At 70.3% G+C, this 57671-nt stretch carries 51 protein-coding genes (2 of these 51 cut by a window edge); 18 read left to right on the top strand and 33 right to left on the bottom strand.

Going from position 1 to position 57671, the window contains the following annotated elements:
- The 3 genes from ACTMTI_RS26665 to ACTMTI_RS26675 form a co-directional block, all read right to left on the bottom strand.
- Positions 1-1298 carry the beginning of an SCO7613 C-terminal domain-containing membrane protein gene (locus ACTMTI_RS26665; protein ID WP_441123253.1) on the bottom strand. Its footprint begins 3511 nt before the window's first position, so the window shows 1298 of its 4809 coding nt (coding positions 1-1298); it begins with the start codon at positions 1296-1298; its stop codon lies off the left edge, out of view.
- A gap of 117 nt (positions 1299-1415) precedes the next feature.
- Positions 1416-2075: a FadR/GntR family transcriptional regulator gene (locus ACTMTI_RS26670; protein WP_441123254.1), complete on the bottom strand. Its 660-nt coding sequence runs from the start codon at positions 2073-2075 to the stop codon at positions 1416-1418.
- 69 nt (positions 2076-2144) lie between these two features.
- Entirely contained in the window at positions 2145-3176 is a 1032-nt protein-coding gene (locus ACTMTI_RS26675) for an ADP-ribosylglycohydrolase family protein (protein ID WP_441123256.1), read from the bottom strand.
- A 74-nt stretch (positions 3177-3250) separates the two neighbouring features.
- On the opposite strand from ACTMTI_RS26675, the gene ACTMTI_RS26680 reads away from it, so the two are divergent.
- Entirely contained in the window at positions 3251-5173 is a 1923-nt protein-coding gene (locus ACTMTI_RS26680; RefSeq protein WP_441123257.1) for a Xaa-Pro dipeptidyl-peptidase, read from the top strand.
- Positions 5174-5214: 41 nt separating this feature from the next.
- Here ACTMTI_RS26680 and ACTMTI_RS26685 read toward each other — a convergent pair whose 3' ends face one another.
- The 6 genes from ACTMTI_RS26685 to ACTMTI_RS26710 form a co-directional block, all read right to left on the bottom strand.
- Positions 5215-7032, bottom strand: a complete 1818-nt coding sequence (locus tag ACTMTI_RS26685) for an RNA polymerase sigma factor (RefSeq protein ID WP_441123258.1) — start codon at positions 7030-7032, stop codon at positions 5215-5217.
- Positions 7033-7069: 37 nt separating this feature from the next.
- Entirely contained in the window at positions 7070-8236 is a 1167-nt protein-coding gene (locus ACTMTI_RS26690; RefSeq protein WP_441123259.1) for an FAD-dependent oxidoreductase, read from the bottom strand.
- Positions 8233-8985, bottom strand: coding sequence for a maleate cis-trans isomerase family protein (locus ACTMTI_RS26695; RefSeq protein ID WP_441123260.1), 753 nt, complete (start codon positions 8983-8985; stop codon positions 8233-8235). The genes ACTMTI_RS26690 and ACTMTI_RS26695 overlap by 4 nt, the downstream gene beginning before the upstream one ends.
- Before the next feature lie 36 nt (positions 8986-9021).
- Positions 9022-9225: a hypothetical protein gene (locus ACTMTI_RS26700; RefSeq protein ID WP_441123261.1), complete on the bottom strand. Its 204-nt coding sequence runs from the start codon at positions 9223-9225 to the stop codon at positions 9022-9024.
- 13 nt (positions 9226-9238) lie between these two features.
- The gene (locus ACTMTI_RS26705) at positions 9239-9541 is read right to left on the bottom strand and encodes a hypothetical protein (protein ID WP_441123262.1); all 303 of its coding nucleotides are present in this window, start codon (positions 9539-9541) and stop codon (positions 9239-9241) included.
- A gap of 448 nt (positions 9542-9989) precedes the next feature.
- Positions 9990-10700, bottom strand: coding sequence for a hypothetical protein (locus ACTMTI_RS26710; RefSeq protein WP_441123263.1), 711 nt, complete (start codon positions 10698-10700; stop codon positions 9990-9992).
- Between the two features lie 222 nt (positions 10701-10922).
- On the opposite strand from ACTMTI_RS26710, the gene ACTMTI_RS26715 reads away from it, so the two are divergent.
- Both ACTMTI_RS26715 and ACTMTI_RS26720 read left to right on the top strand, forming a co-directional pair.
- The gene (locus tag ACTMTI_RS26715; protein WP_441123264.1) at positions 10923-12179 is read left to right on the top strand and encodes a Scr1 family TA system antitoxin-like transcriptional regulator; all 1257 of its coding nucleotides are present in this window, start codon (positions 10923-10925) and stop codon (positions 12177-12179) included.
- Positions 12180-12361: 182 nt separating this feature from the next.
- Positions 12362-13195 (top strand): SAM-dependent methyltransferase, encoded by an 834-nt coding sequence (locus ACTMTI_RS26720; RefSeq protein ID WP_441123266.1) that lies wholly within the window; start codon positions 12362-12364, stop codon positions 13193-13195.
- 6 nt (positions 13196-13201) lie between these two features.
- Here ACTMTI_RS26720 and ACTMTI_RS26725 read toward each other — a convergent pair whose 3' ends face one another.
- From ACTMTI_RS26725 to ACTMTI_RS26740, 4 genes are read right to left on the bottom strand one after another with little or no spacing between them, the layout of a single operon-like run.
- The gene (locus ACTMTI_RS26725) at positions 13202-14800 is read right to left on the bottom strand and encodes an MFS transporter (RefSeq protein WP_441123267.1); all 1599 of its coding nucleotides are present in this window, start codon (positions 14798-14800) and stop codon (positions 13202-13204) included.
- Positions 14801-14819: 19 nt separating this feature from the next.
- Positions 14820-15239 carry a hypothetical protein gene (locus ACTMTI_RS26730; protein ID WP_441123268.1) on the bottom strand — a complete coding sequence of 140 codons (420 nt, stop codon included), beginning with the start codon at positions 15237-15239 and terminating at the stop codon, positions 14820-14822.
- Positions 15236-16753: a hypothetical protein gene (locus ACTMTI_RS26735; protein ID WP_441123269.1), complete on the bottom strand. Its 1518-nt coding sequence runs from the start codon at positions 16751-16753 to the stop codon at positions 15236-15238. Before ACTMTI_RS26735 ends, ACTMTI_RS26730 begins: the two co-directional genes overlap by 4 nt.
- A 31-nt stretch (positions 16754-16784) precedes the next feature.
- Complete coding sequence (locus ACTMTI_RS26740) at positions 16785-17603, bottom strand: DUF4253 domain-containing protein (protein WP_441123270.1); 819 nt, start codon at positions 17601-17603, stop codon at positions 16785-16787.
- Between the two features lie 108 nt (positions 17604-17711).
- Between ACTMTI_RS26740 and ACTMTI_RS26745 the strand changes: the two genes are divergently transcribed.
- Entirely contained in the window at positions 17712-18290 is a 579-nt protein-coding gene (locus ACTMTI_RS26745; protein WP_441123272.1) for an HAD family hydrolase, read from the top strand.
- Here ACTMTI_RS26745 and ACTMTI_RS26750 read toward each other — a convergent pair.
- Both ACTMTI_RS26750 and ACTMTI_RS26755 read right to left on the bottom strand, forming a co-directional pair.
- Entirely contained in the window at positions 18287-18913 is a 627-nt protein-coding gene (locus ACTMTI_RS26750; RefSeq protein ID WP_441123273.1) for a TenA family protein, read from the bottom strand. The two genes, ACTMTI_RS26745 and ACTMTI_RS26750, sit on opposite strands and share 4 nt — an antisense overlap.
- A gap of 142 nt (positions 18914-19055) precedes the next feature.
- A complete protein-coding gene (locus tag ACTMTI_RS26755; RefSeq protein ID WP_441123274.1) occupies positions 19056-20087 on the bottom strand; it encodes a TIGR03118 family protein in 1032 nt (343 codons plus the stop codon).
- A gap of 240 nt (positions 20088-20327) precedes the next feature.
- Between ACTMTI_RS26755 and ppgK the strand changes: the two genes are divergently transcribed.
- Entirely contained in the window at positions 20328-21068 is a 741-nt protein-coding gene (gene ppgK, locus ACTMTI_RS26760; protein ID WP_441123275.1) for a polyphosphate--glucose phosphotransferase, read from the top strand.
- A 99-nt stretch (positions 21069-21167) separates the two neighbouring features.
- Positions 21168-25037: an ATP-dependent RNA helicase HrpA gene (hrpA, locus tag ACTMTI_RS26765; RefSeq protein WP_441123276.1), complete on the top strand. Its 3870-nt coding sequence runs from the start codon at positions 21168-21170 to the stop codon at positions 25035-25037.
- Here the strand turns inward: hrpA and ACTMTI_RS26770 are convergent.
- On the bottom strand, positions 25027-25632 hold the full coding sequence (locus ACTMTI_RS26770) for a Uma2 family endonuclease (protein ID WP_441123277.1): 606 nt from the start codon (positions 25630-25632) through the stop codon (positions 25027-25029). The genes hrpA and ACTMTI_RS26770 overlap by 11 nt on opposite strands.
- Before the next feature lie 184 nt (positions 25633-25816).
- Between ACTMTI_RS26770 and ACTMTI_RS26775 the strand changes: the two genes are divergently transcribed.
- On the top strand, positions 25817-26470 hold the full coding sequence (locus ACTMTI_RS26775; RefSeq protein ID WP_441123278.1) for an HAD family hydrolase: 654 nt from the start codon (positions 25817-25819) through the stop codon (positions 26468-26470).
- A gap of 169 nt (positions 26471-26639) precedes the next feature.
- On the opposite strand, the gene ACTMTI_RS26780 is transcribed toward ACTMTI_RS26775, so the two are convergent.
- The 6 genes from ACTMTI_RS26780 to ACTMTI_RS26805 form a co-directional block, all read right to left on the bottom strand.
- Positions 26640-26963 carry a DUF5709 domain-containing protein gene (locus ACTMTI_RS26780; protein ID WP_441123279.1) on the bottom strand — a complete coding sequence of 108 codons (324 nt, stop codon included), beginning with the start codon at positions 26961-26963 and terminating at the stop codon, positions 26640-26642.
- 33 nt (positions 26964-26996) lie between these two features.
- Positions 26997-27617, bottom strand: coding sequence for a hemerythrin domain-containing protein (locus ACTMTI_RS26785; RefSeq protein WP_441123280.1), 621 nt, complete (start codon positions 27615-27617; stop codon positions 26997-26999).
- A gap of 30 nt (positions 27618-27647) precedes the next feature.
- On the bottom strand, positions 27648-27959 hold the full coding sequence (locus tag ACTMTI_RS26790) for a MerR family transcriptional regulator (protein WP_441123282.1): 312 nt from the start codon (positions 27957-27959) through the stop codon (positions 27648-27650).
- A 58-nt stretch (positions 27960-28017) separates the two neighbouring features.
- On the bottom strand, positions 28018-28440 hold the full coding sequence (locus ACTMTI_RS26795; RefSeq protein WP_441123283.1) for an Hsp20/alpha crystallin family protein: 423 nt from the start codon (positions 28438-28440) through the stop codon (positions 28018-28020).
- A 119-nt stretch (positions 28441-28559) separates the two neighbouring features.
- The gene (locus ACTMTI_RS26800; RefSeq protein ID WP_441123284.1) at positions 28560-29819 is read right to left on the bottom strand and encodes an MFS transporter; all 1260 of its coding nucleotides are present in this window, start codon (positions 29817-29819) and stop codon (positions 28560-28562) included.
- A gap of 109 nt (positions 29820-29928) precedes the next feature.
- Positions 29929-31665, bottom strand: a complete 1737-nt coding sequence (locus ACTMTI_RS26805; RefSeq protein WP_441123285.1) for an ABC transporter ATP-binding protein — start codon at positions 31663-31665, stop codon at positions 29929-29931.
- Positions 31666-31734: 69 nt separating this feature from the next.
- On the opposite strand from ACTMTI_RS26805, the gene ACTMTI_RS26810 reads away from it, so the two are divergent.
- Complete coding sequence (locus ACTMTI_RS26810; RefSeq protein WP_441123286.1) at positions 31735-32154, top strand: MarR family winged helix-turn-helix transcriptional regulator; 420 nt, start codon at positions 31735-31737, stop codon at positions 32152-32154.
- Positions 32155-32194: 40 nt separating this feature from the next.
- Here the strand turns inward: ACTMTI_RS26810 and ACTMTI_RS26815 are convergent, their stop codons facing one another.
- Positions 32195-33250: an amidohydrolase family protein gene (locus ACTMTI_RS26815; RefSeq protein WP_441123287.1), complete on the bottom strand. Its 1056-nt coding sequence runs from the start codon at positions 33248-33250 to the stop codon at positions 32195-32197.
- 246 nt (positions 33251-33496) lie between these two features.
- Between ACTMTI_RS26815 and ACTMTI_RS26820 the strand changes: the two genes are divergently transcribed.
- Together ACTMTI_RS26820 and ACTMTI_RS26825 are read left to right on the top strand one after the other, a co-directional pair.
- Positions 33497-35590: a M6 family metalloprotease domain-containing protein gene (locus tag ACTMTI_RS26820; RefSeq protein WP_441123288.1), complete on the top strand. Its 2094-nt coding sequence runs from the start codon at positions 33497-33499 to the stop codon at positions 35588-35590.
- A gap of 140 nt (positions 35591-35730) precedes the next feature.
- Positions 35731-38217 carry an ATP-binding protein gene (locus tag ACTMTI_RS26825; RefSeq protein WP_441123289.1) on the top strand — a complete coding sequence of 829 codons (2487 nt, stop codon included), beginning with the start codon at positions 35731-35733 and terminating at the stop codon, positions 38215-38217.
- On the opposite strand, the gene ACTMTI_RS26830 is transcribed toward ACTMTI_RS26825, so the two are convergent.
- Positions 38214-39086: a hypothetical protein gene (locus tag ACTMTI_RS26830; RefSeq protein WP_441123290.1), complete on the bottom strand. Its 873-nt coding sequence runs from the start codon at positions 39084-39086 to the stop codon at positions 38214-38216. The genes ACTMTI_RS26825 and ACTMTI_RS26830 overlap by 4 nt on opposite strands.
- A gap of 73 nt (positions 39087-39159) precedes the next feature.
- Here ACTMTI_RS26830 and ACTMTI_RS26835 point away from each other — a divergent pair, with 73 nt between their 5' ends.
- The gene (locus ACTMTI_RS26835; RefSeq protein WP_441123291.1) at positions 39160-39942 is read left to right on the top strand and encodes a tyrosine-protein phosphatase; all 783 of its coding nucleotides are present in this window, start codon (positions 39160-39162) and stop codon (positions 39940-39942) included.
- A 7-nt stretch (positions 39943-39949) separates the two neighbouring features.
- Here the strand turns inward: ACTMTI_RS26835 and ACTMTI_RS26840 are convergent, their stop codons facing one another.
- Together ACTMTI_RS26840 and ACTMTI_RS26845 are read right to left on the bottom strand one after the other, a co-directional pair.
- Positions 39950-40987: a Gfo/Idh/MocA family oxidoreductase gene (locus tag ACTMTI_RS26840; RefSeq protein ID WP_441123292.1), complete on the bottom strand. Its 1038-nt coding sequence runs from the start codon at positions 40985-40987 to the stop codon at positions 39950-39952.
- A gap of 152 nt (positions 40988-41139) precedes the next feature.
- The gene (locus ACTMTI_RS26845) at positions 41140-42048 is read right to left on the bottom strand and encodes a proteasome assembly chaperone family protein (RefSeq protein WP_441123293.1); all 909 of its coding nucleotides are present in this window, start codon (positions 42046-42048) and stop codon (positions 41140-41142) included.
- A gap of 161 nt (positions 42049-42209) precedes the next feature.
- On the opposite strand from ACTMTI_RS26845, the gene ACTMTI_RS26850 reads away from it, so the two are divergent.
- Both ACTMTI_RS26850 and ACTMTI_RS26855 read left to right on the top strand, forming a co-directional pair.
- The gene (locus tag ACTMTI_RS26850) at positions 42210-42497 is read left to right on the top strand and encodes a hypothetical protein (RefSeq protein WP_441123294.1); all 288 of its coding nucleotides are present in this window, start codon (positions 42210-42212) and stop codon (positions 42495-42497) included.
- 274 nt (positions 42498-42771) lie between these two features.
- On the top strand, positions 42772-43638 hold the full coding sequence (locus ACTMTI_RS26855) for a terpene synthase family protein (protein WP_441123295.1): 867 nt from the start codon (positions 42772-42774) through the stop codon (positions 43636-43638).
- Positions 43639-43644: 6 nt separating this feature from the next.
- Here ACTMTI_RS26855 and ACTMTI_RS26860 read toward each other — a convergent pair whose 3' ends face one another.
- Positions 43645-45768: an ATP-binding protein gene (locus tag ACTMTI_RS26860; protein ID WP_441123296.1), complete on the bottom strand. Its 2124-nt coding sequence runs from the start codon at positions 45766-45768 to the stop codon at positions 43645-43647.
- A 228-nt stretch (positions 45769-45996) separates the two neighbouring features.
- On the opposite strand from ACTMTI_RS26860, the gene ACTMTI_RS26865 reads away from it, so the two are divergent.
- A complete protein-coding gene (locus ACTMTI_RS26865) occupies positions 45997-46446 on the top strand; it encodes an N-acetyltransferase family protein (protein ID WP_441123297.1) in 450 nt (149 codons plus the stop codon).
- 75 nt (positions 46447-46521) lie between these two features.
- Here ACTMTI_RS26865 and ACTMTI_RS26870 read toward each other — a convergent pair whose 3' ends face one another.
- A complete protein-coding gene (locus ACTMTI_RS26870; protein ID WP_441123298.1) occupies positions 46522-47370 on the bottom strand; it encodes an ABC transporter permease in 849 nt (282 codons plus the stop codon).
- On the bottom strand, positions 47367-50006 hold the full coding sequence (locus ACTMTI_RS26875; RefSeq protein WP_441123299.1) for a CocE/NonD family hydrolase: 2640 nt from the start codon (positions 50004-50006) through the stop codon (positions 47367-47369). The genes ACTMTI_RS26870 and ACTMTI_RS26875 overlap by 4 nt, the downstream gene beginning before the upstream one ends.
- A 199-nt stretch (positions 50007-50205) precedes the next feature.
- Between ACTMTI_RS26875 and ACTMTI_RS26880 the strand changes: the two genes are divergently transcribed.
- Both ACTMTI_RS26880 and ACTMTI_RS26885 read left to right on the top strand, forming a co-directional pair.
- Positions 50206-51501, top strand: coding sequence for a cytochrome P450 (locus tag ACTMTI_RS26880; RefSeq protein ID WP_441123300.1), 1296 nt, complete (start codon positions 50206-50208; stop codon positions 51499-51501).
- A 127-nt stretch (positions 51502-51628) separates the two neighbouring features.
- On the top strand, positions 51629-52807 hold the full coding sequence (locus ACTMTI_RS26885; RefSeq protein WP_441123301.1) for a hypothetical protein: 1179 nt from the start codon (positions 51629-51631) through the stop codon (positions 52805-52807).
- On the opposite strand, the gene ACTMTI_RS26890 is transcribed toward ACTMTI_RS26885, so the two are convergent.
- Positions 52765-53796 (bottom strand): copper resistance D family protein, encoded by a 1032-nt coding sequence (locus ACTMTI_RS26890; protein ID WP_441123302.1) that lies wholly within the window; start codon positions 53794-53796, stop codon positions 52765-52767. The two genes, ACTMTI_RS26885 and ACTMTI_RS26890, sit on opposite strands and share 43 nt — an antisense overlap.
- The gene (locus ACTMTI_RS26895; protein WP_441123303.1) at positions 53793-54443 is read right to left on the bottom strand and encodes a copper resistance CopC family protein; all 651 of its coding nucleotides are present in this window, start codon (positions 54441-54443) and stop codon (positions 53793-53795) included. The genes ACTMTI_RS26890 and ACTMTI_RS26895 overlap by 4 nt, the downstream gene beginning before the upstream one ends.
- 252 nt (positions 54444-54695) lie before the next feature.
- On the opposite strand from ACTMTI_RS26895, the gene ACTMTI_RS26900 reads away from it, so the two are divergent.
- Positions 54696-55292 carry a class I SAM-dependent methyltransferase gene (locus ACTMTI_RS26900; protein WP_441123304.1) on the top strand — a complete coding sequence of 199 codons (597 nt, stop codon included), beginning with the start codon at positions 54696-54698 and terminating at the stop codon, positions 55290-55292.
- 167 nt (positions 55293-55459) lie between these two features.
- On the opposite strand, the gene ACTMTI_RS26905 is transcribed toward ACTMTI_RS26900, so the two are convergent.
- The gene (locus ACTMTI_RS26905) at positions 55460-56440 is read right to left on the bottom strand and encodes an AurF N-oxygenase family protein (RefSeq protein ID WP_441123305.1); all 981 of its coding nucleotides are present in this window, start codon (positions 56438-56440) and stop codon (positions 55460-55462) included.
- A 63-nt stretch (positions 56441-56503) separates the two neighbouring features.
- Complete coding sequence (locus ACTMTI_RS26910; protein WP_441123306.1) at positions 56504-57103, bottom strand: TetR/AcrR family transcriptional regulator; 600 nt, start codon at positions 57101-57103, stop codon at positions 56504-56506.
- Between the two features lie 311 nt (positions 57104-57414).
- Between ACTMTI_RS26910 and ACTMTI_RS26915 the strand changes: the two genes are divergently transcribed.
- A protein-coding gene (locus ACTMTI_RS26915; RefSeq protein WP_441123307.1) for an acyl-CoA dehydrogenase family protein crosses the window boundary here: on the top strand, positions 57415-57671 show its 5' end (the start). The gene runs 910 nt beyond the window's last position; only the first 257 of its 1167 coding nucleotides appear in the window; it begins with the start codon at positions 57415-57417; its stop codon lies beyond the right edge, outside the window.

Below are 57671 nucleotides of genomic sequence, written 5' to 3' on the forward strand. Positions count from 1 at the left end.
CAGCTCAGCGGGGTGAGCGCGGCCGCGGTCACGGCCTGCGCCTTCCAGCCCGCCGCCGCCACCAGCGTCAGCAGGGCCCCGATGCGCACGCCGCCGCGCAGCCGTACCGGGAGCTTGACCGTGGCGGCGAGGATCAGGCAGGCGGCGCCCGCGAAGACGGCGGCCTGCCACGAGCCGGGCACCAACGACCAGGGCACGACGCACACCGCCCCCATGGCCGCCAGGCACGCGCAGGTCGCGATCAGCCGGCGGGCCGCCTGGCCGCGGGTCGCGGCCGCCCACAGCATCGCCACCACGGAGGCGGCGGCCAGGACGAGAGCCGAGACCACCAGAGGGGCCACGGGGAGCGGGTCCAGGCTCCGTGCGACTGACAGGATCATGACCAGGCCGGTGCCGAGCACCCAGGCGAGTGAGCCCGCGACGGCCGCGGTCACGTACTCGATGGCGGCCCGTGCCCGCCGCGCCGCCTGCCACAGGGCCAGGTCGAGCGCGGCCGTGGCGACCAGCGCCACGGCGAGCCATAACGAGGAATGGCGATCCATGGCCAGCCCGGCCAGCGGGAGCGGCGCCTGCGCCAGCACGAGCGCGACCGGCGCGGGCAGGCGCAGGGGCGCCCACCGCGAGTACGTCGCCCACCCCACGGCCAGCGCGGCGCTGTTCAGCGAATATCCCCACAGCGGGTCCAGCCCGGGACCCGCGGAGGGTAAGCGGTCGTCGAAGACCTGCGTGATCGCGACGTGGTCGAGAGGGATCAGCACGAGGCCGATCAGCGCCACCGTCTCGGCGGTCGCCACCAGCCGGCGGCGTACCAGCAGCCAGGGCGCGGCCAGCACGGCAAGCGTGAAAACGCTGAGTATGAGCGCCCGCAGCGCCGGCACCTGCCAGCTCACCAGTGTGAACACCACCGCCGCGATCGACAGCAGGACGCCGCCGAGCAGCAGCAACAGGTTCTGCACCGCCCGATGCGACAGGTCACGCCGGGGCGCCCGGACGGACACCGCTCCACCCGCGCCGCCCGCAGCCACCGGTCCGGCGGCCACGGCCGCCGACGCCTCCGCGGGGGCGGTCACCGTCTCGGCGGCTGCCGCCGCCGCGGCGGTGGCCGCGCGCATTCGGGCGAGGGCCTCATCGCGGCGCTTCAGCAGCTCCGCACGGCGCTTCTCCAGTTGGGCGAGCGCGGCCACGGCGGCGAGATGGCCCGCGGCGGCAGGCCCGTGGAGCAGCAGGCCACAGTCAGGACAGGCGATCGGCGAGCCGGCAAGGCCGGCATCGCAGCCGGGACAGTTCGGCCAGTACATGAGGTGTACCTCGCGAAGATCGGGAATACCGACGACCTTGCCGCACAAATCACGCTATGTCTGAAAATCGGGAAAGCCGCCGCCTGCTCGTAACGGAGGCGGCCGCCACAGGAGCTGTCAGAGGTGGCGTTCCTGCTGGTCCAGGATGGCGACGGAGACCGCGACCGCCCGAGCGGGATCCCCGTCCTCGATCGCCCGCAGCAGGTCCTCGTGCGAGCTGTCCGGATCCAGCGCCGCCTGCTCCTGGTCCCTGACGCTGTCGCGCAGCGCGTCGCTCATGCTGCGATAGAGGTCGGCGAGCAGCGCGTTGTGCGCCGCGTCCGCCACCAGCACGTGGAAGTCGACGTCCGCGTCCGCGAACCCGTCGAGATCGCCCGCCCGCCCGGCCGCGTCCCTGCGGGCCAGCGTCTCCCGCAACGCCCCCAGCTCCTCTTCGGTGCGCCGCCCCGCCGCCAGCCGCGCCGCCACGAGGTCGAGTCCGCGCCGCACGTCGATGATGTCCATGGCGGCCGCCGTGTCGAGCCGGCGGCGCAGCGCGACCTTGGACTCGTCGATGGCGATCACGTAGGTGCCGTCACCCTGCCGGGTGTGCAGCAGGCCGGCATGGGCCAGCACCCGGACCGCCTCGCGTACGGACAGCCTGCTCATCCCCAGGCTCTCCGCGAGCCGGCTCTCGGACGGGATCTTCGTGCCGACCGGCCACGCCCCACGGGCGATCTCCCGGCGGAGCTCGTCGATGGCCGCGTCAACGAGCGAGGTCCGAGCGACGTTGCGCATGCATCCTCTTCTCATCCGGCTGGGAATTCCACCCTAGACGCTGCTGGGACACAGGTCGCGGCGACGCGGTCAGGCCAGCTCGGCGGCCAGGCGCTCGATCGTCTCGCGGCCCTCCAGGGGACGCAGCCAGACGGCGGGCAGGGCGGCGGCGCCGTGGCGCGCACCCAGCAGGTTGCCGCACACCGAGCCGGTCGAGTCGCTGTCGCCCGAGTGGTTGACCGACAGCAGCAGCGCCCGCTCCACGGAGGGTTCGGCGAGGGCGCAGTACACCCCGATGGCCAGCGCCTCCTCGGCCACCCACGCACCGCCCAGCGACTCGGCCTTCTCCGGCGTGTGCTGCCCGCCCGCCGCCGCCAACTCCACCGCCGCATGCAGGGCGGCCGTCGTCTCCTCGTGCTCGGGGTAGCCGGCCAGCAGGTCCATGGTGCGGTGGACGGCCTGCTCCAGCGCCTCACCGGCCATGAGGTGCGCGACGATCGCGGCGAAGGCCCCGGCGGCCAGGTAGCCGGTCGGATGGCCGTGGGTGATCTGCGCGCACACCGCCGCCGTCTCGAACGCCTCCCGCGCGTCCCGCGTGACCAGGCCGAACGGGGCCGAGCGCATCACCGTGCCGCAGCCCTTCGAGTTCGGGTTCACCGGTCCCGGCTCGCCCAGCGGCGACGGGCCGGGGAACGGCCGGCGCAGCCCGGACAGGCAGGCGTTGCCCGGCGCCCTCCTGGAGTAGAGCCAGCCCTCCTCGCGGAGGCGGCCCGTGCGGTGGGGGCGGTCGGCGGGCGGGGGAGCGTGGTGGTCCTGGGTGTCGAGCCAGCGCAGGTACGCCTCCCGCACCGACTCCGCCACCGGCGCGCCACCCAGCCCGGCGGCCGGTGATCCGCTAGCGTGATCGGCGCGGAGCAGGCCCTCGACGGTGAAGAGGGTCATCTGGGTGTCGTCGGTAATGAGGCCGATTTCGCCGCGCCAAGTAGCGATATATCCGGAAATGCCGTCCGTGCCGTGATCCCTGCGGATCTCCCGCAACGACTGGAACTCGATCGGCGCGCCGAGCGCGTCACCGATCGCGCCGCCGAGGAGGCAGCCCCGGGCCCGATCCTGAACATCCATACCTGGGATCTTGTCAGGTCCCAGGCCGTCTGAGACATTGCGGTTTGTTTCATCGACAATCACGGAGGTCACGCGTGTCACAATTACGCCCGGCCGTCTTCGCCGTCGCCCTCACCCTGGCGATCGCGACCCCGGCACAGGCCGCCACCGGACCCTCGATCACCATCGAGAACAACCGCACGCAGCCCGTCTTCTCCTACGCCGACGCCGTCCGCGAGCACGTGTACGTCGAGTCCCCCGTCGACAGCGACCAGGACGGCAACCTCGACAAGGTACGAGTGGACATCATCAGGCCCAAGGAGTCCGGCCCTGGGCTCAAGGTGCCGGTGATCATCGACGAGAGCCCGTACTACGACAACTCGGGCCGCGGCAACGAGGGCGAGCGGAAGGTGTACGACGCCGCCGGAAATGTCGTGAAATTCCCGCTCTTCTATGACAACTACTTCGTCCCGCGCGGCTACGCCGTGCTCAACGTGGACATGCTCGGCACCACCAGGTCGGAGGGCTGCCCGGACATCGGCGGCAAGGCGGACGTGCTGGGCGGCAAGGCCGTCATCGACTGGCTGAACGGCCGCGCCAAGGCGGTCAAGCCGGACGGCTCCCCGGCCGTGGCCGACTGGACGACGGGCAAGGCCGCCATGATCGGCAAATCGTACGACGGCACCCTCGCCAACGCCGTCGCCGCGACCGGCGTCGAGGGCCTGAAGACCATCGTGCCGATCTCCGCGATCAGCTCCTGGTACAAGTACCAGCGCAGCAACGGCGTCGTCTACAACTACGACTACGCCTCCTGGCTGGCCAACTACATCGACACCGACCCCGAGCCCAAGTGCCAGGCGGTCCGCGACAGGATGGACGCCGAGGACGGCGACGACACGGGCAACCACAACCCGTTCTGGGCCGAACGCGACTACATCGGCGGCCTGCTCGGCGACGTGTCCAAGGTCAAGGCCAGCGTCTTCGTCATCCACACGGTCAACGACCTCAACGTCAAGCCGGACAACTTCTCCGCCTGGTGGAAGGCCCTGGCCGACAGGAACGTGCCGCGCAAGATCTGGGTCGGCCAGACCCAGCACGTGGACCCGTTCGACTTCGAGGGCCGCAGGGGGATCTGGGCGGACACCCTGCACCGCTGGTTCGACTACTGGCTGCACGGCGTAAGCAACGGGATCACGCAGGAGCCCCGCGCCGACGTCGAGATCGGCCCGGCGCAGTGGATCACGCAGCGCGACTGGCCGGCGCCGTTCGCCGCCAAGGCGTCGCTGCGGCCCGCGCCCGACGGCTCGCTCGGCCTCAAGCCCGCCGCCAGGAACAGCACCGCCTCCTTCACCGACGTCGCCATGAGCGAGACCGACATGGTGGCCGACGTCGGCACGGCCAACCCGGGACGGGTGGCGTTCACCACCGGCCCGCTCCCGCTCGACCTGCGCCTGTCCGGCACGCCCACCGCCGACCTGCGGGTCAAGCTGGACAAGCCCACTGCCAACCTGACCGCCCTGCTCGTCGACTTCGGGGCGGACACCCGCGTCGACTGGCGCCGTGGCCAGGGCATCACCACGCTCACCGAGGAGGACTGCCACGGCGAGAGCACCGCGGCCGACGACGCCTGCTACAAGAAGGTCGTCACGAACCTGGCCACCCGCCCGCTGGAGATCGTCGCCCGCGGCTGGATCGACGTGCAGAACCGCCAGTCGCTCAGCCAGTCCACGCCGCTGCCGGTGGGCACGTACGGCACGGTCAAGTGGCTGACGCTGCCGCAGGACTACACCTTCAAGAAGGGCCACCGGATCGGCCTGGTGCTCGCCGGCACCGACGCCACGTACAGCGGCGAGACCGGAACCGGCGCGAACGTGACCGTCGACCTGGCCAAGAGCAGCGTCGTGGTGCCGTTCGTGCTGGGCACGCCGCTGGCAGACGTGCCGCAGGACAAGGCCAGGTTCCACGGGCCCGACCGGATCGAGCTGCCGCAGCCGGAGCCTGAGTTCCAGTTCTTCTAAAACCGTTCCCGGCCTTGGGCTCTCCGGAGCCCAAGGCCCCCCTACTCGCAGGCGCTCCAATGGACGCGGCCACGCGAGTCGAGCATCCGCGCGCCCCTGTCCCTGGCGACCGTCCAGCTCACGCGCAGGGTCAGGGCGCCCTTCGCGGCGGTGGTGCCGCCGGTGCGGACGCCGTCGCCGGTCGTCGTGCCGGCCCACCTGATGGTGATCTTCCCGCGCTGGACGTCCGGCCGCCCGCAACCGGGCCGGGAGGCGGGCGCACGTACCTTGAAGCGGTTCCCCGACACGGTGATGCCGTCCGTGCCGGTGACCGAGGTGATCTCGCACCGGCCCGTGCACGACAGCGCGAACGACCCGGCACGTTCCGGCCCCAGCCACAGCGACGCCGGCGACAGCCGTGCCACCGGGGGCCCCGGCCTGGGCAGCTCGGCCTTCCTGGGCAGGCTCGTCAGGCCGGAACGGGCGGCGGTGGTGACCTCGGCCGTCCGGCGAGAGGGCTCCTCGAGCAGCGGGCCCGTCTGGGCGGCGGCCCTGGTGAGCGTGGGCGGCTGTTCTCGGGCGTTGAGCATCGCCCACACCAGCCCCGCCGCCAGCAGGCCCACGCCCATGATCAGCCCGAGCCTGGCGACGGCTCTGATCGGCGCCCCGGCCTCGGGATCGTCGTCGGGCCGGTCCTTCCAGAACTCCTGCCACTGCTCGCCTTGCAGCTGGGACAGGTCGCCGCTCAGGGTGACCCCGCCGTACCGGATGATCGCGCCGCCGCCGGAGGGCTGGTCGCCCGGGGTTTCGCCGCCCCGAGCCCCGTTGACGCTCGGCGGCGGCCCCGCGACCGGGGCGCCGTTGCTCGCGCCACTGATGGTGGTGCTGTAGACGAGCTTGTCGCCGTACGCGCCGCCGCGGAAGGCCCGCGTCCGGCTCGGCGGCGTGAACGGATGCCGCCCGCGCAGCACGTGAGGGCGCTCCTGGTCGGCGGCGGCCGCGCCCGCCGCCGACCAGGGCTCTCCCGGCGGCGCCGTCGTGGGGCCGGCGGCCGGGACGGGCGGCGTGGCGTCGGCGACCGGGGGGACCGCCGCGGTACCGGTCTCCACTGAGCCGGTCTCTACTGGGCGGGTCTCCACCAGTGTGCGGGCCTGCACAGGAAAGCCGTCCGCCCGCCAGAGTGGCCCCTCGCCGGGCAGCGGCTGCGCCAACGCCAGCCGGTTGGGAAGTGTGCCGGGCACGGTGGTGATCGGCAGGCGGCGCAGCAGCGCCCCCGCCGACATGGTCCTGGGCGCGGCCCGGCAGGTCGCGCAGGACTGGATGTGGCGGCCGATCCTGGCCCTGGCCCGCCGCCCGGGGGCGGTGACCCACACCGCCACCCGCGCCGTCAGGTCGGGGCACCCGTCGCGGGTCCGCGCGGCGATGATCGCGGCGAACCACTCCTCCAGGCCGGCGGCGGCCTTGGTCACGATGGCCCGTATCTCGGCCGGGTCCAGCTCGAAGACCATGGCGAGCTCGGCGTCGGCCAGGCCGTGCCGTACGGACAGGTCGAGCAGCTCGCGCTGCGGGCGATCCAGGGACAGCAGGGCCTCGGGCAGCAGCTCGGACATGCGGCCGGGGCGCGACCACGAGCCGATGCTCGCGGGCTTGGCCACGATCGCGCGGTGCACCCGGGTCAGCGCGTACAGCCAGGGCCGGCGCAGGGCCGGGTCCCTCATCCGGTCCGCGTACAGGTGCGCCGTCAGCAGCGCGCCGGCGACCGCCTGCTCGGCGTCCCCCGCGGCGAGCTCGGTGCGGCAGTAGTCGTAGAGACGGGCTCCGTGCTGGTCGCACAGGTCACGAATGGCCTGGCGCGCTTCGTCCGACAGGGTTCGCCACATCCGGCGTCACCTCCCTCAAGATCATCGTGGCGGCCTGTCAGGTCTTCCCTGGCACGGTGTCCAGCAGCGACGCCTGCGCCAGGTAGGCGCGGGTCGCGTCGGGATCTCCGGCGATCGCCCGCAGCCCGGCCATGGCCGCCGCGAGCCTGGCGCTGTCGTGCTCCCGCACGCCCACCAGCCGCGTCTCGCCGCGCGGGATCACCCGCTGCAGCAGCACCGAGCGCCGCCGCCAGGCCCAGGCCTCCAGCGCGGCCGGCGGGGCCGCGCCGCCGAGCACAGCCGCGATCACCTGGGCGGCCTCGGCGGCGTCGTGGATGCCCGCGTTCATGTTCAGGCCGCCGACGGTGGACGTCAGATGCGCGGCGTCGCCCACGAACAGGACCCGCCCGCACCGGTACGAGCTCAGCACGCCCCTCGACAGGCCGAACCGGTCGGCGCCCGTCACGTGGATCGGCCCGCTGGCGCCCGGCAGGGCCCTGCGGACCAGCAGCGACAGGTTGGACGGCGACAGCGGCTCGTGCGTGTCACAAGGGATCTTGAAGATGATCCGCCAGTGGTCCGGCAGCGCGAGCAGGGTGCACGACTGCTGCACATCCCGTACGTACGTCAGCGGCGCCAGGCTCGGCAGCAGCCGGTCGAGCGGCGAGTCGGTGAACACCCGCAGCGCCTGCGCCGGATAGCCGGATCTGGGGAACGGCAGCGCCAGCGAGCCGCGCACGGTGCTGTGCGCGCCGTCGGCGGCGATCATGTACCGGGCCCGCGTCCAGGTGTGGCCGACGCGGACCCGGATCCCTGTGCCGCCTTCGGCCGCTCCGTCCACGCGGGTGCCGAACCGCACGTCGACGTCGGGATAGACGCTGAGCGCGGCGAGCAGCAGCGGAGTGAGCGAGGTCTGGTCGGCGTGGATCCTGAACGGATGCCGGGTCAGGCCGTCCAGCCGGTTCATGCCCATCTCGGCCAGCACGATCCCCGACCGATCCCGCCACTGCACCCGGTCCACCACGCGGCCCTTGGCGACGAGCTGCGAGGCCACGCCGAGCCCGTCGAGCAGGTCGAGCGTGGCCGGGTGGAAGGTGCAGGCACGCGGCTGCCGGCCGAGCTCGCTCTCGCGCTCCAGCACGGTGACCGGGATCCCGGCCCTGGCCAGCGACAGCGCAGCGGTCAGTCCCGCGGGCCCCGCTCCGACCACGATGACGCCGTTCATGCCGGGCGCCTCCCCTGCGCCGCCATGGGACGGCGGTAGGGCACGCGGCTGAGCGTCACGGGCTGCCCGATGGCCCGGGACAGCGCCCACCAGGCGGTGCAGAGGTTCGAGGTGAGCAGGAGCCGGTCGGTGCCGGTGCTGAGCGGCCCGAGGACGGGCAGCGTGGCCAGGCCCGTGCCGGTGAACAGCAGCACCGCGTCTCCGGGCAGCTCCGCGAGCTCGATCTGGGTGATCAGCTCGGCCGGGGTGACCGCGTAGGGGGAGTAGCCGTCCTTGGCTCGTACCTGGACCACCTGGGTGACGTTCAGTCCTGCCGTCTTCCAGAACCGCTCGGCCAGCTCCGTGACCCACGGCTGGTACGCCGAGACGAGCACGATGTCGCCCACTTCCGCGTGCTCCATGGCCTCGCGCATGGCCAGCGTGGCCGAGGCGAACGGCGTCCCGGCCGCCGCGCTCAGCTCGGCGCACTGGTCGCGGTCCTCGTCGGGGCCGAGCAGGTAGCGCGGCTCGCTGCAGGCCATGACCAGCGCGTCGAGCCGCAGCCCGGCGAACGCGTGGACCATGGCGGGCAGGATCTCGTTGTAGCTTTCCAGCCGTTGCGCCGGGGCCAGCCCGGGTCGTATGGGGAAACGGGTGACGTGCATGTCGGCACGCGACCCGAGCAGGCGGGTCAGCTCTGGCTCCGCCGACGGGTTCGCGGGCGCCACGATCACGCCCACCCTGCCGCGGCTCACCGCACCGGTGCGCATTGGGTGTCTCCTCCTGCGAGGGCGAAGGCGGGGGGTTCAGGAGGCGCGGTGCCGCAGCGCCTGGTCGATCTCGGAGACGGCCTGCGCGGACACCTGGCGGATGCGGCGCAGCCGGTGCACGGTACGCGCGGAGTCCGCCTGGTCCTGGTCCTCGCCCCAGGACGGCGGCGGCGCGCCTGGCCGGGCGCCGCGCGCGTGCACTTCGTGTGGTTGTGACCTGCGCATCTCGTCGGCGAGCATGATCGCTCCTGTTCTATATCGGGTTGACGACCCTGAGGTCGCTTGCGTCGAAGCGGGCCGGCCCCACCCGTGCCGCGCTTCGTGCCTGGTCGAAACGGTGGAGCAGCCCGGCGAGGAGCCGGCGCGGCGGCGCCGGCTCCTCTTCGGCCGCGCGTTGAGAGCCACATTCGGTCTCACGGCCCGACGCCCCGGCGACCCGCACCAGCGCCGTGGCGGCGAGCAGGACGGCGGCCGGCGTGGCCACCAGCACGGAGGTGTAACCGGGCACAGGTCCGTCCGGGAACGGCCGGTAGATCGGCACCGTGGCGCCCGTCACGTCGATCGCCCCGCCCGGAACCGCCTCCGCGCCGATGGCGAGAGCGGATTAAGCCGACCCCAAGCGCTACCCCTCGAGATGGCCAGCACGCCAGCCGCTAACGCGCTGGTCAACGACACCGCGCCGACTAGGTCGGGCACGTGCCACACGGTGCCGGGGGGGTGGGGAAGCGCCGGGGCCAGCGCCATGAGCGCCGCCGCCAGTCCCGCACAGGAGGCGAGCCTGATCGGCGGGCCTCCTTCTGGCAGCGGCGCGAATATCCCTGCGCCCGCGCTCGCGCACCCTGGTGCGACGCCCTGGACCCTGCGGCGGGTGGGCGGCACGCCGAGGAGCGGCGCGAGAAAGGCGGGGAGTCTGAACGCGGCACCTGTGCCCGCTTCGGCGGCCGGTCGCGGCCGCATGGCGGCCGGGGCCGGGCCGGGCCGGCGTTCGGGGGAGAGGGCCGGCGTCATAGCGCCGTCCCCGCGGTCATGGCCAGGTTGGGCACGCTGACGCCGACCATCCGCTCCGTGAGCCCCACCCGCGGTCCTGAGGCGCGCGACCGGGCCGGCACCGCACCACCGGCCACTGTGCGCGCGACCTTCGACGCGAGCGTGAGGTGCTCCCCGCAGCGCCGGCCCACCTTGGCCTCCAGCCCGGCCACCTGGGCCAGCCTGAGCCGCAGCGGCTCCAGCGACGACCGGCGTTCGAGTCCGTCGAGATCGGCCAGCCGGGCGGGCCAGCGCAGCGCGCCGGCGCAGCGATCCTCCACCTCGCCCGGAATGTCCGCTCCCGGGAACCCCGCGTGGCGCAGCCGGGTGGCGATCATGACGGCCATGAACGCCGTCGCGTCGAAGTCGGCCAGCCGGCCCGCGAGGGCCGCGGCCAGCATCCTGGCGCGGTGGCCCAGGCAGAGCGCGCTCCACCCCAGCAACAGCAGCCGGTCGGGACCCGTCTCCGTGTGCCAGCCGGTCAGCCGCAGCTCGCGGGCCATCCGGTGGTAGAAGCGCCAGCGGTGACGAGGGTTGTCCAGCCAGACCTGGACTCCGCCGAGCGGCAGGCTCGCGACCTGGACACCCGCACCGGCCAGGGGGCCGGCCACACGGGCGCAGATGCGCTGGACCACCTGCTCCTGCGCCGGAGAGGCCAGATCGTCCAGGAACCAGGAATCCATCGTCACTTCCGGCCACCTCCTCGCTCGGGAACTCTCTGAACCTGCTTGCTGTTAAGCCACAGTTACCGCGTGCTCCGATAGTCCGCTTCTGTTGGGGGGTGTGTCAACTGACAGTTTCCGCATAAGTTGATAGCAGCCCGCGTGGCAGAGGTTGCCCGCATGGCAGGGGACAGTGGGGCTCGTGTCCCTTACGCTGGAAAAGTTCACGGGCGGTAGGAGGTGTGTGCCGTGGCGAACTTCGCCGAGCGGCTCGATCTCGCGCTGACCAAGCGCGGCTTCACCGGCGCGCAGCTCGCCTCCGCGCTGACGGAGGCCGGCATCCCCATCACCCGCGCCTACGTCAGCCAGCTGCGCACCGGCAAGCAGACCAACCCGACGCTCCAGGTGCTGCGTGCGCTGGCCTCCTGCCTCCAGGTGAGCGTCGGCTGGCTGGTGGGCGACGACCACCTGGAGTCGGGCGCCGTCGAGGACCTGCAACTACGGGCGGCCGCACTCGGGCTGTCCGCCTCCGGGCTGTCGGAGAGCTCCCTCGCCGTGCTGCGCGGCGTGGTCGAGCTCGCCCGCAAGGCCGAGGGCCTGCCCGGCGAGCCCGAGCCCACCCCCGACATCCCCGACGCCGCCACGCCGCTGAGCGAGCCGCAGTGCAGGGCGCTCGGCAAGCGGCTGCACGGCCTGCGCCTCGCCGTGGAGCTGTCGGTCGAGCAGGTCGAGAGCGCGCTCGGCAAGGGCGCGGCCGCGATCCCGGCCATCGAGGAGGGCCGCATCGCGCCGCCGCCCATCACCGTCGAGCGCCTGCTCACCGTCTACGGTGTCACCTCGCCGCCGATCCGCGAATACGTGCTGGCGCTGGCCAGGGGCGAACGCGAGGCCGCCTGGTACGACGCCCAGTCCATCCCCGTCTGGCTGGCCGCCACCTACGCGCTGGAGCAGCGGGCCACGCTGATCCGCAGCTACCACAACCAGTTCGTCCCCCCGCTGCTGCAGACCGAGGATTACGCCAGGGCCGCCGTCACCGTGACCGGCCCCGCCACCCTCGGGCAGGCGACGGTCGAGGAGGCGCTGGCCCTCGTGCTGGCCCGCCAGGAGGCCCTGTCCCGCGAGAGCGGGATCGTGGTGTGGGCGATCATCGACGAAAGCGTCCTGGCGCGCTCGATCGTCGGGCCGCACGTCCAGCTCCGCCAGCTCGAGACGCTGATGGACCAGGCCAAGCGGCCCAACGTCTCACTACATGTCGTGCCGTTGGAGGATCCCGCGTACGTGCCGCGCACCGGCCCGTTCACGCTCTGGCGCTTCGCCGAGGCGTTCGAGTCCGACATCGCCTGCGCGCACGGCATCGAGCGCGACGAGCTCATCACCGACGCCGCCGCGGTGGAGGTCTACCACCAGGCGTTCACGAAGCTGTCGGTGACGACGACCACCCGCGAAGAGACCGTTGAGGTGCTGAATTTCCATTGCGAAAGGCTTTCGCGTTCGCTCGGAAAGTGATCTCTTTCCCGCATAAATGATCGTTATGCGTGGGGGAGGGGTACGCACATATACCCAAAACTAATAGCTTTTCCTGTTGTGTTCTCGCGAGTAGTGAGGATCATATGGTCTGGGTCATCGAGTGGGGTCCGAAAGGACATCTTTTCCCGAGATAGTGGGCGAGGGGAAAGGGGCAACACTCAATGCGTCAGCGTGCCATCCGAAACCTGGCGAAGCTGGAGATGACCCAAGCAAGGATCACCCGGGTTCTCGACGCCGCCACGGGTGGAAAGAACAACTTCGTGGCGGACAGAGACGCAGTGCGCCGCTACGACCAGGCCGCTCCCATCACGACGACGGCCGCGCGGGCCGTGCTCCAATATTTATGCCGTGTGGTCCGTCATCTGGCGTCCGAAGGCGTGGACCAGTTCGTGGTGGTCGGCAGCGGCGTGCCCAGCGGGTTGCCCGCCGGCCGTCAGCTGCATGACATCGCCGCGGACGCCCTGGTCGCCTCGGTGCCGAGAGTCGTCTATGTGGAGAGCGACCCGATGGTGCTGGCCGGAGCGAGGGCGACGATCGAGCCCGTCACTGATCTCGTACGCGTCGTGGAGGGCGACGTACGCGAGATCGATGACGTCCTCGACGACCGGGTCCTGCAGCTGTTCCTCGACTGGGACCGGCCCATGGCCGTGTTGCTGCTGTCGGCCCACAGCCTGAACGACGACGAGTACTTCCATTACGTGATCAAGCGGATCAGGCAGGTGGCGCCGGAAGGAAGCTACCTGTCATTGCTGCAGACCACGTTCGACGCGATTCCGCCGGAGCTGCTTCCCGCCATTCATGACCTGCTGGCGATGACGCTGCCCGGCCACGCGATTCGCACCCGGGAGGAGGTGGAGGCGTTGCTCGAGGGTCTGGTGCTGGTGGATCCGGGATTGGTGTGGGTCCCGGAATGGCGGCCGAATGGCCACGACACCGCCTGCCTTGATCAACCGAACTCATCGGGCAATTACGGTGCCGTGGCCTGCATTCCTTGAACCGGGTCACGCCTCGGCGGTCGCGACAGTGGGTTCGGCCGGTCCGCCGGCCGAACCCTTGGCCGGCTCCACGCCGAACGCGAGCACCGCGAGCACGGCCAGCACGAGGGGCACCGCCCCCAGCAGCGCCGTCATGCCGATGGAGGGCGCCGCCGCGCCCGCGACCAGCACGCCGGTGACGGCCACGCCGCCGAACTTGCCGACGCCGGCCGACAGCCCCGAGCCGCGCGAGCGCACCCGGGTCGGATAGATCTCCGAACTGTAGGCGGCCAGCACCGCCGCGATCGCCGCCGTCCCGACGATCGGCCCGGCCAGCAGGAGGTAGAGCCACGTGCGGTCCTGCGCCAGCGTCTCGCCCGCGAACGACAGCACCACCAGGGCCGCGCCGACCAGCGCCGAGAGCGTGATGATCGTTTTCTTGGCGCTCCACATTCCGTACATGGCGGCCGAGATGAAGATCAGCGGCAGGCCCAGCAGCGTCGAGTCGCGCAGCGCGCGGTCGGCGGTCGCCTGGTCGAGGCCGAGTCGCTGCAGGTTCGACGGAATCCACAGCTGGAAGCCGTATGTGACCAGGCCGATGCTCAGCCCCAGGACGACGACGGCCGTCGTGAGCCCGGTGAACGGGCGGCGGAACAGCCGTGAGTAACCGCCGTCGTGCTCGTCGGCGACCCGCTCGACGTCCTCGGCGGAGACCGCGGCGGCGCCGTACCTGATCATGATGGCCCGGGCCTCGTCGTCGCGGCCGTGCGCGAACAGGAATCGCGGCGACTCGGGGATGAACCGGTTGAGCAGGATCAGGAACACCCCGGTCGGCAGGCCGACCAGCCACAGCACCCGCCAGGAGAACTCGGGCACCAGCTCGGCCGACAGCCAGCTCGCCGCGAGGTAGGCGACGGCCAGGTTGCCGCCGATGAGCACCATCACCCAGCCCTTGTGCCGCGGCGGGATCGTCTCGGCCAGCAGCGAGAAGGTGATCGGCAGCATGCCGCCCGCGCCCAGTCCCATGGCCAGGCACATGGCCAGGTTCCACCCGAAGTCCGGCATGACGCCGCAGATGGCGGTGCCGATGAACAGCACCCCGGCGAACAGGATCGACGGCTTGCGGCCGATCTTGTCGCCCAACCAGCCCCACAGCAGCGAGCCCAGCACGGTGCCGGTCAGGCCCGCCAGCGGCAACAGCGCGACGGGCAGCTCGCCGACCGGGTTGAGCGCGGATTTCAGGCCGTATTCCCTGGCCATACCGGGCGCGACGAAACCGAGCGTGATCGGCTTCATGGCGTCGATCACCACGGCGACCGACATGACCACGATGAGCCCGATGTGGGCGGGCCGCATACGCGCGTCGTCGAGCGCGCGGACCCGCACCTCTCCGGCCGGCTTGGCCTTGAACGCCCCCGGCGGCACCAGCCCGTACGCGGTGACGAGCAGGCCCACCACGATCAGTGCCATGCCGACCGTCATCGGCACGTCCATCGGCATCCCGGCCAGCCGGTAGTGCATCTCCGCGCCGTGCAGGTACATCGGCAGATGCAGCACCACCCCCGCGACGGTGGCCAGCGTGCCCAGCCAGAAGTACAGCGGCCGGGCTAACTCGACGCCCCCCATGAGTCCCCCCTTCGTCCGATCACAGAAAGCGGCCCCCCCGAAGCCGCCACTTGACGAAAAACACCCGGATGGGCCCGTTCACGAACAGCCACTGGCCGAGCCAGACGACGCCGAACATCACGGCGAACGCCCACCCTGACACCGGCCCCCGAACGCCCGGCACCAGCCCGGCCTCGAGCAGCACCCACATGAGCAGCCCCTCGGGCACGATCGTGAGCAGGCCGAACATCGTCGGCCAGTCCTTGTCCCAGCGGAACTGCATCAGCAGGTGGTAGAGCAGCTCCCACCCCACGCCGGCCACGGCCACGGCCAGCAGCACCAGATAGGCGTCCCGGAACGACATCGGCAGCAGCAACGTGACCAGCGCGGTCAGCGCCGCCCCCACCGTGGCCAGCACGAACAGCCGGGTCTGCAGGCGCCCGGCGAGCGTCGGGATCACGCGAGTCTCCTGTTCGCCGCCCACTTCAACCACTGGGTCACTGACCTGACCGGGCCGATCCCCTTGCAGAACCCGCGCCTGGCCAGGTCGTCGGCGATGTCGAGGGCCGCGGTCTGCATGCCGAGGAAGCTGTCCACGGCCAGGAAGTGGTTGCCCGCGGTGGCCGCGCCGGAGGCGTAGAGCGCGCCGCCCTCGCTCTCCGCGCCGATCACCTCGAAGTTCGGGCCCACCAGGAGCCGCCCCGCCTTGTTGGGCCGGGCGCCGGAGTGTTTGAGCAGGTCGTCGAGCACCCGGTGCTCGGGCATGTCCGCCTCGAGGCCGGTGCAGTCGATGATGAAGTCGGAGGCGTACTGCATGCCCGCCGAGTTCGCGCTGCGCGTGTAGGTGACCAGCCGGTCGTCGGGCGCCTGGTCGATGCGCTCCACCACGGCCTGCACGGGGTTGTACCAGCGCCCGTGCTTGGCCCTGCTCATCTGCTCCTGCCAGCGGGCCAGCTTGGGCGTGGTGGTCCCGGCGACCAGCTTGGCCAGCTGGGCCCGCCGCTCCGGGGACGCCTTGCGGAACTGGGCCTTGAGCTGGCCGCCGAACGCCGACTTCGGCATGGTGAACGCTTGGTAGGCCCACCCGTCGCCGCCCTTGCGGCGCATGAACGGATGCGGCCCGTGCGTGCCGGTGACGTAGGTGCGGAAAAGGTGCACGATCTGCGTCTGGAGGCCGTACCGCTCCCTGTCGTCCATGAGCCGCTGCAGCACGCGCGAGGCCACGATCCCGGCCCCGCGCACCACCACCACGCCGGGGCGCTTGCGCAACTGGTCATAGACGTGCTCGTGCGGCTCGTACGCGTTCACCACGCGATACCGCTCATTCTGCCGCTGCCGGAACTCCTGCAGGTCGTCGAGGAACTTCAACCCCGGATAGCCCACGGCCAGATGCACGTACTGGGAGCGCAGCGCCACCCGCTTGGTCGGCCCGCTGCCGGGCGGCGGGGTCAGCACGGTGAAGTAGCCGCCGCCCAGGCGCTTCCTGACCATGCGCACCTGGCCCTTGGCCAGCATCTCCCAGTAGCCGATGCGGTCGGCCTCGCGCCGCACGCTCCAGGTGACCATCCCGGCCTTCGGGCTGTAGAAGTCCGCCATGACCGGCTCGGTCAGCACCTGCAGGAGCGGCTTGACCGTACGCTCCTGCCAGGCCTCCTGCACCGCGTACGACGGGAAGCCCCAGATGTTGTCGGGCCGTGCGCCGGCGTCGGAGCGGATGCGCTCATGCGCCGGCAGCTGCGAGACGCGCGTCAGATACTCCCACGTCTGCCATGGCGAGTCGCTCGTCGAGAGCACCCGCATGGCCGCCGCCGCGACGCCGCGGATGCGCAGCACGTCCACCAGCGTGAACGAGCCCAGTCCCCCGCCGACCGATACCAGTGGCACGTCGTAGATGGGGATCCCCGCCGAGGCCACCAGCCCGTCGGCCCAGACGGAGGAGTGCAGCAACTCCGGCGTCAGATCTCCCCAGGACACGAGAGCTAAAGGTAGCGTAAAACCGCGGAATTCAGTCCCACCAGAAGGACCACGAATATCCGCCGATGATCTGGTCGGCGTAGCCCTGGAGATCGCCGGGTCCCTGGACGACGTTGTCCGGGCAGAACGCCCAGTGCTCGGCCGCCACGTGTAACGCGTGCTCGGGATCGACCGGCGGCGCCGCCACGCTCAGCTCCAGCGTGTTGAACCCGACGCTCACCACCCGCGCCCCGAACCTGTCCTCCCAGCTGCGCACCACGGCCGCCAACGGCACCATCCACTCGTTGTGGTGCAGCGCGCCCTGCCAGCCCATGACCGCCAGCGCGTCCGCGCCCCTGGCCGCCGCCACCAGGCCGAGCGGCATGGACTTGGCTGCCAGCTCGCCCGCGTACCAGTCGGCGACCGCCTCGGGATCGGCTTTCAGCACCCCGGGCGGCGCCGTTCCCGGGCAGATCGCGCCGTACGGCTCCAGCTCGGCCAGCGCGTCCTGCGGCATCTGCGACACCCACTCCTGCCACACCTCGGTCATGAACCCCTCGGCGGTGAAGTGGTCGATCTGGCGTGGATCGTCCGGCACGACCTGCCCCACCCCCCAGGGCTGCGCCGACTCGTCCAGCAGCAGCGGCCACAGCCCGCTGCGCGGATGCCAGGCCCGCAGGCGCGCCCAGTCCTCGCCGGTCGCGGGTGCGTCACTCATCCAGAACGCCGGCCTGGCCGCCTCACCCTGCCGCGTGTAGCCGGGATCGGGCCAGACCACGTCACCCGCGGGCAGGGCGACGGGCAGCGTGCGCCCGCTGCCGTCGTCCGGGAACAGCCGGCGCAGCTCACGTGGCAGCCGGTGATCGTTCATGCCCTACCGTTCCGATACCGATACCTGTCTCGGAGATGGTAGTGCCGCCGGTCGCCCCTGCACCTGCACCGGTACGCGAAAAACCGGGGGCTGTCACAATGAGGGGTTGTGATCCCCTTTGCCGCTGTTCTGTCTGACCTCGACGGCGTGCTGCGCCACTTCGACCACGCCGCGCAGGCGGACATCGAGGCGCGTTACGGCCTGCCCCTGATGAAGACGGCCTTCGACCCCGAGCTGATCCTGCCGCCCACGCTCGGCCAGGCCACCGAGGTCCAGTGGGCGGAGTCGATCGCCGTCGCGCTGGGCGGGGACGAGCGGGCGCGGCAGGCCGTCGCCGAGTTCATGCAGGTGCGGTTCTGGGTGGACGAGGAGGTCAGGGCGCTGCTGGCCAGGGCGCAGCAGCACGTTCCGGTGATCATCGTGACCAACGCCATGGACACGGTGGAGGAGCACCTCGGCCGGCTGGGGCTCACGTACTTCGCCGACGACCTGGTCAGCAGCGCCAGGGTCGGCGTGGCCAAGCCCGACCGGCGGATCTACGAGATCGCCGCGGAACGCGCCGGCGTCGCTCCCGAGCGGTGCCTGTTCGTCGACGACCGGCTGCCGAACGTGGAGGCGGCCAGGGCGCTCGGCATGACCGGCATCCACTACCGCACGATCGCGGACCTGGCGGCCGTATTGGGTTAGGCCATGTCGAAGAAGGCCCGTTCGAGCTCCACGGCCCGGCGGAACACGCCGAGGACCTCCTGGCGCCGCCGCTCGTCCAGTCCCGCGCCGAGCCGGTCCAGCTCGCCGCGCAGGAAGGCGACCCAGCCGCGGAACTCCTCGCCCTCGTGCAGCTCGATCCACTCCCGGTGCACGAAGCTCTCCGGCAGCGGCTGCGCGGCACGTGACGCCCAGCCGAGGTAGCACCACTCGGCCACACAGAGCACGGCGGCGATCAGCAGGTAGTCCTGCGCGGTCCTCACCTCGTCCATGAGCTGCTTGAACGAAGCCGTCACCGGCTCCAGCGCCACCTCGGTCCGTCCGCCGAGCGCCGCCAGCGCCCGGTGGAAGTAGGTCTTCTCCTCGGTGGCCGCCACCTGCCCGAGGAACCGCGCGTACGGCACCCGCGCCTCGAACGTGTCGGCACTGGCCACGGCCGCCCCGAGCAGCGCCGTGAAGGAGTCCACGAACTGGAAGTCCTGCTCCAGATAGCGTCGCATGTCGGCGTCGCCTGTCGTGATCGCCATGGCGAACGGGTGCGTCACCACGGCCGTCCACTCGGGCTCGCACTGCTCGCGCAGCCAGTCGCTGAAGGATTCGCTCACGGCTCCGACCGTACCGGAGGAGTTGTTTCCGGCGCGGCTCGCGCCAACCGCGCCGGAAGTTCATGGGTGACCGCCGCCCCCCGCCTGCTGTCGGCGAGCTGCGCTTCCCGCCTGGCGGGAGGCGACGGCGTGCGAGCGCCGGTCAGTACCCGCCGTACGGACTCTGGGTGGTCGGCGCGCTGCTCTTGTGCCCGGACGGGTGGTTCGTGGGGCGGCTCGTCGGGCTCGTCGACGGGGTGGCCGTGGACGTCGGCTTCGTGCCCTGCGGGGCGATCACGCCGATCAGGCCGTGCTTGGCGCCGTCGATGCCGGCGGAGAACCACAGGGAGCTCTCGCCGCCGGTGGTCGCGGTGCCCGGCTCGATGTCCCACAGGCCCGGCAGCTTGATCGCCCTGCCGTCGGCGCTCTGGAGCGCGCCCAGGTGCCGGCCCTGCCGGTACGCGTGCACGGTGCCGTCGCCGAAGTTGCCGACCAGCAGCGCGCCGGCGTACTGACTCCAGCCCTTCGGCGCGGCGGTCAGGCCCCAGGGGGCGTTGAGTCCCGTCCTGGAGATGCGGCCGGTGAGGCGCCCGCTGGCGTTGAAGCGGCTCACGAAGCCCTTGCCGTTGCCGAAGACGGGCTTGCCGGTGCTGGGGTCGCGCAGGGCGTAGGCGACCCAGATGTTGCCGTTGGCGACCGCGACGTTGTACGCGTTGTAGTTGTCGGGCAGGTCCGGGTCCGTGAACTGCCAGCGAGCCAGGCGGATCCGCTTGAAGTCCTCGTCGAAGGCGTGGATGCGGCCGCTGGCGAAGTCGGCGGCCAGCAGGTAGGCCTCGTCCTCGGTCTGGACGAGCTCCAGGCCCTTGTAGTCGGCGCCGCGGGTGAACGCGGCGATGATCGCGTTCTTCGGATCCACCTCCGCGTTCCAGCCGGTGATGGCGCCGCTCGGGCTGGAGAAGATGAACTGGGCGGGCTTGCCCTTCACGGTGAAGCCGTCGCCCGGGTTGAACACCTGACCGGTCGGGGCCCCGCCCGGGATGGCGACCTCGGTCTGCTCCTTCTTGCCCGTCCCGGAGTAGACGGTGGCGGTGCCGGTGCCGGTGTTGGAAACCCACAGAGTCTTGCCCATGGCCAGGCCCCACGGGTTGACGACCTTGGGGTCGGTGACCGGGGCCTTGCCCTGGACGTCCGACACAAGGTTGATGACGTCGAAACGAGTCCTGGTGGTGGCGTGTGCGGGAGAGGTGAGAGTCGCTCCCAAAACAACCGCAACAGCGCAGAGTGTGATGATGCGTGGCCGCATCCGTTGCCTCCTAGTTAGCGCTTGTGACGCGAGATACGTGGAGGGCCGGAGGCGGGTTCATCCGGGCCAATGGAAATATCGGTGTGGGACCCCCGCATGTGTCGGGGATCCAGTCGGGGAGAGGAAGGGAACATGAACGTGCTGGGCATCGACATCGGCGGCTCGGGAATCAAGGGCGCCCCCGTGGACATCGAGGCCGGGCGGCTGATCGAGGAGCGCCTGCGCATCCCCACGCCGCAGCCCGCCAAGCCCGATGACATGGCCCCCGTGGTGTCGTCGATCGTCGAGCATTTCGGCTGGAGCGGCCCGGTCGGCGTGACGTTCCCCGGGGTCGTCGTGGACGGCGTGGTGCGCTCGGCCGCCAACGTGGATCATTCCTGGATGGGCGTGGACGCGGCCGCCCTGTTCGGCGGCGCGACCGTGCTCAACGACGCCGACGCGGCCGGGGTGGCCGAGATGACGTTCGGGCGCGGCAAGGGCGAGCGGGGAACCGTGCTCGTGCTGACGTTCGGGACCGGGATCGGCAGCGCGCTGTTCACCGACGGGACGCTGGTGCCCAACACCGAGCTGGGGCACCTGGAGCTCCACGGCAGGGACGCCGAGCACCGCGCCTCGGCGCGGGTGCGCGAGGAGCACGACATGAGCTGGGAGAAGTGGGCCGAGCGAGTGGAGGAATACCTCAAGCACGTCGAGATGCTGTTCTCGCCGGCGCTGATCGTGATCGGCGGGGGAGCGAGCAGGAAGGCGGAGAAGTTCCTGCCGCACATCACCCTCGACACACCCGTGGTGCCCGCCGCCCTGGAGAACGAGGCGGGCATCATCGGCGCGGCTCTCGCGGCGGCCTCCGGGCCGCGCCCTGGGACATCGCGCTGACCGGCGCGTCCATCGATATTGGGATGCGCGGAGCCGTGGAGTCAGGCACGATGGTCCGTTGGCTCCGGGGATGCCGGGCTCAAATATCCTGAAAGCAGTATGGGAACTCCTTCCTTGTCCTCTCCACTCGCCGACCTCCAATCCCGCCTGCCCGAGCTCATGCCCCGCGACCAGCGGCGGCTGCGGCGCAGGCTCGACGGCATGCGCCGGGTGCGCTCCCGCGACGCCCGAGACAAGATCGTCGCAGAGATCCTCGCCGACGTGGAGCGGGCCGAGCAGCGACTGGTACGGCGCCGCGACGCCGTACCAGTGGTGACCTATCCAGAAAACCTGCCGGTCTCCCAGCGCAAGGACGACATCCTCGCGGCCATCCGCGACCACCAGGTCGTGATCATCGCCGGTGAGACGGGCTCGGGCAAGACCACCCAGATCCCCAAGATCTGCCTGGAGCTGGGCCGCGGCGTACGCGGCCTGATCGGCCACACCCAGCCCCGCCGCATCGCCGCCCGCACGGTCGCCGAGCGCATAGCCGAAGAGCTCGGCACCGAGCTGGGCGAGGTGATCGGCTACAAAGTCCGCTTCACCGACCAGGCGAGCGACCGCACCCTGGTCAAGCTGATGACCGACGGCATCCTGCTGGCCGAGCTGCAAAACGACCGGATGCTCGACCAGTACGACACGCTGATCATCGACGAGGCCCACGAGCGCAGCCTCAACATCGACTTCATCCTCGGCTACCTGAAACAGCTCCTGCCCCAGCGCCCCGACCTCAAGGTCGTCATCACCAGCGCCACGATCGACCCCGAGCGGTTCTCGCGCCACTTCGACGACGCGCCGATCATCGAGGTCTCCGGCCGCACCTATCCCGTCGAGGTGCGCTACCGGCCGCTGGAGGAGGACGACGACCAGACGCAGGGCATCGTCAACGCCTGCCGGGAGCTCATCACCGAAGGGCCGGGCGACGTCCTGGTCTTCCTGTCCGGCGAGCGGGAGATCCGCGACGCCGCCGACGCCCTGGCCAAGGCCGAGTTCCGCAACACCGAGATCCTGCCGCTCTACGCCCGGCTCAGCGCCGCCGAGCAGCATCGCGTCTTCCAGCGCCACACCGGCCGCCGCATCGTGCTGGCGACCAACGTGGCCGAGACCTCGCTCACGGTCCCGGGCATCAAATACGTCGTCGACCCGGGCTTCGCCCGCATCTCCCGCTACAGCCACCGCACCAAGGTGCAGCGCCTGCCGATCGAGGCCATCTCGCAGGCCAGCGCCAACCAGCGCAAGGGCCGCTCGGGGCGGACGTCCGACGGCATCTGCATCCGGCTCTACGAGGAGGAGGACTTCCTCAACCGGCCGGAGTTCACCGACCCGGAGATCCTGCGCACCAACCTGGCGTCGGTCATCCTGCAGATGACCTCGATCGGGCTCGGCGACATCGAGGCGTTCCCGTTCGTCGAGCCGCCGGACCGCCGCCAGGTCAAGGACGGCGTCAGCCTGCTGCACGAGCTGGGCGCTTTCGACGCCCACGGCAAGCTCACCGGGATCGGCCGCAAGCTGGCCAACCTGCCCGTGGACCCCCGGCTGGGCCGCATGGTGCTGGAGGCCGAGAAGAACGGCTGTCTGCGCGAGGTCATGGTGATCGCCTCCGCACTGTCCATCCAGGACCCGCGCGAGCGCCCCGCCGACAAGCAGCAGCAGGCCGACGAGAAGCACCGCCGCTTCGCCGACCCCGAGTCGGACTTCATGGCCTACCTCAACCTGTGGAACTACCTGCGCGACAAGCAGAAGGAGCTGTCCTCCAGCGCCTTCAGGCGGCTCTGCAAGGCCGAGTTCCTCAACTACCTGCGCGTACGCGAGTGGCAGGACATCTACAGCCAGCTCCGCCAGTCGCTCGGCGCCCAGCCCAACAGCCAGCCCGCCGACCCTTACCACGTGCACGCGTCCCTGCTGGTCGGGCTCCTGTCGCACATCGGCGTCAAGGACGTCATGGAAAAGCGCGGCCAGGACGGCCGCCGCCCGATCCAGGAGTACATCGGCGCCCGCAACGCCCGCTTCGCCGTCTTCCCCGGCTCGGCGCTGGCCAAGAAGCAGCCGCAGTGGGTCATGTCGGCCGAGCTGGTCGAGACCTCCCGGCTGTGGGCGCGGGTCAACGCCAAGATCGAGCCCGACTGGGTGGAGCCGCTCGCTCAGCACCTGGTCAAACGGACCTACTCCGAGCCGCACTGGGAGAAGAACCAGGGCGCGGTGATCGCCCTGGAGAAGGTCACGCTCTACGGTGTGCCGCTCGTCGTCGGCCGCAAGGTCAACTACGGCCGCGTCGACCCCGAGCTGTCGCGTGAGCTGTTCATCAGGCACGCGCTGGTCGAGGGCGACTGGGACACCCATCACCGCTTCCTCCAGGAGAACCGCAGGCTGCTCGAAGAGGTCGAGGAGCTGGAAAACCGGGCCCGCCGCCGCGACATCATGGTCGACGACGAGGCCCTGTTCGACTTCTACGACCAGCGGATCCCCGCCGACGTGGTCTCGGCCCGCCACTTCGACTCCTGGTGGAAGAAGGCCAGGCAGGAGCAGCCGGACCTGCTGACGTTCTCGCCGGAGATGCTGGTCAACGAGGGCGCGGACGTCAGCACCCGCGACTACCCGGACGCCTGGAAGCAGCTCGGCCAGCGGATGAAGCTGACCTACCAGTTCGAGCCGGGCGCGGACGCCGACGGCGTGACCGTGCACGTGCCGCTCCAGGTGCTCAACCAGGTCAACGCCGACGGCTTCGACTGGCAGATCCCCGGCCTGCGCGAGGAGCTGATCACCGCGCTGATCCGCTCGCTGCCGAAAAACCTGCGCCGCAACTTCGTGCCCGCCCCCAACTACGCCAAGCAGGTCCTGGCCGGGGTCAAGCCGGGCGGCGAGCCGCTGCTGGCGGCCATGGAGCGCGAGTTGCTGCGGCTCACCGGCGTACGCGTGCCGCGCGAGGCCTGGCAGCTCGACCAGGTGCCGGACCACCTGCGCATCACCTACCGGGTGATCGACGAGCGCAAGCGCACGGTCGCCGAGGACAAGGACCTCGACGCGCTCAAGCGCCGCCTGGCCCCGCGCCTGCGCCAGACGCTGTCCCAGGCGGGCGACGACCTGGAGCAGACCGGCCTGCACACGTGGAGCTTCGGCCGGCTGCCCAAGGTGTTCGAGCAGGGCCGGATGAAGGGTTATCCGGCGCTGGTGGACGCGGGCGACTCCGTCTCGATCAAGATTTTTGAGACGGAGGCGGAGCAGCGCCGCTCCCACTGGCCCGGCGTGCGCCGCCTGCTGCTCCTCAACGTCACCAATCCGGCCAAGTCGCTGCTCGGCGGCCTGTCCAACCAGGCCAAGCTGGCCCTGTCGCGCAGTCCGCACGGCGGGGCGGTGGCGTTGTTCGACGACGTGGTCAACGCGGCCGTGGACAAGCTCATGCTCGACGCCGGGGGCCCGGCCTGGGACCCGGTGGCCTTCGACCGTCTCTACCAGCACGTGCGGGCTCACCTGTACGACGCGGCGGCGGACGTGCTGGCGAGGGTGGAGCAGATCCTGAGCGTCTGGCACGAGGCGGGCGCCCGGCTCGACGCGCTGCGGTCCAGCGAGTCGACCGACGACATCCGCGACCAGCTCGGCAAGCTCGTCTACCCGGGTTTCGTCACGGGCACCGGCTACCGGCGGCTATCCGACATTCTCCGCTACATCCGGGCAATCGACCGGCGTCTCGCCAAGCTCCCCGAGGAGCCGTGGCGGGATCGGGAGTGGATGGATCGGGTGCACAAGGTCGAGGACGACTATCACGACCTGCTGGAGAAGCTGCATCCTGCGCGACGGGGAGATCCGGATGTGGCGGAGATCCGGTGGATGATCGAGGAGTTGCGGGTGAGCTTCTTCGCCCAGACGCTGGGCACGCCCACGCCGGTGTCGGAGAAGCGGATCGCGAAGGCGATGGAGAAACTCACACCATGAAGATCGAGGTGTCGAGCTCGAAGTCGATGGGGGCCGGCAGGTAGAGCGGCTTTCCGAAAGGCACGGAGGTGAACGCGCGATATTCGCCGTCCTTGATGTCGCTGTAGACGGTCGCGGACGGCGACTTCGCGATCGGATCGATCAGCAGATAGATCGGCACCTTGCCCAGTGCGTAGAGGCGCAGCTTGTCCTCGCGGTCCGTGCGGACGCTGCTGGGCGAGACCACCTCGGCAGTCATGATCACCCCGGACGACAGCAGCTCTCCCTGGCCCCAGCGAGGGCAGTGTTGAGGCGTCAGGACATAGTCGGGCACGAGAGAATCTCGGGGGCCTTCGATGCAGACGTTCGGGCCGCCGGGTGCTCCTCGCCATCCGCGTTCAGCACGCAACGGAAGCAGAGCGTCGTGCAGGTCTGCGGCCATCCAGGTGTGCTCCGGATCACCCATCGGGCTCACGATCAGTTTCCCTTCGATGACCTCAACCCGGAAGCCGGGGAGGGGGGGTAGGGCATCGAACAACTCTCTTGTGGTTCTTGGGGTGGGCGTGCTGGTCTCCTCAGACTGGGTCGCCGGAGGTTCGATCGCCATGGCTACCATCCGAACTGTCCCTTCGTGATCGAACGGGCACGCTCAGTATTTCACATCTTCAAGATCGCAGTATCGATCTCTCGACGGTCCCTTCGCGTCACGCTGAGGCCGCATGAAAAAATGCCATTCGTCGGGCTCTCACCTGGTGCCCGGAGGAAAGAGCCGAAACAGGCGGATTCGAGCAGGGGGATCGATGATCAAAGCCGTGGTGTTCGACGTCGGGGAGACGCTCATCGACGAGACGCGCATCTGGTCGCGCTGGGCCGAGCGGCTGGGCGTGAACAGCTTCGTACTGATGGGCGCGCTCGGCGGCATGGCGGCGCTGGATCGCCCGCACAGCGACGCCTTCGAGCTGATCCGGCCCGGGTTCGACCTGTATGCGGAGGAGGCCGCCTGGGAACGCGACGATCCCGGCGGCCTGCGTAACCATTTCGACGCCGACGACCTCTACCCCGACGTGCGCGAGGCGCTGGCCGCCATCCGCGCGGCGGGATATCAGGTGATCATCGCCGGCAACCAGCCGAAGCGGGCCTACGACGCGCTGGTCGCGATGGACCTGCCGGCCGATTCCGTGCACACCTCCGAGGGGTGGGGCGCATCCAAGCCGGACCCGGCGTTCTTCGCCAAGGTGGCCGCGGTCGCGGGGCGGGAGCCCGGCGAGATCCTGTACGTGGGGGACCGGCTCGACAACGACGTGCTCCCCGCGGGCAGGGCGGGCATGCGCACCGCGCTGCTACGCCGCGGTCCGTGGGGCTACTTGCACGCCGCACGGCCCGAGGCGAGGGCCGCCGACGTGATCGTCGACGACCTGCACGCCTTGCTGCCCGCCCTGCGGCAGCTCTCCTGAGGCCTTCCGCGGGGTTGATATGGACCACGGTGGCGGCGTCAGCCGAGGCCTCCCGTGGGGTTGATGTGGCCACGGGGAGGCTCAGCCGAGGCCTCCCGTGGGGTCGGTGCGGTCACGGTGGCGGCTCAGCTGAGGACTTCCGCAGGTCGATGCGCACCGCTGCGGCCGCTCACCTGAGGTCCTCTTCGGGGTCGATGCGGATCGCGCGTTCCTCGGCCGACAGGTCATCGGTGTCGTCGCCCCACTCCTGGGCGATCTCCATGTCGTCCGTGTCGGGCTCCAGCCCCGCGTCCGGCTGGGTCAGCCGGTGTCTGGGGCGGGGCTCGTGGAGCCGATCACGGGCCTCCCGCCGCAGCCGCTCGTCGAGCGTGTCCCTGCGTCGGGGGTCGTCATCGACGACCTCATGGTGCAGGCCGAGGTCTTCGGTCCACTCGCTGACCTCGATCTCCTGTTCATCGCTCAGGCCGTACCGGTCCGGAGGTTTTTCGGTCATACGCGCTCCCTACCCAGGGAGCGATCCGAAATCCTAGGACTTGGCATGCCTGAGGGCCTCGGCCAACTCCTGCTTACCCATCTGGGACCGGCCCGGAATGTCGGCCTTCTGTGCCTGCTCGTACAGCTCGGTCTTGGTGGCCTCCTCGCGGGAGCTGCCGGCCCTCTCGCGGGAGCGGGTGGCCTTCTGACGCGAACGAGCGGCCCCCTCGCGGGAGCGGGCGGCCTGCTTGGGGACGCTGAGCGCCTTCAGCTCCTCCGCCCTGCGCTCCTTGAACGCCTTGCCGAGCTCCTTCAGCCCCTTCTCGCCGACCGACTTCGCCAGGATGGGCAGGATCCTGCTCTCTTCTTCCTGTACGTGGTGCATGACGGCCTGGACGAGCTGTTCCAGCGTCTTGCGGAACTCCGAGGTGCCCGGCTCGGCCCGTACGAGGGAGTCGAGCAGGATCTCGGCCTCTTTGTGCTCCTCGACGCTGTGGTGGGCGTCGATGCCCGGGTAGACCCGGTCCTCCTCGGCGCGGGCGTGCGCGATCAGCAGAGCGCGCAGTTCGGCGACGGTGGCCGTGGGGTCACCCTCCTGCTTCATGAGCCGTTCGAAGAGGCTCTCGACGGTGCGATGGTCCTTGGTGATCAGAGTGATGACGTCGGTTGCCATAGTGGCCATCGCTACCCATCAGGGGGCATGTCATTCCAGCTCACGCAGTCGCGCGCGGGTTCGCTTCAGCTCCTGGCGCAGGGCCGCGAGTTCCTGTTCGAGCTCGAGGATGCGCCGGATGGCGATGAGCGTCATGCCCTCCTCGGCCATCCGCGTGACATGCCGCACGGTCATGATGTCGCGGCGGGAATAGCGCCGCTGGCCGCCGCTCGAACGGCTCGGGCTGATGATGTCGTGCTGGTCGAGCCGGCGCAGGTAGGCCTGCTGGACCTGGAGCATCTCCGCCACCTGCCCGAGGGAGTAGAGGGGGGCGTGCTCGTCGTCGAAGGGCAGGTCGGTCATATGACCCCTCCATCCGGTGTGGGGGCGGGATGTGGGGTGCCCGCCCCCACACCGCCGGTCAGGCCTTGATGGCCTTGGCCTCGCCGCGCTGGATCTCCACCTTGCGGGGCTTGGCCCGCTCCACAACCGGGATGCGGACCGTCAGCACGCCGTTGTCGTAACCAGCGTCGATCTTGTCGCTGTCCAGGTGCTCGGACAGGTAGACGCGCCGGGTGAAGGAGCCCATCGGGCGCTCGTGGACGAACAGCCGCTCGTTTTCCGCGATCTCCTCTTCACGGCGAGCGCTGACGCTGAGGACGCCCCGGTCGACCGTCACCTCGATGGAGCCGGGGTCGATGCCGGGCAGGTCGAAGCGCAGAAGAACGTCGTCGTCTCGGCGCAGCCCGTCCATGGGCATGACCGGCCCCTCGGCCTGCCGCGTCAGCCGGTTGAACTGACGCTCGAACTCCTGGAAGAACGGATCGATTGAAGTCAAGAGCATGTCCGAACCTCCTTGCTACTGTCCGATTTGGAGATAACCTCAAACTGCAATTACAGGTTAGCTCTAGATGCGCCTGCAGAAAGATGGAGTGACAATGCTCTTACCTCGCGGTAAGGCAGTCAGGCGTTCTCCAAGCCCGGGCGGAGCCCCGCTGCCTGCCTGATCGTCTGGCCGGACAGCCGGGTCAGCGCCACGGCCGCGAGCAGCGCGGCCGCCACGCACGACACGCCGCCGATCTCCAGCGCGATCCGCGGCCCCAGCGCGTCGCTGAGCCAGCCGAGCAACGGCCCGCCGACCGCGCCCGCGCCGGCGCTGACGATGGACAGCGCCGCGATGACCCGGCCGCGCATCGGCTCGGGGCTGTCGAGTTGGGCTCGCGCCGAGACGGTGGTGTCGATGGCCACCGCTCCCGCCGCGATCGGCAGCATCACGGCCGCGAACGTCCACAGCCCCGGCATCAGCCCGCTCAACGCCTGCGCGGCTCCCGTCACGAACGCGGTGATGAGCAGCAGCCGGATCGTGAGCTGCGGCCGGGCGGCGGCCAGGAAGCCGCCCGCCACCGTGCCGACGGCGAACACCGTGGACAGCAGGCCGTACCCGCTGGCGCCCGCCTCCAGGGGGCCGGCGCTCATGGCGGCCATGGTGACCTGGTAGTTGCGGCCGACACTGCCCGCGACGAACCAGAGCGCCAGCACGACCAGCAGCCACGGGGTGCGCAGCACGTACCGCAATCCCTCGGCGACGGCGCCCGGCTGCCGCTCGGCCGCGGCGAGGCGATGGAATTCCTCGCGCCGCATGGCCGCCACCGCCGCGATCACCACGAAGAAGCTGGCGGCGTTGATGACGAACAGCCCCGCGTTCCCCGTGAACGGCAGCAGCACGCCGGCCAGGCTCATGCCCAGGATCCGGCCGGCGGAGTTCAGGATCGAGCCGAGCGCCATCGCGTTGGGCAGGTCGCCGGGCGGCACCACCTCGGCGCCGAACCGGCCGAGCGCGGGTCCGCCCAGCGCGGTCACCACGCCGCCGGCCAGCGCCACTCCGTAGATCGGCAGGACCGAGTCGGCGCCGGCCAGGGTGATGACGGCGAGCACGGCGGCCAGCGCCGCCTGCCCGAGCTGCGCGGCGATCACCACCGGACGGCTCGGCAGCCGGTCCGCCAGCGCCCCGCCCCACATGCCCAGCAGCAACGTCGGCAACGCCTGCATGACCAGGCTCAGCCCGACGCTCATCGCCGAGTCGGTCAGCGTGAGGATGAGCCAGTTGACGCCCAGCACCTGCATCCAGGTCCCGGTGACGGAGATGATGTCGGCGCCGGCCCACAGCCGGTAGTTGTGATGACGCAGCGCGCGGAACGCCGAAGTCTGCGCAGGGGTGGTCAAAGAAAACTTGTCCTAGCCTTGGGGATTCACCGGATTTCCAAACGCCTGGTTCCGGAGCATCGATTCCGGTTTGACCGAAATGTGAGGCAGAACACGCCCAAATGAGGTTTCAGACTGGTTCGAGCTGTGGCCGGTCCCGGCTGACGAGTGCGGCGTAGAGGCCCCTGCGGGCGATGAGCTCGTCGTGGCGGCCGCGTTCGACGACCCTTCCGTGGTCGAGCACGACGATCTGGTCAGCGTCGCGGACGGTGGACAGGCGGTGCGCGATCGTGATCGTCGTGCGGCCCCGCGCCAGCGCGTCGAGCGCCTCCTGCACGGCCCGCTCGGTCTGGGTGTCCAGCGCGCTGGTGGCCTCGTCGAGGATCAGCACCGGCGGGTCGCGCAGCAGCGTACGGGCGATCGCCAGGCGCTGCTTCTCGCCGCCGGAGAACCGGTAGCCGCGCTCGCCCACCAGTGTGTCGTAGCCGTCGGGCAGGGCGGCGATGTGGTCGTGGATGCGCGCCGCGCGCGCCGCCGCCTCCAGCTCCGCGTCCGTGGCCTCCGGCTTGGCGAAACGCAGGTTGTCCGCGATCGAGGCGTGGAACAGGTACGTCTCCTGCGACACCACGCCGACCGCCGCGCTCAGCGTCTCGAACGTCAGCTCCCGCACGTCCACCCCGTCGATCGTGACCCGCCCGCCCGTGACGTCGTAGAGCCTGGGCGGCAGGTAGCTCAGCGTGGTCTTGCCCGAGCCGGTCTCACCCACGACGGCCAGGCTCGTGCCCGCCGGCACGGTGATGTCCACACCGGTGAGCGTGGGAGTCTCCCCGTAGGAGAAGTCGACGTTCTCGAAGCGGACCTCGCCGCGTACGCCGTCCAGCGTGCGCGTGCCGGGATGGACGTCCACCGTCAGGTCCAGATACTCGAAGATCCGCCCGAACAGCGCCAGCGAGCTCTGCACCTCGACGCCGAGCCGCAGCAGCGACACCGCCGGTCGGAAGAGGCTGACCTGCAAGGTCGTGAACGCCACCAGCGTGCCGACCGAGATGGCGCCGGTGTAGCCGACGGCCCAGTAGACCATCGCGGGCATCGCGGCCATGATGATCTGGATCGACGACTGCCGCCACCGCCCGGCCATGCTCGCACTCACGCCCAGGTCGGCTAGTTCGTCGGAGGCCCGGCCGAAGCGCTCGGTCAGCTCGGTGGAGCGGCCCATCGTGCGGCCCAGCAGGATGCCGCTGATCGACAGCGACTCCTGCACCATGGAGGAGATCGTGGCCAGCTTGCGCTGCCGCTCGGCCGTGATGCGCCGGCGCTCCGCGCCCACCTTGCGGCTGATCCACACGAACACCGGCAGCAGCAGGAGCGAGATCACGGTCAGCCGCCAGTCGAGCGCGGCCATGGCCACGATCGTGGCGAGCACGGAGGTGAAGTTCGAGATCATGGAGGTGGCGGTCGAGGTCACGACCTGCTGCATGCCGCCGATGTCGTTGGCGATGCGCGACTGCACCTCACCGGTCCTGGTGCGGGTGAAGAACGCCAGCGACATGCGCTGCAGGTGCCCGTAGACCGAGACGCGCAGGTCGTGCATGACCCGCTGGCCGACCGTGGTGGAGACCAGCGTCTGCACCACGTCGAACACGCTGGTCGTGACCGCCACCGCGATCATGCCCAGGGCGAGCAGCGCGAGCAGCCCGACGTCTCTGGACGGGATCGCCACGTCCAGGACCTCGCGCAGCAGGAACGGCGAGGCCAGGGAGACCAGCGACGACAGCACGATGAGCAGGCCCACCAAGGCCAGACGGCCATGGTAGGCGCGGAACAGCTTGATGATGCGCCCCAGCGGCGCCCGTGGTTCCTCCGCCAAGTGGTGCTCCTTTCAGATGTCCACTCAAACAGAGGTTAACTCATAATTGTTCCGGCTAAGCTTTCCGGTATGGAGGACAAGGAGCTCGCGGAGCTCTTGCACCTGGTCAGCCGGCGGCTGCGGCATGGATACGTGCGGCGGCTGGTCCCGCTGGGGCTCAGCCCGAGCCAGGCGCGGGCGTTGCGCGTGCTCGCCGACGCCGATCAGCCGCTGCGGATGGTACGGCTCGCCGACGAGCTGCGGATCGTGCCGCGCTCGCTCACGCCCGTCGTGGACGCGCTGGAGGAGGCGGGGCTGGCGCGCAGGGAGGTCGATCCCGCCAACCGCCGCTCCACGCTGGTGATGATCACCCCGCAGGGGCGGCAGGCCGCCGAGGGGGCGCGGGACGCGCGCAGGCAGGCGGGGGAGGACCTGTTCGCGGCGCTGTCGGCGGACCAGCGCGAGCAGCTCAGGGGGTTGCTGAGCCTGGTGGAGAGCCAGTTCGGGTGAGTGCGCGGCGTCTCCGTAATCAGTGCGTGGTGAGCGTCACTCAGTGCGTGGTGAGCGTCACCACGCCGCCGACCACCGTGGCGAGGCACGGCGGCTGTGCGAGCAACGCCGCATAGGGGTAGCGGCCGCGGGCGTCGAACACCGCGAAGTCGGCCCGCGTGCCGCGCGCCAGCGAGCCGATCCGGCCCCGGCCGCGGTGCATGCCCAGCGCCCTGGCGCCGCCCAGCGTCACCGCTTCGACCAGCTTGCGATCGAGCGCGCGGGGCCGCAGCCGCAGCTCCCGCGCGCGCCGCCGGATCGCCGCGGCCGGCTCCAGCGGCCCGGCGGGAACGCCGTCCGGGCGGTCGCGGCCGGACGCGCGCTCCGGGCCGCAGGTGCCGAGGGCGACGGTGTTGCCCTCCTCCAGCAGGGCCAGCACGTCGGCCACGGGCGGCTCCCCCGACGGGCAGAAGGTCACCACGGTGTCGCGCAGCCTGAGCAGCTTGCGCTCGCCCGGATCCAGCGGCCGGGAGCACCAGACATGGCACCACGGCCCCAGCGCCCCCGCCTCGTCCAGCTCCGTGGGCGAGTGCCGGTCGAGATCGGCCAGCAGCCGCAGCCCGAACGTCCTGGCCAGCACGGCGACGTCCTCCAGGACCTGCGGATCGCGCGTGTGCGCCGCGATCCCCACCGCGCACGGCCGGTCGACCTCTCTGATCGCCGTGATGAGCGCGTCTCGCTCGCGCTCCTCCCACTCCTCTTCGCTGCCGCTGGTCACCTCGACGTACGCGATGCCGGGCAGCCTGCCGGGATCGGACGGGTCGCGTACCACGTTCGCCCGCGCCGTCACCCCGGGCGCCGCCGAGGGCGCGGCGCAGCAGGCGTCCACCAGCCCCGCGACGATCATCCCCGGCCACCGCCGCTCCTGCGCGGACGGAAAGCGCGCCAGGAGTTCGGCCCGCGAGCCCACCTGCAGCACCTGCTCGCCCCTGGTCACCACCGCGCCGTTCCGGATGGGATCGGTGCAGACGGGCAGTACGAGAGGGGCGGTATGGGCCACAACGGGCGCGGGCGGGCGCCGTCCAGCGATCGGTCCGGCACGTGTCGCAGACGGCATCAAGAACTCCTGTGGGATTTACCCTTCTGGGCATTAAACGCGAGCCGCGCCAGGGAATCAATCGTGGCGAACCAGGCAAATCCCGAGGTAGGTAGCGTTCAGAGGACCGAGGGACGGCTTCTGCCCGCCTGTAGCGGCACTCTGCTCGCTTGGGGCCGCGACCCGTGATCCCGTTGAAAACAGGCGCTCGATCTCCGTAGCGAACAGATGCGTGATCTTCTTCCTCAACATCTGTACGGTCGATCCATGAACGCCCCGAAGAAGCTGTTATTGGCCGTCATTGTGCTGCTCCCCGTGAGCTTACTGGCGGCCCCCGCTTCCGCAGCACCCCCCACCGATCCCGAGCATCCGTGGCGGCAGGACCACTGGCCGCAAACGCAGCCCTGGCAGCGCGACGCGCCGGCCGCGGCCGAGACGCTGCGGACCAGCCCGCCGGGTGGCATCGCGCCCATCGACCCGCAGAACTGGGAGAACCCGGACCACATGACGTGGGCGGACTACAAGAGGCCGCCCGGCACCAAGTGGAACGACCCGGCGGTCAAGGGGTCGAAGCGCACGTTCAAGGGCGCGCTCGTGCTCCTCGACTACCCCAACCAGCCGTTCGTGGTGACCCAGCCCCAGGGCTCGACGATCTTCGCCAATCCGAGCGCCGAGGCCCACGACATCCCGCGCGACCAGGTCGCCAAGTTCTACCAGGACTTCCTCAACACTCCGAACGACCTCAACAAGGGCCACACCATCCACGAGTACTGGATGGAGGACTCGGGCGGCAGGTACGGGGTCGAGCTGACCGGGTTCGGCCCGTACACGATGCCGGGCAAGGACCACGAGTACGCCATGGAGTACCAGCGGGACGCCTGCCCGGCCGGCGACACCTGCACCAGGAACCTGCGCACCGACGGCAACGCCGCCTGGATCGCCGCCGTCGGCGAGGAGGTGGCCAAGCAGTTCGACTTCGTCTTCTACCTGAGCGCGGGCCAGGACGAGTCGTCCACCTGGCAGGAGTTCGGGATGATGAAGTTCCCGGCGAAGGAGTCCGTGCCCGACGAGTGGGGCCCGCCGGACCCCGGCCTGCCCAACTGGTCCAGGACCCGCTACGTCGAGTGGACCTCCTGGCAGGCCGGCTCCTCCTTCTGGCCCAACGCCCGCTTCGGCGTCGACTCGGTCCAGGCCGAGAGCTCCGGCATGGCCGTCTACGCCCACGAGCTGAGCCACATCATGGGCATCGCCGACAACTACAACAACCCGTACGCGGTGCCGCCGCGCAGGGCGTACACCGGGATCTGGGAGATGCTGAGCCGCGGCAGCTTCAACGGGCCCGGCGGCCCGCACTCGCGCTGGCTGATCCCGCCCACCGCGGGCGCGTCCATGGGCGCCCAGCACATGCTCCGCAACAAGATCAAGCTGGAGATGGTCGACGAGCGGAACGTCCTGCGGTTGTCCCGCGAGGCTTTGGACGAATCCGGCGTGGTGACCGCCAGGGTCCTGGCCAGAGCGGCGCAGCCCGGCGAGAGCGAGCTCTCGGGCGTCAACATCTCCTTCGACACCGGCGACAAGAGCCCGGCCTGCGCCCCGGCCACCGATCCGCTGTGCGACGGCGGCGGCTACGAGAACTACACCGTCGAGGTCGTGGACCGCATGGGCACCGACTCCTTCACTCCCGACGCGGGCGTGCTGCTGGCCAAGACCAAGAACGCCGACCAGGCCCCGTTCGAGTGGGTGATCGACGCCAACCCGCAGGACATCGGCATGACCGACTACGTGATGCCCGACGGGACCAAGGTGCCGATCACGATCGGCGACTACCGCCAGCTCTCCGACGCCCTCTTCCACGCCGGCACCGGCTCCGGCAGCGAGTACGAGTACGTCGACGAGGCCAACCGGCTGCACTTCTACATCACCGACGTGAGGCGCAACCGGGAGGGCGAGCTGTCCTACACCGTCGCCGTCCGCTCGCTCGACGGCCCGGGACCGCAGCAACGCGGCGTCAAGCTGCTGCCCGGAGCCGCAGTCCCCACGGCCAAGAACCTGTCCACCTGCACCTTCCCGCTGTTCAACACCGGCAAGGCCGCCCCCGCCCAAGGACAGCACCCAGAGGATGTCAGCGCCTACCTGAACTCCGACGTCTACCGGCTCAAGGCCGAGGTCCAGGGCAAGGGCTGGACCTCCCAGGTGCCCAACGCGCTGGCCGCCGTCGCGTTCGGCAAGCAGGCGCTCGTCACCGTGAACGCGGTGCGCGCCTCCGGCGGCGACCGGCTGGCCAAGGTCAAGCTCACCGCCACCTCGGAGAGCGACCCGGCCAAGACCATGACGGCCACCTGTCACGTGATCGGACTGTAGCCGGATGAACCCTGGGGTACGGCTGGCGCGGGCCGTACCCCATCGGCTTGAATCACCCCGGGAGGGGGTTTTCGTTGACAGGGGACCTGTCCGACACGAGAGACAATCTGCCTGACAAGCCCCGGCGGCGACGGAGTAAGGTGCCGTGGGCCGCATCCGTCTCCGCTGGCCTCGCGGCGGCCGCGGCGAGCGTCCTGGCGGCCTCGCTGGAGTGGGAGATCCCGCCGGCCGCCAAGATCGGCGTGACGCTGGGGGCGGCGATCCTGGTGGGGCTGACCACGTGGGCCACCACCGAGTCGCGGCCCAAGCGCCCGGCACTCACCGACCCCGGCACGCGCGCGGCCGACCAGTGGCCGCCCGTCCCCGAGCACTTCACCGGGCGCGCCGAGGCCCTCGCCGAGCTACGCGAGGTCTTCGCCGCCCGCAGGAAGTCCTCCGACCTCTCACCGCCTCTGGTCGTCTCCGTGTACGGCCGCGGCGGCGTCGGCAAGTCGGCGCTGATGACCAGGTTCGGGCAGGAGGTCGCCGGCTGGTTCCCCGACGGCCGTCTCTACGCCGACCTGCGCGGCGGCGTCGACGCCCCCGTACGCCCCGACGAGGTGCTCATCGGCTTCCTGCGGGCCCTGGACGTGCGGCTGACCACCGACCCCGGCGGCCTGGACGAGTTACGCAAACTCTGGCTGACCTGGACCAAGGGCCGCAGGATCCTCATCGGCCTGGACAACGCCCAAGACGCCGCTCAGGTCGAGCCGCTGATCCCGGCCGAGCCGGGATGCGCGGTGCTGGTGACCTCGCGCGCGCCGCTGTTCCTGAACGGCACGCACGACACGCGGCTCAGCGTGTTCAGCGAGGCGCACGGCGTCGAGTTGCTGGCCAGGCTCGCCGGCGGCGCCAGGATCGTCGAGGACCTGGAATCGGCCAAGGAGATCGTCCGGCTGTGCGACTACCTGCCGCTGGCGATCAACATCTGCGGCGGCCGGCTCGCCACCCGCGAGCAGTGGACGCTGCGTGAGATGGCAGGGCGGCTCGCCGACACGCGCCGCCGCCTCGACCAGCTCGAGGTGGCGCAGACGGTCGACAAAAGCGTACGGGCGTCCGTGCAGCTCAGCTACGACGACTGCACCGGGATGCAGCGCCGCCTGCTGCGCCTGCTCAGCTCCCTCACCGCGCCCGACGTGCCGGGCTGGGTCGCCGGCGAGCTGCTCGACATCTCCGGGCTCGACGGCGCCGACCAGCTCGAAGCACTCATCGACGCCCAGCTCGCCGAGTGCTCGGGCACCGACCCGACCGGCACGATGCGCTACCGGCTGCACGACCTGGTCCGGGTGTTCGCCGCGGAGCTGGCCGAGCAGGACGAGGCCGAGCGGCGTAGGGCCGCGATCGAGCGCGTGCTCTACGGCTACCGCCGCCGCGCCGAGGAGGCCGCCCAGAACCGCTGGCCGCAGGACTGGAGCAGAGGCGGGCGTCGCTCCAGCGCTGCCGGGCAGGTGCACGCCGGCGACTGGCTCAACGCCGAGCGGCTCTCGCTGCTCTCCATGATCCACTTGGCCAGACAGCTGGAGCTGTGGGAGCTGACGTGGGGGCTGGCCAGGGCGTTCTGCTCGCTGTGCCACTCGCTGCGGGCGTACTGGGCCGACTGGAGGGAGATCGCGGAGCTGGGCTGCGAGGCCGCCGAGCGGACCGGCGACCGGCGCGCCCTGGCCATCGCCCTGCTCGACAGCGCCTCCGTGCACGGCGGGCTCGGCCTGCGGGAGCGGGCGCTGGAGGAGGCCCGGCGGGCGCTGGAGACCTTCACCGAGCTCGGCGAGTCGTGGTGGGCGGCCCGGTCCATGCGCACGATCGGGATGACGCTGTTCAGCGACGGCCACCTGGACCCGGCGCAGGGCTACCTGATCGGGGCGATCACCGCCTTCAAGGGCGAGGACGACCTGTGGTGGATGGCCCGCACCCAGCGCAACCTGGCCGAGATGCGGATGGCCGAGCGGCGGCCGGAGGAGGCCAGGGAACTGCTCGAGGACTCCCTGGCGATCTTCAAGCGTGAGGGCAACCGCTACTCCGAGGCCCAGACCCTACGCGTGTACGGCGAGGTGCTGGCGGCGCAGGCCAGGGGCGAACACCGGGCGGGCGAGCACCGGGCCGCGGCCGGCCTGTTCACCAGGGCGGGGTTCAGCCTCGACCGGGCGGCCGAGATGTTCCGGCAGCGCGGCGAGCTGTGGGAGGAGGCCCGCTGCCTGCGGGCCGCCGGCGAGGTCGGCGACCCGGCCAACGGGCTGCGCGAGCTGGTCTACGTACGCCGGGCCGAGGAGATCCTTGCCGCCCTGGGCGATTCGTGGGGGGTGGCCCGGACCGCCGTGTCGGCGGGGCGGGCGCTGGCCAGGGCAGGGCGGATCGAGGAGTCCGAGGCGGAGCTGCGCCGCGCCGTCCAGGAGTTCGAGGAGCTGGAGGACCGGTGGTGGATGGCGCGGAGCCTGCGTTACCTCGGTGAGGTGCACCTGGACGCGGGCGGCCGCCAGGCGGCCGTGGCGCCGCTGGAGCAGGCCAGGGAGATCTACCGCAGCCTCGGCAACGAGGCCGGCCTCCGCCGTACCCTGGAACTGCTCGGACGCGCGGCCCGCGAACCGAGCTAGGTGAGCGGGGTCCTGAGCAGCTCGCCGGCGGCCAGCCTGGCCTGGTGGATGCTCTCTTCGAACAGCTTGCGCGCGTGCGCCGCCTGGTCGGCCAGCTCCCTGATGTGCCGGTGGGCCAGCTCGTCCCGCACGGTCTCGGCGATCAGCTGCTGGTATTCGGGGGTCCTGGCGGCCAGCGCCTCCAGCCGCTTGTGCGTGTGGTAGACCTTGTCCGCCTTGAGCACCTGCTTGGCGTAGCCCTCCAGGTGGCGTACGCGCTGCGACAGCGACGACCAAGCGGCGTCCAGCGCGCTGGTGTAGGGCTTGAACGCGTCCTCCATGCCGGGCGGCAGCTCGCGGGGGATGAGCTTGCTGTGCTCGGCGTGCATGGCGGACAGTTTCCGCAGCCGCTGGGCGATCTGCCAGATCTCCTCGGGCAGCGTCACCTGGTTGTCGATGGTGTCGATCAGGCCCGCCCGGTGCACCCGGGAGTTGAGTATCGCCTGGACCGCGTTCTGCGCCCGGCGCAGCAGCATCTGGCAGGGATAGTCCAGGTCCTCGGCGAGGATGTAGCGGTCGGCGTGCGTCTGGGCGAGGCGGAGTCTTCGCTTCGTCGTGCGATGTGAGCTGTCCAACGCCATCCACCGGATCAGCACGATCAAACTGATGCCGATGCCCGCCACGAAAACGCCCGCCACGTCGGTGAGAAGGTAGATCAGCAGCAGGAAGCCGGGCAGCACGAAGAGCAGGGCGGGGTTGTACGTGGTGTCCATTCGCGTGCCGGATCGAGCCATGCGGAGGAGGTGCGGGCTCGACCGCAGTTCGACCGAGATCTCCGGGGGCAGCGATGGATCGATCACCAGCCGTGGAGGCAGAGCTCGTGGATCCATACGTTCATGCTGCGTTATGAACCTCGAATCCGCTCATAATTGCTGGACATATAGGGTCGAGATGATGAGCGAGATGACGAGGTGGATCGAACTGGAAGGCGCGGTCAACGCGCGTGACCTGGGCGGACTCCCTACCCGCGACGGTGGCGTCACCCTGCGTGGGCGGATTTTCCGCGCCGACAATCTTCAGGGGCTCACTCCCCGGGACGTGGGCCTGCTGGTGGGCGAGCTGAAGCTGCGCCACGTCGTGGACCTCCGCTCGAACGCGGAGGTCTCGCTGGAGGGCCCCGGACCCCTGACGCAGGTGCCCGAGGTGCGGCATCACCATCTGACGCTGTTCGCCGAGGGCGGCAGGCACACCGACGTCGAGGCCGACACCATCGACGGCGACCGGGTGCTGCCGTGGGCCGAGCGCCCGCTGGACGAGGAGCTCCGGGTGACCGGCTTCTACTTCGGCTACCTTCGCGACCGCCCGGGCGCGGTGGTGGCGGCCCTGCGGGCGATGTCGCTGAACGACGGTGCGGCGCTGGTGCACTGCGCGGCGGGCAAGGACCGCACGGGCGTGCTGGCGGCGCTGGCGCTGGAGGTGGCGGGCGTCACCAGGGAGGCCATCGTCGAGGACTACGTGGCCACGGGGGAGCGGCTGGAGCTGATTCTCAAGCGGCTGCGGGCCAGCGACACCTACCGTGGCGACCTGGACTCCCGCCCCGCGGACGACCACCTGCCCCGGGAGCGCTACCTGGAGCAGTTCTTCGGCGTCCTCGACGACCGCTTCGGCGGCCCGATGGGCTGGCTGGTCCAGCAGGGCTGGACGGACGCCGACACCACCGCCATGCGCGCCCGCCTGCGGGACTGAGCGGCGATCAGGCCGGCGGAACGACGACGCGCTGGGTGGCCGACAGGCGGGCCGCCTCGATGACGGCCAGCGCGTCGATCGCGCTCGCCGCGTCCACCGGCGGCGCCGCCCCCTCGCGCAGCGCCGCCGCCACGCCCCGGTAGAAGTCCAGGTACGCCCCCGCCTCGGTCCGCACGACCCGATGCTCCTCCGGCGTCCCGAGTACTCCCCAGCGCTCCTCCGGATCCTCCCCGAACCCCGGCGAATCGGGGGCGACGCCGGCCCGCAGCCGCTCCTCCTGCACGTCCATCCCGTGCTTCACATAGGCTGCCGCCGACCCCAGCACCCGGAACCGGGGGCCGTGGTCTGCCGCCACGGAACTGACCCACAGATGCGAGCGCGCCCCGCCCTCATGCGTCAGTGCGATGAACGTGTCGTCATCCGAAGCGACGCCTTCCCGCCTGATGTCGCTCTCGCAGTAGACCTCCCGCACCGGCCCGAGCAACTGCAGCGCCTGATCGACGAGGTGACTTCCGAGATCGTAGAGCAGCCCGCCGACCTCCTCCGGCCCACCGGCCTCCCGCCACCCGCCTTTGGGCGTGGGCCGCCACCGCTCGAACCGCGACTCGAACCGCCGCACGGCACCCAGCACGCCTTCACCGGCCAGCCGCCGCACGGTAAGGAAGTCCCCGTCCCACCGCCGGTTCTGGAACACGGCGAGCATGAGCCCCCGCTCTTCGGCGATCCGCGCCAGCCCTCGCCCTTCCTCAGCGGTCCTGGCCAGCGGCTTGTCCACGACAACAGGCAGCCCGCGCTCCAGCGCCGCCGCGGCGATGCCCACATGAGTCCGGTTGGGCGAGGCGACCACGACGAGGTCACACCGCCCCCACAGCTCATCGAGTTCTGAAACGCCGGCAGCGTCGTACTTCGCCTGGACTTCGGCCTGCCGCCCAGCGTCCCGCGTCACGACAGCAGCCAGCGACAGCCCTGGAGTGGCATGGATCAAGGGAGCATGAAAGTAAGCCCCCGCGGCCCCATAGCCGACAAGCCCAACCCGGATGTCCATCGCCCCAGGCTACGGACGAACCACTTAGCCGGCCACCAGTGCGCTCCGTAACGGCGCTCAGCCGGTGAAGGGTCAGAGTCCGTTCCCCTGGAGGGCCATCAGCCGAAGTAAGGCGGGTGGCCGACCACGGCACCGCGTAATAGACGAAGGGTTTATGGGTTTTGCGGGTCGTCGCGCTCGGCGAGGAACCGTTCGAACTGAGCGGCGAGCTCATCACCCGTGGGCATCGGGGTGGCCTCCGCGATCAGATTCTCTCGCTCGGCGCCCCCGGCGAAGGCGTCATACTGCTGCTCAAGCCCCGAGATGGCAGTGGAGAGTTCCGTGGAGGCCCGGATTTGCTCCTCGATCTCTGATGTGGTCCGCGCGGCCGCTTCGCGCAGCGCGTCCATCGGGAACACCAGCCCCGTCCCGCGCGTCACCGCCTCCAGCCCGGTCACGGCGGCGGTCGGGTATTCGGCCTGCGACAGGTAGTGCGGCACGTGCACCGCGTACCCCAAGGCGTCGTGCCCCTGCGCCCCGAGCCGGAACTCGATCAGCGCGGCGGCGCTCCCCGGCACCTGGACCCGCCCGAACGCGCTCGTCTGGGAGTTGATCAGCTCGGGCCGGCTGGCGTGCATGGTGATGCCGAGCGGCCGGGTGTGCGGGACCGCCATCGGGATGCCGTGCAGCGTCACCAGCTTGCTCACCCGCAACCGCTTCGCCAGGTCCGCCACCGCCTTGGCGAACAGCTCCCACTCCCGGTCCGGCTCGGGCCCGCTCATCAGCAGGAACTGCGTCCCCGTCGCGTCCTTCGCGACGTGCACGGCCAGCTCCGGGCTCTCGCACTCGACCCAGCGGTCGGTGTCGAAAGTCATGATGGGACGGCGCGACCGGTAGTCGAGCAGCCGGTCCACGTCGAACGTCGCCACGACCCGGTGCTCCAGCTCGGCCAGCAGGTGGCCCAGCGCGAGGCGTCCGGCGCCACCCGCGTCGACGAAACCGTCGAAGTGGTACAGCATCACCGGATCGGGCAGCTCGGGCATGTCATCTGCGAGCTCGTAGAGATCCTTCGGGTCGAACACAGTTGGACAGCCTTTCCCTAGGTACTCTCCTCAGAACCTACGGCGAGCCGCAACGATTCCGCGCACGGGCGAAGGGTGGGACGCGGTTCCGTGGAGGGCACCCTATCGGGGCACGACGAGGTGCCCGGACGGCGACCCGGAGCTCGAAATTCGCCACCAGGATGTTCGACCTGGCCAGAGCGGGCGACACCGAGACGCTGCGCGCGTATGCCGGGGCGGGGGCGCCGGTCATTCCGGCCGACGGCAAAGGTGACACTTTGCTGATGCCGACGGCTTATTACGGTCACGCTGAGACGCTAGGCACGCTTGTAACATGCGGGCCGCGCCTGACCGTGCAAACGACCGAGGTCAAATGCCACTTGCGGGTGCCATGTTCAAAAAGGAATCTGCCGTGGTCAGAGCGTTGCCGGGCGCAGGCGCTGATCCGCACGCCGGTACGCCGTCCGTGATGGACACAGCGCGAATGTTCGCAAATGGCCAGTTACTCCAATGGTTCTCACAAATCGATACATAAGGCGAAATAACCACTAAAAGCCTCGAAGTTGTCGAGTGTGGCCTTTTGAACAGTCCATCGTCATGCTGGAAGGCGTGGCTACTTCTGCGCACCCCTTCAGTAGGCGACCACTCCACATCCCTCCGCTGCCATGCCCTTTCCCGAACGAGATCAACGAGCATGTCTCGGAGGTCGACGCGGAGAGCCACGCATGGCTGGCCGCCTCAAAGATGCTCCCCAGCGCCGACTCCATCGAGCACTTCAGCCGCTCGGAACTCGGCCTCCTCCCCGCGCGCACCAACCCCACCGTGCCGCGCGACAGTCTCCGGCTGATCACCGACTGGTACTTCTGGCTCTGGGCCTTCGACGACGGGTTCTGCGAGAGCGAGCTCACGGGGCATCGGGCCGCCGCGGTCGCCCGCGCGCTGCCGTCGCTCCTGGAGAGCCTCGACGGGGACAGGGACCCGGAGGCCGGCGACCCGTTCGGCCTCGCTCTCAAGGAGCTCCTGGACCGCATATCCGCGATAGCCACTCCCGAACAGCTGGACCGGTGGCGGAGCGCGGTGAAGGAGTACTTGTTCGCCCAAATCTGGGAGGCGGCGAACCGCGAGGTCGATCTGATCCCGACCCCCGAGGATTACCTCCTGATGCGCCGCACCACCGGCGCCACGTACACCTGCTTCGCGCTCATCGACATCGGCGGCGGCTACCGGATCGAGACGGAGGACTGGTACCACCCCGACGTGCGCGCGCTCTCCGACCTGGCCTGCGACCTCGTCGGCTGGGACAACGACCTGCTCTCCTACGCCAAGGAGCGCCGCACCGACAAGGCCCGGCACAACCTCGTGACCGTGCTGGCCACCCACAAGTCGCTCTCCCTGCAGGACGCGCTGCTCGAGGTCGCCCGGATGCACGACGAGGCGATCGCCGCGTTCGTCGACCGGCGCGCGGCGATGGAGAGGTGGGCTCCGCCGCCGGTGCTCAAATACGTGCGCGGTCTCGAACACTGGGTCCGCGGCCACATCGAGTTCTCCTTCGGCAGCGCACGCTTCGTGCACGCCTGGCCAGGTGATACCCGCTGGCCGCAGGCTGTCTGAGTGCTCTCAGGAGCCGTCCTCGAGGGCGTCCAGCTCGCCGAGCGCGAGCGCGGACGCCTCCTCGAGGTCAAACCGGGCGCCCTCTTCGAAGGCGCTCTTGTAGGCGAGCTCGCCCATCCGCCGCACGCACTCCCGGACGCACGCGTTGTGGTCATCGGACAGGAACGGCGCGCCCAACTGCGGCAGGCCGGCCGATTTCCAGTTTTGCTGCAGCGCCCCCAGCAGGAGGGCGGCCAGCGGTAGCCGGTCCAGGGCCACGAAGATCCGTGCCGAGGACTCCAGCGCCAGCAAGGTGCCGAGGGTGTCGTGGAAGTGCAACTTGATCCGCAACCCCTCCCTGACGCTCTGCAGCGCCTCCTCGGGCCGGTTGGTCGCCAGCCTGGTGCCCGCCAGCGCCCACTGCGCGTGCGAGCTCAGCCAGAGCTCTCCGCGCTCCCTGCACACCTGCAGGCAGTCCTGCAGCAGAGACTCGGCCTCGTAGAACTCCCCCTGCGCGGTCAGCACGATGGACAGCTCCACGATGGCGGGCAGCAGGCCGGGGTTGAGCTCCTTGTTGTCGGTGTTGAACTCGATCGCCACGCCCAGCAGCGCGCTGGCCTTCTGCATGTCGCCCTGGAGCATGGCCGCGGTGCCCTGCATCTTGGAGCCCAGGATCACCGCCCGGGAGTCGCCCACCTGGACGGCCTCGGAGCTGCACTTCTCCGCCGCCGTCTGCCCTCCGACGCTGTCGCCCTGGGAGTTGCGTATGTAGGCGAGCACCCAGAGCGCCTTGCACCGCTCCTTGCTCGGGTGAGGGTTGGCTTCCAGCGCCCGCTCCAGGTAGAGGCGCCCCTCGCGGGCGAACCCGCAGCAGACCCACATGAACCAGAGTGACGACAGGAGCGTCAGCGCCAGCGGCTGCTTTCCCGGCGTTCTCAGCGCGTATTCGAGCGCGATCCGGACGTTGTCGTGCTCCTGGCGCATGCGGACGAACCAGTAGATCTGCCGTGGCCCCGACCAGGCGTCCTCACCGCGCCGGGCCAGGCTCAGGTAGTAATCCAGATGCCGCTGGCGCATCTGCTCCGTCTGCCCCAGCTTGTCGAGCCACTCCTCGCCGTATTCGGCCAGCGTGTCGATCAGCTTGTAACGGAGGCCGGCGTCGTTGTTCTTGATCAGCAGGATGGACTTCTCGACCAGTTCCCCGATGAGGTTGGTGATGCGCTCGGCGGACAGGCGTCCGTCGGAGCAGACGAACCGGGCCGCGTCCAGCTCGAAGTCGCCCGCGAACACCGACAACCGCGCCCACAGCAGCCGCTCGGCCGGCTCGCACAGCTCGTGACTCCAGCCGATGGCCGCGCGCAGCGTCTGGTGTCTGGGCAGGGCCGTGCGGCTCGCGCCCGCCAGCAGGCTGAACCGATCGGCCAGCAGCCCGAGGATCTGCTCCACGGACAGCGCCCGCAACCGCACGGCGGCCAGCTCGATCGCGAGCGGGATGCCGTCGAGTCGCCGACACAAATCGGCGACGGTCCCGATGTTGTCCTCGTCGAGCGTGAAGTCAGGCACGCTGGCCCTGGCCCGAGCAGCGAACAGCTGGACGGACTCGTTGGTGAACAGATTCTCCGCAGGATCGTCGCCGGGCACTTGGAGGGGCGGCACCGGGATCACGTGCTCGTAAGGCAGGTGCAACGACTGCCTGCTGGTGGCCAGCACCTTCAGATTGGGCGCCGCCTCCAGCAACTCGTGCACCAGCCCGGCACACCCGGTCACCAGATGCTCGCAGGTGTCGATGATGAGCAGCATGTCGCGTTCGCCGACCCACTCCGCCAGCGACTCGGACTCCGCACGCGAGGACTGGTCGGCGATGCCGAGCGCGGAAGCGATGGTCTGGTTGACCATGCCCGCGTCCTGCAGCCGCCCGAGATCGGCGAACCAGACGCCGTCGGGATACTGGGCGCGCACCTGATGCGCCAGCCGCAGCACCGTGCGTGACTTGCCGACACCGCCGATGCCCGTCACGGTCACCAGGCGGGTCTCGCTGAGGTGCCGTTTGAGGGTGGCGAGGAGACGTGTCCGGCCTACGAAGCTGGTCAGCTCCGCCGGCAGATTGCCTTCTCGCCGCCAGCCTGTCGGGGTGGCCATGAGCAGCCTCACGGGGGGTAGGCGACACCTGCTCTCGCATCGTACCGCCGTGCCTGCCGCCTGTCCCGGGACCCGCGAATACGCTCGGTGGTGGTTTGTGAGTCTGGGTAGCATGTTCGTCGTGGAAGATTTCTACCCCGAGCAGACCGCGGACGACATGGAGCTGGGCTGGGGCGACGACCTGCCGGAAGAGGACCCGGACGCCTTCTACCTGGACGACAAGCCCCCGCATTGGGCCTGATGACGCCATACGATCTGCGCACGGCCACGCCGGCCGACTATGACGCCATCGCGGCCGTGGCCGACGCGTGGTGGGGCCGTCCCATCCTGCACGCGCTGCCCAGGCTCTTCCTGGACCATTTCCACCGGACGAGTCTGGTCGCCGAGGGGCCTGGCGGCATGGCGGGGTTCCTGATCGGGTTCATCTCGCCATCAGAGACGGATGAGGCTTACATCCATTTCGTCGGCGTCTCTCCCGGCGCCCGGGGCGGCGGGGTCGGCCGCGCGATGTACGAGCGCTTCTTCGACCTCGCCCGCCGCCACGACCGGCATGTGGTCAAGGCCATCACCGCACCGGTCAACACGGCGTCCATCGCCTTCCACCGTCGCATGGGCTTCGCGGCCAGCGACCCCGTCCCGCACTACAACGGCCCCGGCACGACCCTGGTCACCTTCTCCCGCCCCCTCTGACCCGCTCCGGGCCGGGCGATCGGCCGCTCACGGCGGCCGGGACCCTCTGCGTGGCGCCGGCCGCCTGCGAAGGAGCTAGCTGACCACGTCCTTGCGACGGAACCGGCGGAACGCCACCGCGATCAGGATGGCCGCGTACGTGATCGACACCGAGGCGCCCTTGGCCATGCCGCTCCAGTCGAGCTCCGGCGCCAGGGCGTCGAGCCAGGCGTTGTTCCAGAACGTGGGCAGGAACTCGCGCAGCACCCCCAGCGCCTCGACCGCCTGCAGGATGTTGCAGACGATCCAGAGCCCCACCGCCCCGCCGACCGCGCCCAGCGGGGAGTCGGTGAGCGTGGAGATGAGGAACGCCAGAGCGGCGACGACGAGCTGGCTGACCAGGGCGTACCCGATCACGATGCCGAAGCGGGGCAGCACGTCGAGCGCCGGGATCGTCTCGCCCGTGCCGGGCACCGTGATGTCGTTCCACCCGAACGCCAGCGTGCCCGCCACCAGCGCCATCAGCGGCAGGCAGATCACCGCCGCCGCCGAGTAGCCGAGCGCCACGATCAGCTTCTGCCGCAGCAACCGGTCCCGGGGGACCGGGGCGGCCAGCAGATAGCGCAGCGACGACCAGTTGGCCTCGCTGGCCACGGTGTCGCCGCAGAACAGCGCGACCGCCACGACCAGCAGGAAGCTGGCCGACACCGACAGGGCGAACGCGGCGAAGTTCAGGCCGCTCTGCGTCGCCAGGTCCGAGATGCGTAGCGCCGACTGCGTCGGCCCGTTCGACTGCGGCCCGAACTGGAACGCGATCACCAGGATCCACGGCAGTGCCAGCAGCAGCCCGAACATGACCGTCGTGCGTCGCCGCTTGAACTGCCTGACGATCTCCACGCGCAGCGGCAGCGTGCGGCGGGGCGCGTAGCCCGGCGCGGCGCTCATGACTTCTCTCCGATGAGGTCGAGGAACACGTCTTCCAGGCGCGGCCCGTGCCCGTTGCCCGCGGCCGCCGAGCTGAGCAGCACCGACACCAGACCGGTGGACACCAGCCGGCCCCGGTGCATGACCACGACGTGGCTGCAGGTCTGCTCCACCTCGGCCAGCATGTGACTGGACACGATCACGGTACGGCCGTCGCGCGCGTAGCGCTTGAGCACCTCGCGCATCTCCCTGATCTGGGGTGGGTCGAGGCCGTTCGTCGGCTCGTCGAGCACGAGCAGGTCCGGCAGCCCGAGCATGGCCTGCGCGATGGCCAGCCGCTGCCGCATGCCCTGCGAATAGGTCCGTACGGCCCGCTCCAGCGCCTTGCCCAGGCCCGCGATCTCCAGTGCCTCGTCGAAGTGGGCTTCGGCGGCCGGGCGCCCGGTGGCGGCCCAGTAGAGCTCGAGGTTGTCGCGGCCGGACAGGTGCGGCAGGAAGCCGGGGCCCTCGACGAACGACCCGAGCCTGGACAGCACGGGAGCGCCGGGCGTCACCCGCTCGCCGAAGATCCTGACCTCACCGTCGTCCGGCCGGATGAGGCCCATCATCATCCGCATGGTGGTCGTCTTACCGGCACCGTTCGGCCCGAGCAGGCCCAGGACCTGGCCCTGCTCGACCCGGAACGACAGCCCGTCGACGGCCAGTTCCCCGTTCCGGTAGGCCTTCGTCAGCCCGCTGATCTCCAGCGGCACCGGCTCGCCTCCCGACGCCTCCAGGGCCTGCCCGTTGACCACCTCCAGGGCCTGCCCGTTGACCACGAGGTGGCCGTTCCCCGTGGGAGCGGGCTGGGCGTCCGCCTCCGGGATCGGTACGGCCCCGCGGCGGACCCTGGCACCTGCCGAGGCACGGCCGGTCGCCAGCAGGATGGCGGCGATCACCACGGCGGCCAGCGGCATCGCCCACACCCACCACACGACCCCGGTCGGCGGAGCGGCCAGCGTACGCACCGTCGGCACGTTGAGCGCGGGAGCGGCCAGCGACACCTGGTAGGCGGCGGGCTCGGCGGAAGTCGCGAAGCCCATGTCCGTCGTGGTCACCACCAAGCGGAGCCGATGGCCCACGGCGAAGCGGTGATCGACGGCCGGCAGGGTGACCGTGGCGTCCACGCTGCCCGCACCCTCGGGAATCGTCACCCGGATCGGCGCCACCAGCCCGGCGGGCAAGGCCGGCGGCTGGGTGGTGTCGGCGACGTCGTACAGCTTCGCGAACAGCGTCGCCTCGCCCTTGCCCGACACCTTGATCTTGGCCGTGCTGCTGCCGGTGAGCTGGAGCGGGGCGGTGAGCGGCCGCGACTCGAACGCCGCGCTCTGACCCGGCATGTCGATCGACACGCCGGCGGTGTTCTGGCCGCCGAGCAGGCCGCCGATGCCGGGCACCGTCGAGATGGAGGCGGGGGCGCCGCCCGGCGGGTTGACGATGTTCTGCGTGGGGCCGCTCAGCTCCACGGTGGTGGTGTCGGTCCCGGCCAGGCCTGGGTAGGAGGCGGCCTCCGGGTGCAGCCGGATGCGCTGGCGGGTGCCGGGGTCGCGGCCGCCGTCGCGGGTCACCGTGAACGCGCTGACCGGCGCCGCCGCGCTGTCCTGCTTCAGGTAGCGCCCGAACCACGCCAAGGTCTGCTCGGACAGCCAGTCGGCCTCGCCGTTGCCGCCGTCGTGCCCGCCGTCGAACCAGCCCAGGCTGACCGGGGTCCCCGCGGCGGCGATCGCCTTGGCGTTGGCGTCGGCGTGGCTGAGCGGGAAGAGCGAGTCACGCTGACCCTGCAGGAGCAGCGTGGGCGCCTTGATCTGGCCGGCCACGGTGACCGGGCTCGACTTGCGCAGCAGGGCGACGGCCTCGGGGGTGGCCTTTCCGTCCGTGGCGACCTGCTGGTAGATGTCGCAGATCGCGGGCAGGAACCGGCCGCAGCGCGCCTGCTCGGCGCTCAGCGGCCCGGCCGACTGGCGTCCGCCCTGCAGCGCGAAGCTGTCCAGCGAGACGCCCTGCCCGAAGAAGATCCCCGCCCACATGCGCTTGAAGACGCCGCTCTCCGTGCCCTGCCCGGCGGCGGCGTTGGGGAAGAGCGCGTCGGCCAGGTCGGACCAGGTGATCTGCGGCACGATCGCGTCGACCCGCTGATCGTAGGCGGCCGTCATCAGCGCGATCGCGCCGCCGTACGAGCCGCCCGCGATGCCGACGCGCGGGTCGCCCGAGGCGTCGAGCTGGACCTCCGGGCGCTTGGCCAGCCAGTCGATCAGCTGCTTGACGTCCTTGACCTCGTAGTCGGGGGAGTTGAGCGCGATCTCGCCGGTCGAGCGGCCGAAACCGCGCGCCGACCAGGTCAGCACCGCATAGCCCTCCTGGGCGACGCGGATCGCCTGCTGTCGCACGCTCTGCTTGCTGCCGCCGAACCCGTGGGCGATCAACACGGCAGGTGCCTTCCCGCCATCAGGCGGCGGGAAGTAGGTCGCATCGAGCTCCACCCGCTGGTCGTCGGCGGGTCCGTCGACGACGGTTATCTTCTGGTCCTGGCCCCGCACTACCGGAGCCGACGGCCACACCAGCCACGTCGTCACCCCGATCAGGGCGAGTGCCACTACCAGGGCGGCCACACGCTTCATGACGGGGAGCTTACTGTTCGCACCTGAGAGATCCCTGAGACGGCGTTGAGCCGGGATTGACCGCATGGTGCCCGGTGCCGTTGAGCTGGAGGACTGAGTTTTCCCGAAGAAGATCGCCTCTGGCCGCGTCCGGCGGCTTGCCCGCGGGTAAAGATCGCTGTCGAGAGCGCGACCCCGGTGTATTCGCAAGGAGGCTCAAGTGCTGGTGCATGAGGCAGAGGCGGTCGAGGTGTTCCTGCCGTCCACCTACGCGACAGCGGTGCCGTACGATCTGCTGGCCCGGCTGAGGCGGGACACTCCCGTCTGCTGGGTCCCCGAGCCGGCCATCGGCCCGTGGCGGGAGGGCCCGGGCTATTGGGCGGTCTTCAGGCACGGCGACGTCAAACGGGTCCTGCGCAGCCCCGAGGACTTCTCCTCCCATTTAGGCGCCACCCAGCTCCGCGATTTCGACGCCCCCGACGACCTGGCCTTCGTTCGGGACATGATGGTCAACATGGACTCGCCTGGCCACTCCAGGCTGCGCAGGATCGTGGCGGCGGCCTTCACACCGCGCGCCGTGCGGGCGCTGGAGCGGACGATCGCCGAACGCGCGGCGGCGCTGTTCGCGGAGGGTGAGTGCGACTTCGTGGAGGTGACCGCCGACCTGCCCGTGTGGACGCTGGCCCACGTCCTGGGCTTCCCGGAGCAGGACAGGCGGCTGCTGTACGACTGGGCGTCGCGGGTCATCGGCTACCAGGACGCCGACCACGCGGATCTTTCGACGGCCGACGTCGAGTCCCTCACCCCGATGGGCCGCCGCGCCGTCGCGTTGCGACCAGAGCTCGAGCCCGGGACGAATCCGCGCTCCAGGGCGGCGCTGGCCGACGTGCTGGCCTATGCTCACGACCTCGCCGAGAACCCCGTCGACGACGAATCCCTCATGTCCGCCATGACGAAGGGGGGCCTGACCCAGACCGAGTTCGAGAACATGTTCATCCTCTTCGCCGTCGCAGGCAACGAGACCGTCCGCAACGGCATCCCCGGCGGCCTTCTCGCGCTCCTCCAGCACCCCGCCGAGCTGGACCGCCTGCGCCACGACCCCTCCCTGCTCGACTCCGCGATCGAGGAGATGCTCCGCTTCTGGCCGCCCGTCATGCACTTCCGCCGTACGGCCACCCGCGACCTCACCCTCGGCGGCCGCCCCATCCGCGCGGGCGACAAGGTGGTCGTCTACCACACCTCCGCCAACCGTGACCCGTCCGTCTTCCCCGACCCCGACCGCTTCGACATCGCCCGTACCCCGAACGACCACGTCAGCTTCGGCTTCGGCCCGCACTTCTGCCTCGGCGCCCACCTGGCCCGCGCCCAGATGCGCTCGATCTTCAGGGAACTGCTCGCCTGGGACGTCGACCTGGTGGGCAGCCCCCAACGGCTGACGTCCAACTTCCAGAACGGCCTCAAGCGCCTACCCGTACGACTCGGAAAGCGAAGGCGCAAAGATCCGGTCCGCCTCTAGCGCCGGACCGACGACGGCGCCCGGCCGCGGGCGGGCGCGCCCAGGATTCCCCTCGTGGGCTCGCTGCGAGCCTCAGCCATGAGTGGGCCTCGCGCCGTCCCCACCCAGGTCCGTAAGATTCTCTCCCGTGAAGTCTCCAGCATCGCTCAAAAAGGCCACAGAGTGGGCCTTGCCGTACTGGACCAGAGGCCAGGCCGGACGCGACACGCCGCAAGACCTGTTCAGGGTGCTCTATTTCGGATGGCTGGTGGCGCTCACGCTCAAGCTGCTCGGCTCGGCCTGGGACGTCTCGTGGCACTTCAAGTGGCTGCGCGATGACCTCGCCCCACCCCACCTGCTCAACTCGGCCGGCACCGCCCTCGCCCTCGCCCTGACGATCATCCACGGCTACACCGGGTACGGCGTGGACAAGGCCGCGCTCAGGCTGATCCAGTGGGGCACCGGGATCTTCCTCGTCGCGGTGCCGCTCGACCTGATCAACCACCGCGTCAACGGGCTCGACATCACCTCGTGGAGCCCCTCGCACCTCATGCTCTACATTGGAACGTTCTTCATGATCGCGGGTGTGATCCGCGGCTGGTTCGTGGGAGCGCCGCCCGGCCGGGAGCGCACGGTGGTGCTGGGCGCGTTCTTCGCGTTCTTCCTGGAGAACGTGCATTTCCCTGAGCAACACCAGGAATACGGCATCCTGTCGATCGGCGCCTGGGACAACAAGGCCGTCTACGCGGAGCCGATCCTGCTGCAGTTCGCCGCCGACCAGATGGGCCGGCCGGTGGACCGGACGATGATGACCGGGTTCGCCCTGCCGGTGCCGGACTTCCTCTACCCGGTCTACGCGGTGGTCGCCGGGCTGGCGGTGCTGGTGGTGGCGCGGTTACTGATCGGCAGGTTCGGTGCGGCCACCCTCGTGGCGGCCGCGTACGTGGGCTTCAGGACGCTGATCTGGCCGCTGCTGACCTTCACCGGGTTCCCGCCGTCGGCGGTGCCGTTCTTCCTGGTGGTGGCCGGGTTGATGGTGGACGTCGCGTTCCTGGTGCGGATGCCGGTGGCGCGCGCCGTGCTCGGGGCCGCCGGCGCCACCGCCGTCGCGTACGGCGCGCTGGTCGGGCAGAGCGCGATCATGGGTCAGGTGTACGGCGCGCTCAAGGGCCAGGAAGGGCTGCTGGGCGCGCCTCCGCTGGCGACCTCGTCCGCCATGTGGGCCGGGCTGGGACTGCTGGCCGCCTGGCTGACCGTCGAGTGGATCGCCGGGAAGCGCGGCCTTCACCCGATCGAGGCGCGGGTGATCGCCACCGCCACGCCATAGGCCAGGCCCATCACGGCCACCTCGGCCGCCGCCCACCCCACCAGGGCGGTGGCCCGGCCCTGGCGTACGGCGGGCAGCAGGCGGAAGCGGATGTGCGCGGCCAGCGGCACCAACAGGGCCACCAGCGCCGTCTTGACCACCACCAGCAGCCCGTAGTGGCTGGTCACGATCGCGTCCGGGAGCCGCACGCCGGGGGTCAGCGCCATCGTCCCGAGTCCGTTGATCAGCCCCGACAGGCCCACCAGGAGCAGGCAGACCGTGGCGATCCTGGAAAACTTCGGCAGCGCCACGGCCAGCAGTCCCCGGTGCGGCGCCACGAACACGGCCGTCGCCACCAGCCCGCCCGTCCACGCCGCCGCGCCCATCACGTGGATCTCCATCGAGATCATGATGGGGTCGTGCCAGACCGAGTTGACGGCGTGGCCGGTGACGGGGATGGGCAGCAGCCCGAACAGCGCCACGATCAGCCGCAGCTCGGCCGGCACCTTCTCGCCGAACCGCACCGCCATCAGCCCGATGCCCGCCGCCGCCAGCGCGCACGCCGCGCTGAACAGCAGCCCCTGACCCGTGCCGACATTTCCGACATACTCGGCGATCATCCCGAATGTCGGCACGCTGCCGGGGTTCAGCTCGGCCGTCTGGAACACGATGGTCAGCAACGCGCAGATCGCCCACGCCCAGGCGGCCAGTACGGCCAGCGGCCGCACCCGCAGCATGACCGGCTCCGTCCGCTCCGGGTCGTCGAACCCGAGCAGCTTGGGCAGCAGGCTCAGCCCGACCACGGCGACGGCCGCCACGTCGAGCAGCACCCGCACGACCGGCAGGCCGACCGACACCATCGGTCCGGGCATGGGGATGCCGGGCACGGACTCCTGGGCGGTGAGGGAGCTCGCGGCCACGGCCGAGACGACCGCGCACACCCCGAACGCGCCGGCCACGAGCCGCCCGCCGACCCGCTGCCGGGCCAGGGAAGGAGCACTGACGCTCACGCGCCCGCCCCCTCGCCCCGCACCACCGGCCGTTGCGCGGAACTTTCGGCGGCCTCGCCCGGAACCGCGGTTCCGGCCGTCATGTCGGCCGGAGCCGCCGTCCCCGCCGCGCCGGGTCCTGTGGTGCCGGAGCGCCGGAGGGCTACGGCCGTGCCGGCCGCCAGCACGAGCAGGGCGCCCACGATCCACACCACGGCCATCCCGGCCCCGCCGTTCGCCGCAGCCTCCGCGGCGTCCGCGCTCTCGCCCGGAACCGCGGGTCCGGAGGCGACCCCGGCGGCGTCCTCGGACAGACGGAAGGTGATCTTGCCGGTGATCGGGTGCCCGTCGGCCGACAGGATCCGGTACCCCACCACGTACGAGCTCCCCGCCTTCAGCGGCTTGACCTTCACCGACACCTTCTCGGCGGAGACCACGGCCGCCCCGTCGGCCCACGCGGACCCGTCCGCCCCCGTCACGCCCACCTGTGCGTACCCCTGCCGCACCGTCTGGTCGAACACCAGCGTCACCCGTTCCGGCGAGGCCCCCAGCACGGCCCCGTCCGCGGGATCGCTGCCGATCAGGACGTTGTGCGCCTGAGCCGGAAGAGGCGGGCCGATCCCCACCGCGGCGCAGGCGAGCAGCAGGATGGTCAATAGCCGCCTCAAAGCTCCAAGCCTTCCGTAGAATCTGTCCCGAACCTGTATATGGTCCCACCCGTCACCCGCTCCCCGGACTGAAGGCCGGGACCTGCCCCGCCGGCACCGGGCGGGCCGGAGTGACCAGACCCGGCAACCTCCACATGGGGAGGTGACCTTGGTGGCTACGTTGGACACACGTCAGCAGACGAAACGGGGCGCGGACGCCTTCGGGCAGCGGAGTGCCCGACATGGGGGCCGGAGCATCCACGGGACGGTCCGATGACCGACCTGTTCGGCGGCGCGGCGCCCTACTACGCCCAATACCGGCCCGGCTACGGCGATGCGGCCATAGACCACCTGGCCACGACGTTCGGCCGGGACAGCAGGGTGCTGGACCTCGGCTGCGGCCCCGGCACGGTGGCGATCCCGCTGGCGCGGCGGATCCGCGCGGTCACGGCCGTCGATCCGGACGAGGAGATGCTGGCCGAAGGCAGGCGTCTGGCGGCGGGAACGCCGAACATCCGCTGGCTCCGGGGCGACTCCACGATGCTGCGCGAGTTGCCGGCGTTCGACCACATCGTCATGGCAGGTCGTTTCACTGGATGGACCGCCGTGCGGTGCTGGCCGAACTGGCCGAGCTGCTCCCGCCGGACGGCGTCGTGGCGCTCATCGGCCCCGGGCGCGAGGTCCACAAGGAGCCCTGGGAGCCGGTGGCGCGGCGGGTGCGCGAGGAGTTCGGCGCCAACACTCTCACGGCCACCGACTCCTTCCAGGCCACCGGCGAGCACCACCACGACGTGCTGGCCACCTCGCCGTTCTCCGACCTGCACTCGACCATGTACGAGCAGCGCCTGGCCTACGACGTCGACGCCGTGATCGGCCTGCAGTTGTCCTACTCCTACACCGCGCCCGCCCGGCTCGGGGACCGTCTGACGGCGTTCACCGAGGCGGTGCGGAAGGCGCTGCTGGCGAGCAACCCCTCAGGCAGGAAGGTGGGAGGACGTCACGGTGACCGAGGTCCTGATCGCCAGGCGCCCGGCGAGCTAGCCCCAGATTCCCATGACCTGCCAGATCCGCCGGGTGAGCGGGTTGACCAGCCCCAGCTCGGCGCACAACGCGCGCGTCTTGCCGACCGAGTCGCGGATCTCCTGCTTGGCGGCCGGATCGCGCACGTAGATCTCGGCGACCACGTTCGGCGGGATCTTGAAGCGCCTGATCATCGGTCCGGGCGGCGCCAGCATGATGCGGGCCATCACGCCGAGGATGACCGGCGAGAGGACGCCCAGCAGGAACCGCCGGTACGCGGGCATCCGCGGCACCCGGTCACGCAGGTAGTGGCGGGCGAACGAGATGTGCCTGGCCTCCTCCGCGATGTGGATGCGCATGATCGTCTCTTCCAGCGGGTGGTGGGCCCGGCCGTCCTTCAGCACCTTGCGCTGCACGTGATCGATCGGGTCCTCGCCGCCCAGGACGAACACGAAGAACAGCTCAGTCGAGATCAGCGGGATCCACGGCGCCACCTGCGCGATCATCGACAGCGGCCGCGGCATGCCGCGGATCGGCAGGCGGGTACGGTTCACGAACTCCTGGAACATCATCCCGTGATGCCCCTCTTCGATGGTCTCGTGGTAGACGTACCGGAACTCCGGTGACCCGTTCGGCAGCCGGTAGGCGTAGTTGAGCAGGCCGCGCTTGAGCAGGTTCTCGAACTGCAGCCCGATCTTCATGGCGGTGGCCACCCGCCACAGCCCGATCGCCGCGCGCACTTCGGAGGACCGGCTGCGGTACCACGGATGGCCGCCCAGCCGGTCTACTTCGGGCAGCTCCCAGCGCGGATCGATCGGGTTCACGCGGAACTCCGGGTCGTCCCACGGGATGTCCCGGTACGGCTCCCAGTGCTTGTCGACCGACGCCTTCGAGAGGCGTTCGATGACGGCTTCGTAGGCGCTGCGACCGGCGACCTGCTCGTCGCGTTCCCTGGCGGTGATGGAGCTTTCCCTGATGGAGTCAGGTGCGGGTGTCATCGCGTGCACTCCTCTCCTCCCGAGCTATTGTATGAACTGTCAATAGCTCGGGAAGAGCGGGAATCACAGCTTTTCGACCGGCACCGCCAGCTCGTTCGCCGCCGCCGTACGGATGAGCTCGTTGACCCGGCGCCGCGACAGCGCCTTCGGGTGCACGTGCGTCTGGATGGCCAGCCCGTCGATGAGCGCGAAGATCCGCCATGCCGTCGCGTCGGGGTCGTCGCACTTGAACTCGCCGCACTCGATCCCGGCCTCGATGATCTCGCGCATCAGCAGCCGGCACTGCGTGCCGAGGCGCCGCGCGAGAGTCTCCAGCTCCGGTACGCGCATGGCTTCGGCCCACGCGTCGATCCACAGCCGCCAGCCCTCGCTGGGGATCGACGGCGAGCAGAGCTTGAGCAGGGTGCGCAGCCGATCCAAGGGCGGGCTCGGGGAGCGTTCGATGTCGTCGAGCGCGTCCCGATGGAGCCGGGCCACATAGGCGAAGGCCTGCGCGAACAGCTGCTCCTTGGTCTCGAAGTGGTAGAAGAGCAGTGCCTGGCTGACGCCCGCGGCTCGGGCGATGTCGATGGTTCTGGTGTGGCCGAACCCCTGCTCCGCGATCACCTCGCAGGCCGTCTTCAGTAGATCCTCACGCCTTAATCGGCTGAAACCAGATGTCACTGCGGGTAACTCTCTAACTCATGGAAGCCGACCGGCTGCCGGGAACTTCCAGTGCGGCCGGGCCGCTCCGCTCACGGGCAGTCATGTTGATCATGATAGCGGCCTGACCTCTGTGCGCTCTCGTGTCGGGGGCGAAAACCTTTTAGTACCCACTAACCAGTCCTTTATCACTGGCATCCACAAGACGAATCGTGCGCCGGGCTCGAAATCCTCGACCGTGGGGCTCCGCGCCCTCGGGGGTGTCGGCGGTGCTCTATGCGTGCTGCGGTCGCCTTATTAGAGTAAGTGAGCACTGATGCCGAGGAGACGACGTGAACCTTGCTGACTACCGGCGTGCCGCGAGGGCCTGGCTCCGGGACAACGCTCCTTCAGCCGACTCACCCGACGCGGGCGGGGTCACCCATGCCAAAAGCTTCATGGCCAAGCTCTACGACGCCGGATATTCCGGCATCACCTGGCCGAAGCGGTGGGGCGGCCAGGGGCTGACCGAGGCGGAGGAGCGCGCGTTCGCCGCCGAGGCCCGCGACTTCACGCTTCCCACGTACGTCTTCTCCATCGGCCTCGGCAT

The sequence above is a fragment of the Nonomuraea sp. H19 genome, from assembly GCF_052068215.1.
Lineage (GTDB): Bacteria > Actinomycetota > Actinomycetes > Streptosporangiales > Streptosporangiaceae > Nonomuraea.

Coding starts and splice junctions, on each gene's coding strand:
- ACTMTI_RS26740 (WP_441123270.1), bottom strand. CDS start 17,603: ATGAACGATCACCGGCTGCCACGTGAGCTGCGCCGGCTGTTCCCGGAC.
- ACTMTI_RS26855 (WP_441123295.1), top strand. CDS start 42,772: ATGCTCCCCAGCGCCGACTCCATCGAGCACTTCAGCCGCTCGGAACTC.
- ACTMTI_RS26695 (WP_441123260.1), bottom strand. CDS start 8,985: ATGCGCACCGGTGCGGTGAGCCGCGGCAGGGTGGGCGTGATCGTGGCG.
- ACTMTI_RS26770 (WP_441123277.1), bottom strand. CDS start 25,632: ATGGTAGCCATGGCGATCGAACCTCCGGCGACCCAGTCTGAGGAGACC.
- ppgK (WP_441123275.1), top strand. CDS start 20,328: ATGAACGTGCTGGGCATCGACATCGGCGGCTCGGGAATCAAGGGCGCC.
- ACTMTI_RS26780 (WP_441123279.1), bottom strand. CDS start 26,963: ATGACCGAAAAACCTCCGGACCGGTACGGCCTGAGCGATGAACAGGAG.
- ACTMTI_RS26865 (WP_441123297.1), top strand. CDS start 45,997: ATGACGCCATACGATCTGCGCACGGCCACGCCGGCCGACTATGACGCC.
- ACTMTI_RS26840 (WP_441123292.1), bottom strand. CDS start 40,987: ATGGACATCCGGGTTGGGCTTGTCGGCTATGGGGCCGCGGGGGCTTAC.
- ACTMTI_RS26835 (WP_441123291.1), top strand. CDS start 39,160: ATGACGAGGTGGATCGAACTGGAAGGCGCGGTCAACGCGCGTGACCTG.
- ACTMTI_RS26670 (WP_441123254.1), bottom strand. CDS start 2,075: ATGCGCAACGTCGCTCGGACCTCGCTCGTTGACGCGGCCATCGACGAG.
- ACTMTI_RS26775 (WP_441123278.1), top strand. CDS start 25,817: ATGATCAAAGCCGTGGTGTTCGACGTCGGGGAGACGCTCATCGACGAG.
- ACTMTI_RS26830 (WP_441123290.1), bottom strand. CDS start 39,086: ATGGATCCACGAGCTCTGCCTCCACGGCTGGTGATCGATCCATCGCTG.
- ACTMTI_RS26850 (WP_441123294.1), top strand. CDS start 42,210: ATGTTCGACCTGGCCAGAGCGGGCGACACCGAGACGCTGCGCGCGTAT.
- ACTMTI_RS26790 (WP_441123282.1), bottom strand. CDS start 27,959: ATGACCGACCTGCCCTTCGACGACGAGCACGCCCCCCTCTACTCCCTC.
- ACTMTI_RS26700 (WP_441123261.1), bottom strand. CDS start 9,225: ATGCTCGCCGACGAGATGCGCAGGTCACAACCACACGAAGTGCACGCG.
- ACTMTI_RS26785 (WP_441123280.1), bottom strand. CDS start 27,617: ATGGCAACCGACGTCATCACTCTGATCACCAAGGACCATCGCACCGTC.
- ACTMTI_RS26725 (WP_441123267.1), bottom strand. CDS start 14,800: ATGGGGGGCGTCGAGTTAGCCCGGCCGCTGTACTTCTGGCTGGGCACG.
- ACTMTI_RS26810 (WP_441123286.1), top strand. CDS start 31,735: ATGGAGGACAAGGAGCTCGCGGAGCTCTTGCACCTGGTCAGCCGGCGG.
- ACTMTI_RS26675 (WP_441123256.1), bottom strand. CDS start 3,176: ATGGATGTTCAGGATCGGGCCCGGGGCTGCCTCCTCGGCGGCGCGATC.
- ACTMTI_RS26815 (WP_441123287.1), bottom strand. CDS start 33,250: ATGCCGTCTGCGACACGTGCCGGACCGATCGCTGGACGGCGCCCGCCC.
- ACTMTI_RS26875 (WP_441123299.1), bottom strand. CDS start 50,006: ATGAAGCGTGTGGCCGCCCTGGTAGTGGCACTCGCCCTGATCGGGGTG.
- ACTMTI_RS26905 (WP_441123305.1), bottom strand. CDS start 56,440: ATGACACCCGCACCTGACTCCATCAGGGAAAGCTCCATCACCGCCAGG.
- ACTMTI_RS26720 (WP_441123266.1), top strand. CDS start 12,362: ATGCGTCAGCGTGCCATCCGAAACCTGGCGAAGCTGGAGATGACCCAA.
- ACTMTI_RS26795 (WP_441123283.1), bottom strand. CDS start 28,440: ATGCTCTTGACTTCAATCGATCCGTTCTTCCAGGAGTTCGAGCGTCAG.
- ACTMTI_RS26690 (WP_441123259.1), bottom strand. CDS start 8,236: ATGAACGGCGTCATCGTGGTCGGAGCGGGGCCCGCGGGACTGACCGCT.
- hrpA (WP_441123276.1), top strand. CDS start 21,168: ATGGGAACTCCTTCCTTGTCCTCTCCACTCGCCGACCTCCAATCCCGC.
- ACTMTI_RS26685 (WP_441123258.1), bottom strand. CDS start 7,032: ATGTGGCGAACCCTGTCGGACGAAGCGCGCCAGGCCATTCGTGACCTG.
- ACTMTI_RS26900 (WP_441123304.1), top strand. CDS start 54,696: ATGACCGACCTGTTCGGCGGCGCGGCGCCCTACTACGCCCAATACCGG.
- ACTMTI_RS26870 (WP_441123298.1), bottom strand. CDS start 47,370: ATGAGCGCCGCGCCGGGCTACGCGCCCCGCCGCACGCTGCCGCTGCGC.
- ACTMTI_RS26820 (WP_441123288.1), top strand. CDS start 33,497: ATGAACGCCCCGAAGAAGCTGTTATTGGCCGTCATTGTGCTGCTCCCC.